This window comes from Bartonella sp. TT29SHDZB, assembly GCF_042193395.1.
Taxonomy (GTDB): Bacteria; Pseudomonadota; Alphaproteobacteria; order Rhizobiales; family Rhizobiaceae; genus Bartonella.
This window is the reverse complement of record NZ_JBHILQ010000014.1, coordinates 1-42128: the sequence shown is the minus strand read 5'-3', so window position 1 is coordinate 42128 and position 42128 is coordinate 1. Positions and strand designations below refer to the sequence as shown.

32 protein-coding genes, 1 tRNA gene and 5 pseudogenes are annotated in these 42128 nt (G+C 35.5%); 9 read left to right on the top strand and 29 right to left on the bottom strand.

Annotation, left to right across the window (positions count from 1 at the left end):
* The first annotated feature begins 1098 nt into the window (after positions 1-1098).
* A complete protein-coding gene (locus ACFIJJ_RS07200; RefSeq protein ID WP_375623759.1) occupies positions 1099-1638 on the top strand; it encodes a hypothetical protein in 540 nt (179 codons plus the stop codon).
* Here the strand turns inward: ACFIJJ_RS07200 and ACFIJJ_RS07195 are convergent.
* The 3 genes from ACFIJJ_RS07195 to ACFIJJ_RS07185 all read right to left on the bottom strand — a co-directional run bounded on the left by ACFIJJ_RS07195 (position 1622) and on the right by ACFIJJ_RS07185 (position 3147).
* Complete coding sequence (locus ACFIJJ_RS07195; RefSeq protein WP_375646473.1) at positions 1622-2479, bottom strand: hypothetical protein; 858 nt, start codon at positions 2477-2479, stop codon at positions 1622-1624. The genes ACFIJJ_RS07200 and ACFIJJ_RS07195 overlap by 17 nt on opposite strands.
* A gap of 325 nt (positions 2480-2804) precedes the next feature.
* On the bottom strand, positions 2805-2984 hold the full coding sequence (locus ACFIJJ_RS07190; protein ID WP_273790436.1) for a hypothetical protein: 180 nt from the start codon (positions 2982-2984) through the stop codon (positions 2805-2807).
* Between the two features lie 25 nt (positions 2985-3009).
* Positions 3010-3147: a hypothetical protein gene (locus ACFIJJ_RS07185; protein WP_375623763.1), complete on the bottom strand. Its 138-nt coding sequence runs from the start codon at positions 3145-3147 to the stop codon at positions 3010-3012.
* Positions 3148-3508: 361 nt separating this feature from the next.
* On the opposite strand from ACFIJJ_RS07185, the pseudogene ACFIJJ_RS07180 reads away from it, so the two are divergent.
* Positions 3509-3688 (top strand): annotated as a pseudogene (locus ACFIJJ_RS07180) (single-stranded DNA-binding protein); the annotation flags it as partial.
* Between the two features lie 21 nt (positions 3689-3709).
* On the opposite strand, the gene ACFIJJ_RS07175 reads toward ACFIJJ_RS07180, so the two are convergent.
* The 6 genes from ACFIJJ_RS07175 to ACFIJJ_RS07150 form a co-directional block, all read right to left on the bottom strand.
* A complete protein-coding gene (locus tag ACFIJJ_RS07175; RefSeq protein ID WP_375646472.1) occupies positions 3710-4276 on the bottom strand; it encodes a biotin transporter BioY in 567 nt (188 codons plus the stop codon).
* 257 nt (positions 4277-4533) lie between these two features.
* Positions 4534-5091, bottom strand: a complete 558-nt coding sequence (locus tag ACFIJJ_RS07170) for a biotin transporter BioY (RefSeq protein ID WP_375646470.1) — start codon at positions 5089-5091, stop codon at positions 4534-4536.
* Positions 5088-5744 carry an energy-coupling factor transporter transmembrane component T family protein gene (locus tag ACFIJJ_RS07165; protein ID WP_375646469.1) on the bottom strand — a complete coding sequence of 219 codons (657 nt, stop codon included), beginning with the start codon at positions 5742-5744 and terminating at the stop codon, positions 5088-5090. Before ACFIJJ_RS07165 ends, ACFIJJ_RS07170 begins: the two co-directional genes overlap by 4 nt.
* On the bottom strand, positions 5741-6421 hold the full coding sequence (locus ACFIJJ_RS07160) for an energy-coupling factor ABC transporter ATP-binding protein (RefSeq protein ID WP_273790432.1): 681 nt from the start codon (positions 6419-6421) through the stop codon (positions 5741-5743). The genes ACFIJJ_RS07165 and ACFIJJ_RS07160 overlap by 4 nt, the downstream gene beginning before the upstream one ends.
* Before the next feature lie 40 nt (positions 6422-6461).
* Positions 6462-7889: an amino acid permease gene (locus ACFIJJ_RS07155; RefSeq protein WP_375646474.1), complete on the bottom strand. Its 1428-nt coding sequence runs from the start codon at positions 7887-7889 to the stop codon at positions 6462-6464.
* Between the two features lie 1001 nt (positions 7890-8890).
* Positions 8891-9094: a SlyX family protein gene (locus ACFIJJ_RS07150; protein WP_375646468.1), complete on the bottom strand. Its 204-nt coding sequence runs from the start codon at positions 9092-9094 to the stop codon at positions 8891-8893.
* A 461-nt stretch (positions 9095-9555) separates the two neighbouring features.
* On the opposite strand from ACFIJJ_RS07150, the gene ACFIJJ_RS07145 reads away from it, so the two are divergent.
* Positions 9556-9631: transfer RNA gene (locus tag ACFIJJ_RS07145), tRNA-Thr, on the top strand.
* Between the two features lie 99 nt (positions 9632-9730).
* Here the strand turns inward: ACFIJJ_RS07145 and ACFIJJ_RS07140 are convergent.
* A pseudogene (locus ACFIJJ_RS07140) lies at positions 9731-9934 on the bottom strand (helix-turn-helix transcriptional regulator).
* A gap of 1052 nt (positions 9935-10986) precedes the next feature.
* On the opposite strand from ACFIJJ_RS07140, the gene ACFIJJ_RS07135 reads away from it, so the two are divergent.
* The gene (locus tag ACFIJJ_RS07135) at positions 10987-11649 is read left to right on the top strand and encodes a lysozyme (RefSeq protein WP_375623773.1); all 663 of its coding nucleotides are present in this window, start codon (positions 10987-10989) and stop codon (positions 11647-11649) included.
* 854 nt (positions 11650-12503) lie between these two features.
* Here the strand turns inward: ACFIJJ_RS07135 and ACFIJJ_RS07130 are convergent.
* The 3 genes and pseudogenes from ACFIJJ_RS07130 to ACFIJJ_RS07120 all read right to left on the bottom strand — a co-directional run.
* Positions 12504-12877 (bottom strand): annotated as a pseudogene (locus ACFIJJ_RS07130) (integrase); the annotation flags it as partial.
* A gap of 2714 nt (positions 12878-15591) precedes the next feature.
* Positions 15592-16743: an FMN-dependent L-lactate dehydrogenase LldD gene (gene lldD / locus ACFIJJ_RS07125; RefSeq protein WP_375623775.1), complete on the bottom strand. Its 1152-nt coding sequence runs from the start codon at positions 16741-16743 to the stop codon at positions 15592-15594.
* A 1151-nt stretch (positions 16744-17894) separates the two neighbouring features.
* Positions 17895-18983 (bottom strand): 2'-deoxycytidine 5'-triphosphate deaminase, encoded by a 1089-nt coding sequence (locus ACFIJJ_RS07120; protein ID WP_375646466.1) that lies wholly within the window; start codon positions 18981-18983, stop codon positions 17895-17897.
* A 247-nt stretch (positions 18984-19230) separates the two neighbouring features.
* Between ACFIJJ_RS07120 and mutL the strand changes: the two genes are divergently transcribed.
* The gene (gene mutL / locus ACFIJJ_RS07115; protein ID WP_375646465.1) at positions 19231-21084 is read left to right on the top strand and encodes a DNA mismatch repair endonuclease MutL; all 1854 of its coding nucleotides are present in this window, start codon (positions 19231-19233) and stop codon (positions 21082-21084) included.
* Between the two features lie 109 nt (positions 21085-21193).
* Positions 21194-21430, top strand: a complete 237-nt coding sequence (locus tag ACFIJJ_RS07110) for a DUF2093 domain-containing protein (protein ID WP_273787833.1) — start codon at positions 21194-21196, stop codon at positions 21428-21430.
* A gap of 19 nt (positions 21431-21449) precedes the next feature.
* On the opposite strand, the gene lpxK is transcribed toward ACFIJJ_RS07110, so the two are convergent.
* The 9 genes and pseudogenes from lpxK to ACFIJJ_RS07065 all read right to left on the bottom strand — a co-directional run bounded on the left by lpxK (position 21450) and on the right by ACFIJJ_RS07065 (position 31564).
* Positions 21450-22490, bottom strand: coding sequence for a tetraacyldisaccharide 4'-kinase (gene lpxK / locus ACFIJJ_RS07105; protein WP_375646464.1), 1041 nt, complete (start codon positions 22488-22490; stop codon positions 21450-21452).
* Positions 22480-23802 (bottom strand): lipid IV(A) 3-deoxy-D-manno-octulosonic acid transferase, encoded by a 1323-nt coding sequence (waaA, locus tag ACFIJJ_RS07100; RefSeq protein WP_375646463.1) that lies wholly within the window; start codon positions 23800-23802, stop codon positions 22480-22482. The genes lpxK and waaA overlap by 11 nt, the downstream gene beginning before the upstream one ends.
* A gap of 870 nt (positions 23803-24672) precedes the next feature.
* A pseudogene (locus tag ACFIJJ_RS07095) lies at positions 24673-24949 on the bottom strand (hypothetical protein); the annotation flags it as partial.
* Between the two features lie 261 nt (positions 24950-25210).
* Positions 25211-25456: a DUF4170 domain-containing protein gene (locus tag ACFIJJ_RS07090; protein ID WP_273790423.1), complete on the bottom strand. Its 246-nt coding sequence runs from the start codon at positions 25454-25456 to the stop codon at positions 25211-25213.
* 46 nt (positions 25457-25502) lie between these two features.
* The gene (locus ACFIJJ_RS07085; RefSeq protein WP_375646461.1) at positions 25503-26309 is read right to left on the bottom strand and encodes a 3'(2'),5'-bisphosphate nucleotidase CysQ; all 807 of its coding nucleotides are present in this window, start codon (positions 26307-26309) and stop codon (positions 25503-25505) included.
* Positions 26296-27627: a TldD/PmbA family protein gene (locus ACFIJJ_RS07080; protein ID WP_375646459.1), complete on the bottom strand. Its 1332-nt coding sequence runs from the start codon at positions 27625-27627 to the stop codon at positions 26296-26298. The genes ACFIJJ_RS07085 and ACFIJJ_RS07080 overlap by 14 nt, the downstream gene beginning before the upstream one ends.
* A gap of 997 nt (positions 27628-28624) precedes the next feature.
* Entirely contained in the window at positions 28625-29074 is a 450-nt protein-coding gene (locus tag ACFIJJ_RS07075) for a hypothetical protein (RefSeq protein ID WP_375623791.1), read from the bottom strand.
* A 542-nt stretch (positions 29075-29616) separates the two neighbouring features.
* Complete coding sequence (gene rsmD / locus ACFIJJ_RS07070; protein ID WP_375646458.1) at positions 29617-30183, bottom strand: 16S rRNA (guanine(966)-N(2))-methyltransferase RsmD; 567 nt, start codon at positions 30181-30183, stop codon at positions 29617-29619.
* Complete coding sequence (locus ACFIJJ_RS07065) at positions 30164-31564, bottom strand: pseudouridine synthase (protein ID WP_375646457.1); 1401 nt, start codon at positions 31562-31564, stop codon at positions 30164-30166. Before ACFIJJ_RS07065 ends, rsmD begins: the two co-directional genes overlap by 20 nt.
* Positions 31565-31830: 266 nt before the next feature.
* On the opposite strand from ACFIJJ_RS07065, the gene ACFIJJ_RS07060 reads away from it, so the two are divergent.
* Positions 31831-32277, top strand: coding sequence for a nucleoside deaminase (locus ACFIJJ_RS07060; protein WP_375646455.1), 447 nt, complete (start codon positions 31831-31833; stop codon positions 32275-32277).
* A gap of 652 nt (positions 32278-32929) precedes the next feature.
* Here ACFIJJ_RS07060 and ACFIJJ_RS07055 read toward each other — a convergent pair.
* The 3 genes from ACFIJJ_RS07055 to ACFIJJ_RS07045 form a co-directional block, all read right to left on the bottom strand.
* Positions 32930-33415, bottom strand: coding sequence for a hypothetical protein (locus ACFIJJ_RS07055; RefSeq protein WP_375623799.1), 486 nt, complete (start codon positions 33413-33415; stop codon positions 32930-32932).
* Between the two features lie 178 nt (positions 33416-33593).
* Positions 33594-36509, bottom strand: a complete 2916-nt coding sequence (ileS, locus tag ACFIJJ_RS07050; protein WP_375646454.1) for an isoleucine--tRNA ligase — start codon at positions 36507-36509, stop codon at positions 33594-33596.
* Between the two features lie 248 nt (positions 36510-36757).
* Entirely contained in the window at positions 36758-38539 is a 1782-nt protein-coding gene (locus ACFIJJ_RS07045) for a porin (protein ID WP_375646453.1), read from the bottom strand.
* Positions 38540-39206: 667 nt separating this feature from the next.
* On the opposite strand from ACFIJJ_RS07045, the pseudogene ACFIJJ_RS07040 reads away from it, so the two are divergent.
* Positions 39207-40360: pseudogene (locus tag ACFIJJ_RS07040) on the top strand (tyrosine-type recombinase/integrase).
* Between the two features lie 209 nt (positions 40361-40569).
* Complete coding sequence (locus ACFIJJ_RS07035; protein WP_375646451.1) at positions 40570-40770, top strand: helix-turn-helix transcriptional regulator; 201 nt, start codon at positions 40570-40572, stop codon at positions 40768-40770.
* 102 nt (positions 40771-40872) lie between these two features.
* Here ACFIJJ_RS07035 and ACFIJJ_RS07030 read toward each other — a convergent pair whose 3' ends face one another.
* From ACFIJJ_RS07030 to ACFIJJ_RS07015, 4 genes are read right to left on the bottom strand one after another with little or no spacing between them, the layout of a single operon-like run.
* A complete protein-coding gene (locus ACFIJJ_RS07030; RefSeq protein WP_375608402.1) occupies positions 40873-41232 on the bottom strand; it encodes a hypothetical protein in 360 nt (119 codons plus the stop codon).
* A complete protein-coding gene (locus ACFIJJ_RS07025; RefSeq protein WP_375646450.1) occupies positions 41232-41423 on the bottom strand; it encodes a hypothetical protein in 192 nt (63 codons plus the stop codon). Before ACFIJJ_RS07025 ends, ACFIJJ_RS07030 begins: the two co-directional genes overlap by 1 nt.
* Positions 41411-41818 (bottom strand): hypothetical protein, encoded by a 408-nt coding sequence (locus tag ACFIJJ_RS07020; protein ID WP_375646449.1) that lies wholly within the window; start codon positions 41816-41818, stop codon positions 41411-41413. The genes ACFIJJ_RS07025 and ACFIJJ_RS07020 overlap by 13 nt, the downstream gene beginning before the upstream one ends.
* On the bottom strand, positions 41802-41984 hold the full coding sequence (locus tag ACFIJJ_RS07015) for a hypothetical protein (protein ID WP_375646448.1): 183 nt from the start codon (positions 41982-41984) through the stop codon (positions 41802-41804). The genes ACFIJJ_RS07020 and ACFIJJ_RS07015 overlap by 17 nt, the downstream gene beginning before the upstream one ends.
* Positions 41985-42128 lie beyond the last annotated feature (144 nt).

The window sequence follows — 42128 nt, the reverse complement described above, 5'->3', positions numbered from 1 at the left end:
AGCCGCACCGGCTTCTGTCAGCCCTTGGGCTTTATAATCCCAGTCTTTAAATTCAGCCTTAACTGCTTGCCAATCAATTTTCCTTACAAATCTTAATCAACACAAAGTAATAACCTGAAATAGCAGTGTGTCGTATGGAAAATTAAAAACAAAAACCGAATGAAGAAAATGCACTTGAGACTTGCATATGGCTTCACAGGTTTATTTCTGTAAAAGCTTCAAATGATGATATCTCTAATACTTTTCGCTTGTTCTCTTGTGGTAGTTTCCACATGCGAAAATATATGGACGATGACGCCTCTTCTCAAGCTTATCAAACTGAACTCAAAGGTATTTTCTTATTGATTTTGAAAGAGTCCTTAAAACGCATTTTGCAGAGCAACGTAGAAGGCATGTCTAAAAAATCATTCCAAGAGCAACAGACTTTTCTAAGTATTGTGAAGAGATTGAAAAAGATCTTCTTTCACGAGCCAAAACTCTTCATGAATCAATGATAGGAGAGTTTAAAATAGACTTCTAAAAAATAGCAAAATAGTGAAAAATGCTGATCATTTTTGGATTGGATATGCATTTAAAGAGTGATTAAAAAGTTTTTTTAATGTACAATATATTTCTAGAAGCCAAAATGGCTCTATAGTATCAAATTTATAAAGTAAATAAATCCATTAATACAAATTAAGGATTTTAGGATACGTGAATTTCAAAATATTTGTTTTTTAAAACATGAGTAGCCAGCATCAGCGCAAAAAATGTTGCGGCAGGTATGATTCCCTTTCGTGTATTTTTGAAATAACAGAGCTTTTCTTTAATCTTTATGAACTGATTGCCAGTGCGGTGGGCTTTTTTGAAAGGTGGATTTGGGTATCAAAATGCAAGCAAGAGTTTGGGATTATTATGGAGCTCTGTGTTTAAAGCTATCATCAACTATAGATAAATCATAAACGAGGTTAACTAAAATATTAAAAGCAACTGGATGCAATAGAAGATATTGCTATTAAAAGAAAAGCAAATGCTAAAAAGACTAAAAGGTAGTTTGTGTTTTTATATCAGAAAATAATTTAAGAAATTGAGATCATAATTTTTTCACAGGAAATAAATATGTTTACAGATAAGAAGAGAAAAGCCTTGTTTGGCGTTATAATTTTTATATTTGTATGTTTTTTAGGAATAAGAAAAAATCTTGACTTTATTCAGGGTATTTTGACATTCGCGTCTATTTCTTTGGTGATCGTAACAACTGTTTTTGCAATTTTATGCAATTCTAATATCCCTTCTGAGTTGCAAAACAACCCACAATATAAATGCGGCAATACAACAGGTTGGAAGAGATTAACATGTGATTTACAACAGTATATGCACAGTCTCCTAAAGTTAATAATTTTAGCGCTTGTCGTTTTAATTTTCCCAAGTAGTTATAAAGAAACTGTTTCTTTTCCTGTCATTTCTAAGTACGTGGAGCACAAGTTTTCTTTTTCATTGGATACCATACTTTGGTACTTAGATATTGCTCTTGGATATTCAAATATTATAATTTGGTACTTTTTTTTAGTCTGTGTGTTCTTTCTTATGTTGCGTACACGCAGTTTAATAAATATATCTATTTACGCGCTACAGTGCTCTATTAAAGAGATACAGTAAAACTTACGATTTCATGCTTTAATTTTTCTTTTATATGACCTTCATTATACATACCATTATCATTTTTACTTGTTTTAATAGAAAATTTATGTTGAAAAGTTTCAGTATTAAAGATTATATCAAAATTATTATGTGTCTTTCCAACAAAACTTATGTTTTTAAATGCTGGATTTAATTTATATTTTTTTAAAAGATTCAAAAAATAATTCTTTAAATTATTTTTTTCTTTAAATTTGATACCCAAGTCAAGTTCCATTTCAGAATAATCATCCGTGGGAAATTCACCCAACAAAAGTTTAGCCATCTTTAGCAAGTTGTCTTCTGATTGCATTGCAAAAAAATCTAATTGTTTTGGTTGTGTATATTTCAGTTTTATTTCTTTAATTAAAAGCAATTTTTTTTCGAACTCTTCCTTACCAACAATATCAGGTGAGATATCAATCGTTTTCGGGGGAAAAGATTTTTTGTAGTGTAGCTGCAAGAATTTGTTTAACTCTTTATTTGAAGAAAAAAGAGTAAACTCTATAGGAATCAAAATTCCAAAATATTGCTTATTCTGTTCAACATATTTTCTAGGACGTGGGTTAGGAATATTCTGAAAGTCATTTTCAGAATCAATCACTTCTGGATTATAAGGACTATTTTCTCCCGTTAAAACATAAATCCAATAGCAGATCTTCGAGTTCACAGAAAACTTTTCGATTATTAAGGTAACACATTGATTATCACGGTTAAAACGGTATGTTCCTTCCTCTAAAAATTTATCACCACCATTTATATTGACTAATTCTAAGGCTGGATCTATTTTATATTTATAAGAAAGGAAGTTAAGGGTATTCATAAAGTTAACATAATTACAATGTCTATAGTCTTATCAGGTGGTAGATGTTGCCCAAGTTATCTTAGTGATTATGGGAAGATAGTGTATCCAAAATATATTCCGTCGTTTAGAATCGTTTAGCTGAAAATTAAAGCTATAAAATTTTAATTGCAAAAGCAATACGAGTTTTAGAGAACTCTGCAGTGAAAGCTGCTTAGATTTTTAGAATATGGGCCCCCCCTTCTCGGCTTTTAAGTGGAGGAGAAATCAGTGCATTGAACGAAGCATAGTATCACGTAAAATGGCGTTAATCCGCATTTGATATCCTTTCCCTTGACTTTTAAAGTCACGCTGGAACGTCTGAATCCACACGCACTGTTGTGACAGTTTTGGGTGGTTTATAGAATGGATTGCGAACGGCATTTTTCCAGAACACATCATTGAGTGACGGAATATCTCTATGATCAATTGCACTATCTGACATTACAGCCAATTTATCAATTTCAACTCTCTGTTCATCTGTCAAAGCTGATAAGTTACCTACCTCAATTTCATAATGAACTTTCTTCTTTATAACGTTTCCTCTCTTTCAAATTGGCTCGCCGTGCTGAAATAATACGGATTACCTCTATGCCATCTTTATCGTCATAGACAGTATGCGCTACGAATAATAATAAAAAACCATCCATGAGCCATAAAGCTTGCTAACCATACTCTCCGTTTTCAATACGTTCTTGTTTAGCTATGGAGAATGGGTCCGAAAAAACACATGCGACTATTTCAAAACTTACACGGTGCTTTCTAAGATTATTTTTTGTTTTAGCTTCATTCCATTCAAATCTTATTTTTATACCTTATATTAACACATTTATAAGGGCATTATATACATCAAGAGTTTTAGATGAACACTGAATTATCCATGTTTTTGTACAATTAATATAATTTAATACTTTTAAAATTAGTGATTAATTAACTAAAAATATTAAAAAAATAATAAATTATTCTAAGGCTTTATGCATATAATATGCAAATCGAATAAAACTTACAAGCCTGTTGAATAAAATGATATTAATTGGCTATTTAGGGGCTGCTCCTGAAAGCAAAAAAATAAATTTGGGTGCCGAAATATTCAACTTTCGTATGGCTACCTTTGAGAGCTATACAGATAAAAATACCAATAAAAAAGTAGACAAAACAAAATGGTATTCCGTGGTGCTTTTTAATCTACATACATTGGGAAAAACTTGTTCTTCAGTACAAAACTGACCCTTTTTCCGAATGAATGAGAGGAACGGTTTTTTTAATGGTCAACGCTACAAAGGATGCAATCAGCACTTTCAAGAATCCACTAACCAAAAAACCTAATGAACTTATTAAAACTGTCAGTAAAGGAACCTGAGTCATATAAGCTACCCATGGTATTCCAAAAGAATAGACTATCCCAATACCACCCACAATATTTATCATAAATAATATTATAAAATTTAACCGCTGCCAAAGCAATTCTACCATAAAACCAATAAAAAATGCAGCAAATGGAAAACTAATCAGATAACCACTTGTAACTCCTGAAAAAACACTAACTCCACCACGACCATTAGGCAATAGAGGTAACCCAATCGCAATAAGAACAAGGAAAAGAAGTGATGCTAAAGCTCCCCTTTTCGCTCCAAGTATAGAGCCTGCTAACATCGGAGCCATAGACTGAGCTGTAATAGGGACACCCAGCAAAAAAGGAAGATAAAGAGGAGGAAAAAGACTCAAAATAGCGTAAATAGCGGCAAATAAAGCAATATAAACCAAATCTTTTGTATTCACTGAATTATTCCCTCACTATGGAAAAACTTTCGTTATTGTTGTATAATTAATAAAAAGTATCATATTTATAAAATTATACTTTAAATGACTTAGATATAGAGAAAAATATTATAATAATTTATTTTAATAATATTACTTATATGAATCATATTAGATTCTACAATGTTTAATTATATCATAAATTACTATAGTTAAATTCAATAATAGTGATATACGAATATTATATAACAACAGCATAACAAAATAATGCATTTATTTTAGTTATTATGCTTTGAATGAATGAGAGGAACAGATCTTTTAATCGCGAGTGCAATAAAGGATGCAATCAACGCTTTTAAACAATCGCCTATCAAAAAACCTGATGAAGCCATTAAAACCTTCAGTAAAGAAACTTTGGTCATATACGCTGTCCATGGAACACCAAAAGAATAAATTATTCCAATGCCACCGACAGTATTTATCACAAATAATATTATAAAATTTAACCGCTGCCAAAACAACTCTACCATTAAACCAATAAAAAATGCGGCAAATGGAAAACCTATTAAATAACCACTTGCAATCCCTGAAAAGACACTGATTCCACCACGACCACCAGACAACAGAGGTAATCCAATCGCAACAAGAACAAGAAAAAGGAGTGACGCTAAAGCACCCCTTTTTGCCCCAAGTATAGACCCTGCTAGCATCGGTCCCATCGATTGAGCTGTAACAGGTACCCCTAGAAGAAAAGGAAGATAAATAGAAGGGAAAAGGCCCAAAATAGCATAAATAGCGGCAAATAAAGCAATATAAACTAAATCTTTTGTATTCATTTAATTCTTCTTTTACTATAAAAACTCTGATTATTACGAGATGCTGTATCAATAGTATCAGCATCATAAGAACGCGCTTCCAATGCTTCAGCCACTTCTGACGCCATTCTTATGGTCCGTATAATTAAAGGTATCGCAAGAGCAACAATGTTAGTATTAAGTCCCCGTGCTTGCTGTGCTTCATGTACCTCATTAAACTTTTCACTCAAAAGAGGAATAAACCTGATCGCCATAGAGATAACCATACTCACTTTTGATGGATTTATACCAAAACAACGAAAGGGCTGGAGGCCTGCTTCAATTGCATCCACCATATCTGACACTTTTGTTGTGAATGAAATAACTGATGATAAAGAAAAGAGGATAACAAGACGTAATATGACCTCAACCCCCGTAAGCCAACCGCTAAAAATAGTTTGAAATACAAATAGAAGAACTAAAAGCAATCCCATCGATTTAAATTGCTTTATCACAGTTTTGAAAGGGACCTTGGCGACTCTATAGAATAAGATGACAAACAACAAAAATAAACCAAGAAGCGCCATGGAAGAAACCATTATTATAAAAGTTCCACACGCCGTAAGAAATAATAACTTAACTCCAGGCCTTAACCTATGAATAAATGTATCCCTCGGAATATATAAACCGATCATGACATTCTTCTTATATACTCCTTTATAGCAACAAAAGGTACATCATCAATTGCTATCTCCCCCTTATCAAAAACCAGCACTCTATCAAACTTTTTCAAAAACTCTAAATCATGCGATACAACTATTGCCGTTTGTGGTAATTCTTCTATCACTTGCGTAACGCGATGCTTATTTCGCAAATCAAGTAATGTCGTCGGCTCATCAAAAATAATGTAGTCTGGTTTCATTGCAACTACACCGGAAATAGCAACGAGTTGTTTTTGCCCACCACTTAATAAATGGACAGCGTGATTTCTGAAATCTTGAAGTTCATAGCGCTGTAAAATTTCATCTACACGCTCCTTAATTTCATCTTTATTAAGCTTTAAATTTTTGAGACCAAAGGATAAATCCTCTTCAACTAATGGTAAAACAATCTGATTATCGGGATTTTGAAAAACAAATCCAACTTTACGCTTTACTGCTTTTGCATCGCGTTTGGTATCAAGCCCATCAACGCTTACAAAACCATGAGATGGTAATTGGAGCCCATTAATAAGACGAACAAACGTACTTTTTCCAGAGCCATTCGCACCTATAATAGCAATTCGTCTTTCGGTAAGCTGTACAGTAATATTTCTTAAAACACACAAATCACCAAAAACTTGTGTTACCTCATCAAATTTTATAATCCCCAAGGTTTATTCCAATCAATTCCTTTTATTAGCTCTTCTTTCTCTATCGTTTCAGTTTATAACCTAAAAGTAATAACAAGCACCATAGAGGAATAATAATGACTGCCAAACTCATATCAGGCATCTGTACAGGAATATATGTTTCAAGAAAAGGCAAGCTTATTCCTATCATATCAAAAAGTCGAGTCATCAATCCATTTTTCCCAAAACCACTGACAAACATAATGCAAAATAATAAAGCAAGAAAGCAGAGGCAAAGATAGTTAGCGTAAGGATATAAACCAAACGCATAAGTAAAATCACCCTTTCTGTTCTTATATGCATTGCGAAATTTCAAATGAACAATAACAATAATAGCCCACGTAATCACTGCTGCTGCAGTTGCAAGAGCCATGATCCGCATGAAACTATTATCAGGAACAAGAGCATTAACAACGACAATCAACGCCGTACATAATGATGAAAAAAGGATAGCAATATAAGGAACACGAGCAGCACTCAGTTTACTAAAAATATGTGGTGCATTTTTTTGTACAGCTAAACTATAAAGCATACGGCCATTAGAATAAATGCCACTATTGTAAACAGAAATAGCAGCCATAATCACCACAAAATTCAAAATATGACCAGCAGCAGGAATTCCTATAGTCTCGAAAATTGTGACAAAAGGACTACCATTTTTTCCAATCATATTCCAAGGGCTGATTATCATAATAACGCTGATAGAACCAATATAAAAAATTATAATCCTCCACATAACTTGACGAATAGCCGCTGGAATTGTTTTTTGTGGATTAGATGCTTCTCCAGCAGCAATACCAATAAGCTCCGTTCCTCCAAAAGAAAACATTACTACAGAAGTTGCTAAAACAACCCCTACTGCTCCATAAGGGAAAAAACCGCCATGGTCCCAAAGATAATGAATATTCGCTTGATTTTCCCCTAGTCCAGTGACAATGAGAAAAATTCCAAAAATAATCATACCAATAACAGCAGCCACTTTGATCAAAGCGCAAACAAATTCAAATTCTCCATAAAAACGAACATTAAACAAATTAACAAATGTAACAAATAATAGAACAATGAAAGATGTCTTCCAATGATCAATCAAAATCCAATGATCAAGGTAAAACCCTATCACTGTAAGTTCAGCCATGCTCACAAGAATATAAAGAAACCAATAATTCCAACCTGTTATGAAACCAGCTAATCTCCCCCAATATTTATAAGCAAAAAAACTAAATGCTCCTGAAGACGGTTCTTCTACTGACATTTCACCAAGCATTCGCATAATGAAATACATAATAAACCCGCCGACAAGATAAGATAAAATAACTGAGGGACCAGCTAATTGAATTGCCTCGGTTGACCCATAAAAAAGTCCCGTCCCAATAACGCCACCCAAAGCAATCATTTGAATATGGCGATTTTGAAGGCTACGCTTCAATTCCTCGTGCTTTTTTTCAGACATCATGCCTCACTACTTTTGTTGAACTTAACCTCAACTTTTATTGAAAAATTAGGCACCTCTTTCAAAAAACACAAAACAAACGTAAACTTATTTTCTCATCATAATGCAACTCCTCATTTTTTTGTGCATTATACGTATGTCCCGTTGAAGTTTTAAGAAAAAATATGCTCCACCCTTTATTTAAATTAATGTCCTTCATTTTCGTTACACTAACCATTATAGCATTGGTCATTGATAACGCACACTCTGTAATCACATCACATTGGACAACAACCCCCTTTAATAAAATTTTAACAAACCTTCTGCAAACAGATATCTATCACCTTAATCAATCTCTATGCAAGGTAATGCCTGATTTTCTGTCCTCAATTTGCATTACTCTCACTTATTTACCTGCATGGTCTATCTTTGGTGCTTTCGCAATAGTATTTTGTATCTTAAATTACGAAAAACAAAAGCCTTTTCACAAAATATCATATACATATAACGAAGAGTACATTTAATCTTGAAAAAAACTTCTAGAGCTTTCTGTACTATAATATAATCGATGTCGCTTAAAACCCCTCACTCTATTAAAACAACTGAAAATCACTTGATCATCAGAAAGAATTAAAACGCTTTATTATAAATATAGGCGCTCACTTATGATTTCTATAGATAACGATAACATTACTTCATTTGTATCAATTTAAAAAAAATTAGCGAATAAATCTACCTCCCACCTATAAGAAAACTCTGTACAGAAAAACTTAAAATATTGCAGTTCATATATTTTTCTATAGCTGCTTCTTTATACTCTACAAAAACTTTTCTTAATTTTCGTACTAGAAACCCCATATAAAAAACGTCTTCTAATATCAGCACTCCTTATAAGATTGAAACTTATTAAAATTAATGAAGAAGCTTATAAAAATTATTCTACAAGTCTAACAAAATGCGTGAAATAAAAACTCATCTGTAAATAATTGCAATTGTGATAAAAAATATTTTGCACCTTCTCCCTATTGAGAAAATGGTAAGATAACAGCTTTAGTAACACTCTGTTCTTTTAAATCTGAAAATCGTCTCGCTAAAATATCAACTTTTTTAGATCTCTCATCCAAACTTTTCCATTGATTAGTTACCTCTCGAGAAAGTTCTTCAATGAATTTTTCTTGGTAAGCTAGCTTCATTTCTAGTTCTATCAGCCGATCTTCATCCGACATGATTTTTACTCCCTCTTAATAAAAAAACGTGATTAATTTTATTAATCCTCCTCCCTTTTTCTTCCCATAAAAATGAGAAGTAACTTTTCAAATAATTCTACTCATCTTATTTGTTATTTGCACCTTATAAAAGGTTTATGATGATTTTTATTTTCCCAATCACTTATGCAAAAAAATTCTTTCTCAAGAAACAGAAAATGTTTTTATCTTTACTAAGTTATCTTGACACCATTTTTCATCCTAAAGATCTACATTCCCAGCTTCTTAATTTAAGTGCTATCGTAAATTGAAAAGCATTTTATAGCATTAAGGTCAAAGAATACTTTCCTCTGACTTTTACATAATTCTCCTTCAAATTATTATCATATGTATAAATTATTGAAAAAATGCATTCTTGCTTTTATACGTACTTTTAGCTATTACCCTCAAATTAGTTTTGTTTCATTGACTTACAAACCTATGCCGCATTAGCTCAGTTGGTAGAGCACATCATTCGTAATGATGGGGTCGCTGGTTCGAATCCGGCATGCGGCACCATTTTTTATCTTTAACACATTAAGATATATAGACTTTTTATTTAAACAGTAATTTTCAGACCACCTTTTAGACCATCTTCTACGGTTTATATAATTTTATCTAATTTGTTCTTATTTGCTCCTTATTTTTCGTTGGAGTGAGTGCTAAAATCTCTTTTTTCCTTCACCTTACTGCTCTCCCTAGCTTGCATGGCTTTGGAAATACACCTTGAAGCATCTAATGGCGAATCGTTGTTGTGGATACACTAAAAAGCTGTACACATTCACGGGTTGTTACATATCTATCGCCATCATCAAATATCATCTCATTACCTTTCTCTTTTTTATGTTATGTAAATGGGCGGAGATGCTAGGAGGAGAGAACCTCCCATATCTTCAAGCGGCTTTTTGTTAAAATCTTTTGTATCTCTTGTATTATTGCCTCTAAAAAGATTTCAATAGCTTGATTGATTTGTTTAAGACGCTTCTGGAAACGTAGCCAATACATCACTAGACAAAGATGATACCATTGGCCTCAAATGCCCCATAAAACGCTTCATATGAAAAAGACGAAAGCGTTATTCATATGGAAAAAATATATGAAACCGAAATCATCGTTCAAGTTTATTACAATACAATATTCTTTACAACACTATCCAATATCATTGGTCCATATATTGAATATGCTCCACTACTATATTGTTTTAGTTGGAAACAGACTACTAGAGAGGGAGAAAATATCGATTATGTTTTATATAACATTTTATTTAAAATCCTTCATAAAGATATTTTTTAAGAAAATTAAGCAATTAGAGGAAAAAATAAATAATAGTTAAATTCACTATAGATTTTTTTATTAAATATGTATAATACGTTACGTGTATATCGTGTTGATTCTAAGATAATTTGTAGATCTATAATATTCAACTGTAATGTTTTTTTGTTTTTATAAAAATAATTCTATGGTGTAATTTATGGGTTATGCAATTACTTTAAAATCAATACCTATTATTTCATTACTTATTATATCTCTTATTTTTTTGTTAAAAAATGCTTTTTTTCATCAGGATTATTGAAGTTTTTTAAGTAAAGTTCTTCTAAATCATTCTGGATCAACTGTAAGAATTTATGAGTAAAATCTATCTGATTATAAATGGATCTATTATAAAGTTATTATCTTGAGATGGAGATCAATTGCTGCAAAATGAATGGTGTTTAGCATAATATTTGTTCAAAAAACGATATGGATTTTAACATAACTCACTATGGAGACTTTGAATTTATTATGCCCTTTCGCTGTTCTGTTCTTAAAAATGAGTAGATGTAAGTTTTCGATTCATATCCTGCTTTGTGTAGGTTTTTTTATAGGTAAGAATAATGCGAAAAATATCAAAAGAAGGGCTTGCATTGATTAAGCAATTGGAAGGCTTACGTTTATCGGCTTATGAATATTCTGGTGGTCTATGGACAATTGGTTATGGACATACAAATGCTGCTGGTGCTCCAAGCGTCCACAAAGACATGCAAATTACGGAAAAAGAAGCTGAAAAAATCCTTTGTCAGGATTTGAGAGAGTGTGAACTCGTTGTTGAAAAAGCCGTTACCGTTCCTTTAAACAATGAACAATTCGCGGCATTAGTATCATTTTGCTATAACGTAGGAATAACAGCCTTTTGCAATTCTACACTTTTAAAAAAGCTCAATAAAGGTGCATATGAAGTGGTACCAACTGAATTACAAAAATGGACAAGAGTAGGAGGAAAACGTATCCAAGGTCTTGTCAATCGCCGAGCAGCCGAAGCAGGATTATGGGCGAAAGGATCTCATGTTGCTCCAAATTATCATGTAGTAGAATCAGAAGGTGTAACAGGTATTTGCAAAGTAGAAGCTCTTGCACCAATCATAGGTTCTTTTTCAGGGCTTGGAGGGCTTTTTTCAGGAAATGGTCCTGTTCAATGGGTTTTAGCAGGCATTATGGTTTTAGCTGCTTGTACAGCTATGGTATACATTGCTAAACGCTTTCAAGAACACCGCCTATGATCTTATGGATAAAAAAATATCTAACAATGACATCAGTGACCATAGCAGCTTTTCTTATAGCTTTAGTGAAAGCCTTTTTTCTTGGGAAACAAGTTGAGAAGCAAAAGCAAACAAAGGAAGCTTTCAAAATAGGACAACACGGCTTAAGGTAGAAAATGAAGATTAATAAGAAAACTGATGCTGCTATGCGTACTAAGCTTTCTAACTGGCTGCGCGACGAATGAATGAACTTCTTGTATTGGATGGCTGCCAATTTATTTGAATAGACAAGATATCAATGTCATTAGTCCAAATTTGGCAAGAGATATTTTAAAACATAACGAACAAGGTGAACGTTTATGTGGTTGGAGAGATATACGGAAAATAAAGTGATAAAAATATAATTCCTCTGAAACATCAATCAATGAAAAGATTTGAAAGAGGTGGATACACTCAGATTAACACTTAAAGGATTAAAACACTCTGGTGGTCGATTAGATTTAATTAGAGTGACTAAGGGACGTTTAAGTTGAAACTAAAGGATTCAACAGGTTATATTTGTGTAAAATGATTAAGTCTATTGATGTATTCTAAGGGCATCTTTGTTATCTTATCAAAAGAGGATGAGAAAGGATTTTATGGATTACACTACTATCGTCGTTCAAAGAACTGATCATACACAAAGGTTCTGTTTTCAACAAAAATAACATCTAGGAGCTGGTATGCTTGAAGAAAAGCAATCTACGGAACTATATAATGAATAATGGTATAGGCTCTATGTGATTTGTAAATGACGTTGCTTCAGCTTCCTAATTATAATAATGATGTTGACGATAAGGCAAATACTTTCGCACTATATCTGCTTTTTCATGCTAAAGTGGCGGGAACACATTATGAATGATCTGGGCTGTTAATTTTTCTATAGGTAAATTTCCTATGTGGGAAATAACATGCAACTCCAGTAGAGAAAACCAGAAACCGTTTTTACCTTCATTTTTTAACTCTGCTTTTTTGCTTTCAAAAGTCGCTTTTGCAGTTTCTTGAAAAATATTGCTTTGCTGTTTTAAGATAACTTGTTCCTGAAATAAAATGGGACCATTACCTTCTTTTAAAACATCACTCTAATATCTTGCAAACTCATATGCTGCTTTTAGAGAAAGTTTGTAACAGAACCGTGCCTTTCACGGCGTTTATTGTGATGTGTATAACGGAAAAATTAAGAGCGCGTATTATCTTTTTGAACATTCAACCACTGTCTTACTTTATCACAATATTTATCTTAAGAAGGTACTTTTACAAAGATACTGATAATCCATAAATCGCCCTCACCTAATTCATCTTCTCGCTCATCCTTCCATGCATTGCTCGTCCACCTTTTAAACTACCTTAAATTTTTGATATAGAATTTTTTCTTTAATTTTTTTTATTGAATCATAAAAATGATATGTCTCAATCTCACCTTTATGCATCTTTATACGCTTTGATTCTTATTTCTAAAGCCCAGACAGCCTGCATATCGCACTGTTTTTATATTTAATATATATTTTTAGATTTATTCGTAACTTGTTAGAAAAGTTGCTATATTTTGATAGAAAATCTTCTATCAATTCACTTTTTTCAAAAGGTTCTGAAAGGATTCTTTAAAAGTCTGTAAAGTTAAAGACTATTTAATACGTATTGTTTCTTTTTTAGAAATCAAAATTGGTGATGCCCCATTCCTTACCAGCAATTGTGTTATTTGCAGAGCAATCTGTATAAGATGGTGTAACCTCTTTTATGAAGTTAACTAAAGTTTTTTGAATTTCTAGCATATTGTTTAAAGACAAAAAACTCCCCTTTATTTATGCAAACAGCTTAGACATCGGCTGATAATCCTCCCGCTTATAAAAATCCTTTCTTTAATAACCCTCAAAACCATAATTAAAGTGGTAAAAGATAGAACAAAATTTTTAGACGATCATAACGCACAATAAAAATAGACCAGTTTAAATGTTCAATGCTAACACCTGCTAAACAGAGGAAAATAAGTTTTAGCACGCCTTCAAATTGAAAGGGCTTAAGCCCCCACGCTACGATGGATTTCAACTCTCATCGTACGATTTACCTTCTTTCAAAAACTTAATCGCTGTAAATATAAAAATCTTGAAGCCCATTCTAAATCCGTGAGAGTTTCTGGAGCTTGCTGTATTAAACGTTGAAACTCCTCACAACTGCTTATCTGAAATGCTAACATTTTTCATAAAAGGACGATAGTGGTGTTGTAACATCCTTAAAAAGTTTACGACATAACCTGAGAGATTATTGCTGATTTCAGGGGATAGAATCAATTTCTGCTCAAAGAAAATCTCACCCATACCAACAAAAAGGTTTACTCTACATGCCATGAGGAATGTCCTCAAATAATTTTGATATTTTTTTGATCAAATTTCTTTTGTCACCAATATCAGCAGCAACTGGCGTGGAATTAACAAAATTATAATTTTTTATCTTAAAATGTATCCATCATTTTTTACATTCTTTCATCTATCTTAGCTTTCTTTTCACAGCTTCAAGTGATAAAAAGTAACTGCAATGTTAAGTTATCTTGCATAAAACAAATTGCTCGCAAACTATTCCTATTGGCGAAATGACAATCCATCCTCTCTTTAAAGAGAGAAAAACTTTTCTTTTTTACTCAGCGATAAAGTAAATACTATCCAATTACTTATGAGTAATAATTCAATCAAATAGAAACTGTAATCCTTTCTACTCTGAGTAATCTTGTCCCCGTTTATATAGATTTAGGAAAGCGCGCTGTTATAAATATTCATAAAAATACTTTAAAAATTAATATCAGTAAAACTTCTGTTTAAAAAAGGAAAAGATGTTATCTTACTTGCTACTGAAGAAACTGTTCAAATTTGTCTTGATGTTGCTGAAGAGCTTCAAAAAACATGAAGTTATTCCAACGCTTACAAGTGTGCCAACAATTCAACTTTGAGATAATAGATCAGTGCTAGAGTTATGCAATCTCACCAATCTTTTGTTGTCTGTGAAGAGCATAGTATCAAAGGAGAAGCTTGGAGATGCAATTGTTAAATCGCTTATGGAACAAAACATTCTATGCCATTTTGTATCATTAGGAACACCAAACGTCCCCATCTGCAATAAAAACGAGCTGGACATTTAACAAGTTATGAAATCAATCGAGAACGTATAAATAGTGTTAGAAATGACATACTATATAAAAAATATTCAACTGCTTCCTAATATGCTCACCAGTTCAAAAACATCATAAATCATTGAGGATGCAAGAAAATAAGAAAGAAAAGCACATTAATTCACGCAGTTTTGCTCTCAGTAAACCAGCTTTTTTTAAAGATAGTACGGATATTTTTTCATTGCTTAAAAACGTACTCCATAAAAACAATATCATATCCATATAATATATTATTCAATAAAATTAATATAAATAATATATAGATTATAGAAACATTATTTATATTAATCCGATTTTATTATAATTAAATATTACAATAAATACATATTGACATTTTAATAATGTTATTTATATATTATAATTAATATTATTTCATATTGGAATAAAACTAAATGAATTTTATATTTTAATGTTTTTATACATAGGAGGGAAAATGTTCACAGCATTATATATATTTATTTTTTCTATATCAACAGTTGTTGTACCTTTAATAGTAGCGCTTATTCCTTTTTATCCATAGAATAAGTTTTTAATAAAATAAATAAAAGATGTATGCAATGTTATTATTATTTTTTTTGTTTTTATTATTATTAACATTTTTTCTTTAATACTATTATAGTTATTGAGTATTTTCTGTGATTTTATAGAAAAGTTTTTTGATCTTTTCTATTTAACTTTAACTGTCAACATATTTGTAAAATATATAATTATGCTCCTCTATAAAAAAGACTTTCTTTTTTTTAAAGTGGTATAACATATTGCTTTCATTGCTTAAAAATATCTGTATTCACCAAACTCTTGCGGGTAATATCTTTGATTGTCTGAGCACCTGTCAGTGTCATAGCTACCCGCATTTCATTGGCAAAAAGATCAAGGAGATGCATAACACCTTTCTTACCTGCTGCCGCAAGCGCATAAACAAAAGCACGACCAATCATAACAGCATCCGCTCCTTGTGCTATCATGCGTACAACATCAAGACCAGAACGAACACCTGAGTCCGCTAAAATAGTCAAATGATCCTTTACAGCATCCGCAATTTCAGGCAACGCCCGTGTTGTTGATAATACACCATCAAGCTGACGTCCACCGTGATTAGAAACAACAATGCCATCCGCACCAAATTTTACTGCTTCTCGCGCATCTTCTGTATCAAGAATACCTTTCAAAACCATTTTTCCTTTCCAAAAATCGCGAATCCATTGTAGATCATGCCAACCAATTGATGGATCAAAATTTGCACCAAGCCAACCTACATAATCATCTAATGCAATCTTCTTTTTGAGATAAGTGGAAACATTTCCAAGATCATGAGGGTGCCCCATAACACCAACGTTCCAAGCCCAATATGGATGAGTTAAAGCTTGTAAAAAACGACGTAATCCAGCATAAGGACCAGACATTCCCGAATGCGCATCACGATAACGTGCACCAGGAACGGGCATATCAACTGTAAAAACCAACGTGCGTACACCAGCTAACCAAGCCCGCTCTAGTGCATCACGCATGAAACCGCGATCTTTGAGAACATAAAGTTGAAACCAAAATGCACCTCCAACCGCTTCCTGCACTTCTGCAATGGGACAAACTGAAACCGTGGATAGCGTAAAAGGGATCCCTTTTTCCGCTGCGGCGCGCGCTGCTTTCACCTCACCACGACGTGCATACATGCCCGTTAGCCCAACAGGTGCGAGCACAATCGGTAGATCAAGTGTCTGATCAAAAAGCTTGATTGAAAGATCAACTTCACCAACTTGCCTTAGAATCCTTTGACGCAGTGCAAGTGCTTGAAGATCTGTATAATTACGTCGCATCGTTTCTTCAGCATAAGCCCCACCATCAATATAGTGAAAAAGAAAGGGAGGAAGACGACGCTTTGCTGCCTTACGATAATCAAGTGTTGAAGAAATAATCATTGATGGCACCATTGTTCCTAAATAAAAAGAGAAGACATCCTAAAACGCATAAAAGCGAATCCGTGTATCTACCTATTCGATATTCTCCCCAAACGCTCTATTGAATAGATAGAAGCAACAGAGATTGCAACTTTCTAAAAAAAACTAATTGATAAAAACAACGTCTTTATTTCTCTTATCCAAATTTAAAATCTCATAGTATGAAGTATCATTAATAACGTGTCTACTCATATATTTTTCATGTGCAATTGAAATTGTTATACTCCCTTTAAACCAATACCTCTTCGAAAGCGATTGCTCCGTAGCTTAATTAGTTATAATTTAAAGTCGTTTCTCCCTCCAAAGGCTCTTACATTATCAGTTATTAAGAATATAGAGCATCATTAAGTATAAACCATAATCTCCTTCAAAAGATGAAAAAATCCTTTATTAATACTGGAAATAAAGCTGTCGCATATATCCAAAAATCTTCTTATATCAATATTCAAAACTGAGACCTGTTACTTATTCATGAAAGTTTATAAAAATATACAGTGCCTAATTCACATACAACATAAAAAACTTTTAATGTTCATACTAATAGAAAATCTTCATATTTAATTGAATAATTTTCTAGCAATATTATATCTTGAGGCTATAAATGAGTTACTAAAATTAGAACAATGTTTATTATGTTACTAAAATTTAGTGAAAAACTTATTTATTAACTCTTTAAAGATATTTTTTATACAAAATGAAATATACTGGTCATTAAACTCTAGAAAAATGGAGTCAAGTGCAGTATCCAATCTCGCATATTTAATTTGAAAAGTGAATACGCTACTGTTATATTGAATTTTATTAACCTATTGATTTATTATAATAATATATATGTATGACATATTGAATATAGTCAGATTCTTTCATTTTAGATTTTGTCATGATGAAATAATCAAAACTATTCTTTTGCACATCATAAGTAGAGTTTGTATAGATACAACCTCTTGAAAAAAGAAGCAAAAATGCCTCTCATATCTTCTCAAATGCAAGGGATGAGATAACCTTGGAAATTAAAAATAGAATGCATAATGCCGGTTTTGCGAAGCACAAAATTTTCTTTTATCTAAAATACGCTTTCTGCATACATGTTATCAAAATTCGTAGTTCTCAATTCATTTAAAATGCTTGGATAACTTTAAACCCTGTGCTTGATAATGTGATCCAACATCATATCCATAAAGGGTTGATGGTCGATTAAGCATATGTTCATAGACCAAACGGCCAATAATTTGACCATGCTCTAAGATAAAGGGAACTTCATGGCTACGTACTTCTAAAACTGCCCTTGCCCCTTTACCACCTGCCTCCTTATGCCCAAACCCTGGATCAAAAAAACCTGCATAATGCACCCTAAACTCACCAACTAAGGGATCAAAAGGAGGCATTTCTGCAGCATAAAGTGGAGGCACATGAACAGACTCTCGTGAAACTAAAATGTAAAACTCATCAGGATCAAGAACGAGCTCCCTTTGACCTCGATCAAAAAGAGGTTCCCAAAAATCTAAAATGTGAGCAACAGCACGTTTATCAATATCAATAACACTTGTATGATGTTTACCGCGATAACCTATAAGCCCGTTTTCATCTCCTTTTAAATTAATGGAAAGTCCAATACCATCAGCACTAATATTAGGAAGATCATCCGATATCAGCGTTTCTTGCCTATGCAAAGCATGCAGCTCAATTTCATTTAAATAGCTGTGCCCTTTTCTAAACCGAAGCTGTGATAAATGCGAGCCTGTACGTACTAAAATTGGAAATGTTCGTGGACTAACTTCCAAATAAAGTGGACCGTGATAACCAGCACAAATTTTATCAAACTCCTGCGCATTATCCGTAATGACGCGTGTAAAAATATCTAATCGCCCCGTAGAACTTTTGGGATTGGCAACAGCAGATAAAAATTCTGATAAAGCTAAACTTTCCAAAAGAGGAACAATATAAACACACCCCGTTTCCAAAACCGCTCCGTCTCGTAAATCAAACTCATGCAACTTTAACCGTTCAAGCTTATCCAAAACTTTTGCATCAGAACCCGGCATAAAAGAAGCACGTATACGATAAGCTTTCTCCCCTAAACGAAGATCAAGGCTTGCTGGTTGTATTTGAGATCTATCAAATGGATAGCAAGCCTTGAGAAAGTTATTATCAATCAAAGCCTGTATATCACTATCTGCTAAAATACCGCTTATACGCGTCATATATATCGCCTTCCCTTTTACATTGTTTCTTTTTTGACCTAGATGATAAATTGGTGCAAGTTATTTTAAGGTGATAAAAACGATTTTTTTCTGTTTTACCCAACTGAAAAACATTTTGCTTCTCTTTAAAAATAAACAGGAGGTATTGTAAAAATAATACCTCTCAGTTCTCTTGTTCTTGAATGTCGCGCAAATGATGTTATCATAATTTTTTATAGAACCCTTAAGATTCCTGTTAGAATTTATTATGATTATACGCCATCTTAGCGAAAATATTATTAATCAAATCGCCGCTGGTGAAGTTATTGAACGACCAGCAAATGTTGTCAAAGAACTTATTGAAAACGCTATTGATGCTGGTGCAACGCGCATTGAAATTATTACGGCAAATGGTGGAAAAAATTTTATCAAAGTCAGTGATAATGGTTGTGGGATTCCTGCCGATCAGTTAACTTTAGCGGTTTCTCGCCATTGCACCTCAAAGATTACCGATGACGTACACAATATCTGCTTCCTTGGATTTAGAGGAGAAGCCCTCCCTTCTATTGGTTCTGTTGCTAAACTTAAACTCATTTCACGAACAAAAGATGCTGAGAGCGCTGCTGAAATTTCCGTTACTGCTGGAAAAATTGTAGGACCCAAACCAGCTGCTGCAAACCTTGGAACAATTGTTGAAGTTCGTGATCTTTTCTTTGTCACGCCGGCACGATTAAAATTTATGAAAACTGATCGGGCTGAAACAAATGCTATTAGCGATATGATTAAGCGAATTGCTATCGCATTTCCACATATCCGCTTTTCTCTTTCAGGATTAGACAGAACATCTATGGAACTGTCTGCTACAGAAAATAATACTCAAGGACAATTACAACGCATTACACAAATTATGGGAAAAGAATTTGCCCCTAATAGCATCGCGCTGAATGCTGAACGCGAAGCGGTGCGCTTAACGGGTTTTGCCTGTTTACCATCTTTCAACCGAAATAACAGCCTTCATCAATTTGCTTATGTTAATGGGCGTCCCGTGCGTGACAAGTTTCTATGGAGTGCACTCCGAGGTGCTTATGCTGATGTCATGACACGAGATCGTTATCCTGTCGCTATTCTTTTTATTGATCTCCCACCTGCTGAAGTAGATGTTAATGTTCACCCAGCTAAAGCTGATGTACGATTCCGTGATCCAGGATTAATTCGTGGTTTAATTGTTGGAGCTATTCGTGAAGCATTGCAGCAATCTGGTATTCGTCCGACTTCAACCCGTTCTGAAGCAATGCTTGCTGCATTTCAAACACAACAACCATTGGCACAACAACCATTAGGCAATTTTAAGAACACTCACCAGTTCTCTTCTTACAGTTCACAGCCTCATCATTTTACCAGCGCTTCAATGGTTCACAAACCATTGGATAGTACTCGCTCTTTTGATTTAAAAGAAGATGCTGCTCCTATTATGGAGGGCTTAAATACACCAAGTGGAGATGCATACATTCCAAACACTACATCTTCATCAGAAGAGCTATCTTATCCATTAGGAGCGGCCAGAGCACAAATCCATAAAAACTATATTATCGCCCAAACACAAGATAGTTTGATCATTGTCGATCAGCATGCAGCTCACGAACGATTGGTTTATGAAGCACTCAAAAATGCACTTTATTCCAAACCGCTTCCTTCACAGTTATTACTTATTCCTGAAATTGTAGAACTCTCTGAAGAGGATGCAACATGTCTTTTAACGCATAAAGATGCTTTGCAAAAATTTGGATTAGGAATAGAACCATTTGGACCAGGAGCAATTGTTGTGCGTGAAACACCTTCCATGTTAGGAGAGATCAACGTCCAAGCCCTTATTAAAGATCTCGCAGATGAGGCCGCTGAGTATGATACAACAAATAATTTAAAAGCAATGCTTGATTATGTTGCAGCAACGATGGCCTGCCACGGCTCAATACGGTCAGGGCGCCTTTTACACCCTGAAGAAATGAACACACTATTACGACAAATGGAGGCAACACCTAATACAAGTACATGTAATCATGGACGCCCTACTTATATTGAACTCAAATTGGCAGATATAGAACGGCTTTTTGGCAGAAAATAAACTCTTAATCATTTTGACAAGAAAAATATTTTTAAATTAACTCTCGACTTTATAATATATTTTATGGCACTTTTCTTGAGTCTCTTGTATCAAGCAAAAAGGAGTTATAATGTTTTCCGATAGTGAACGCGAAGCAAAAATTCATTATTCTAATAACGGATATGACATTATAGAATATGGTACCTATACCATTTGTGCTGTTAGCGGGCAAAAAATCCCTATAGATGATTTAAAATATTGGAATCATCACCGCCAAGAAGCATATGCTAGTTGTGAAATCTCCTATCAGCGCGAACTTGAATGCAACCCATATCTCAAGCAATTGTTAAAAACAAAAGAAAAATAACCCTTTGAAAGCTATAAATTTAGCCTTTGCCTTTTAGACAAGAAAACTCAAGGGAACGTTTTCTAAAGCGGGTCATGACCTCCTCAAGAACCATGCGACAGAAGTCTTTTTGAACAAAATCGACATTCACATCAAAGACAATAAGATCTTTCAAATCTTTTTGCGTGTGAATTGTCTGTATACGGGTATAATCTTTAGCTGTTGTTGCGAGCCATAAATTGTGCATTTTAGCCTTTTGTATAAGGCTTTTTAAATTTTTATCGGTGAAAGAATAGTGGTCTGGATATATGTAAGTTTGCACCACATGACCAGACAATTCTTTAATAGATTTAAAAAACTTATCTGGATTGCCAATACCGGCAAATGCCAAAAATGATTTTCCTGAAACCTCATCAGAAGCACTGGCTTTAAGATGAGCACGATATAAAGGCTTTCCAGTACGCGAAACAAGAAAAGCAACATTATCAGGCGCATCGGAGTGACCAATCAATAAAACACTATCCATAAAAGAAAACTGCGTTTTTAATGGTACGCGCAAAGGTCCTGCTGGAAAGACAGCTCCATTACCAAAACCGCGCATCGCATCAACAACGAGTAACGCATAATCCATATAAAGACGGCGACTTTGAAATCCATCATCCATTAAAATAAGATTACATCCCTCTTGCTTAAGCCGTTGCGCCGCTGCATAACGATTAGGTGATACAGCTACAAAAGCATGCCGTGCAAGTAAAAGTGCCTCATCTCCAACATCGCGTGCATTGTCATATTTCTCATTTACAAGATGTACCCCTTTAACTGATCCACCATAACCACGAGATACAATACCAGGTACAAAACCAAGTTCTTTAGCCACCTTGGTAAAAGCAATAACAACCGGCGTTTTACCCGCACCACCACATGTAAAATTTCCAATACACAAAACAGGCAGATTAATCACGGGAGGCTGTCTTGCCATAAAACGACTTGAAAAATAACCATACCCCCATGAAACTGGGGCTAATACAAAACGCAAAAAGCTTTTATTTTTCCACCAAAAATGGGGGGCGCTAATATGCATATCTACCCTGACGTTGACGTAAACCTGTTTGTATTACAAGGGGGTGTAAAAATGGATCTAAAACCTTTAATGTGCGCTCAAGTGCACCTGCCATACCTGTCGCCACTTCATAAGCCTTATCAACCATTTCTTGTCGCAATGTTTCATTGGTTAAAAGCTTATACACCTGAATAGCAAGCTGTTTTGTATCTTGAACCATATATGCTGCATCATGCGTTAGAAATTGTTTGAACATCTCTTGAAAATTTGAAACATGGGGCCCTGTCAAAATAGCAGAGCCAAGCAAAGCCAATTCCAAGGGATTATGTCCACCGTTTCCACATAACGATTTACCAACGAAAGAAACTTGTGATAAGCGAAGAAAAAGTGCCATTTCTCCAATGGTATCTCCCCATAAAATATCGGTATTCATGTTTGGAACAGCATCTCTACTCCTACGAATAAAACTTAACCCCTTATTATCGCATTTTCTGATAAGATCTTCTGAACGTTCAGGATGACGAGGCACAATAATTGTTAATAAATCTGGCAAATAATTTTTAACAATCTTATGGACCTCAAAAGCAATCTCCTCTTCCCCTTCATGCGTTGAAACAGCTGCCCAAACTGGACGATTGCCGATAGCATTACGATAACGTGCAAGCAATGCTTGATTTTCAACCAGAAAAACATCAGCCTTGAGATTACCAGAAAACGTAACAGATTTTACGCCAAGTTTATGGTAATAAGCTACATCTCTTTCGTTTTGACCAATCGCCAAATCAATATCCTTAAAAATATGTTTGGCAAGAACGCGTCGTTTTTGCCAAGCTTTAAAAGAACGTTCAGACATATGGGCATTAACCAAAATCTGCGGAATACGCATTTTTGCAAGTTCTTTAATACGAAGGGGCCAAATTTCTGATTCACAAATCAAGACGAGATCAGGCTTCCAATGACTAATAAAACGGCGCACTGCAAAATCTAAATCCAAAGGAGCATATTGATGAATCAACCTATTACCAAAATGTTTTTTCACAAGAGTAGAAGATGTCACAGTCCCTGTTGTCATTAACACATTGATTTTCAATGATAAAATATAATTTACAAGTGGAAAAAGTGCAAGTGTTTCTCCAACACTTGCTGCATGCAACCAAACTAATGAACCTTGGGGGCGTACATAAGAACTTTTACCTAAACGCTCTTTTTTGCGACACCACTCTTCTTTTCCACGAATAGCACGAAAGAACAAATAAAAAGGAATAACAGGACATAAGCAAAAACCAATTATCCGATAGCTTAAAAGAGCCGTATGTGCCTTTAATTCTACCATTTAAAATCACCTCATCCAGCTATTTTAAGATATCTATATGCTTATTTTGTTAAAAAATTCATCAACACTAGTGGTTGCTTTCGTATTTTTTTAATATCATCCATATCTTAAATAAAAAACGCTTAACCTATGAGAAAATTCAATACATAAAGGACAAAAAATGCAATTTTATCACCATATTTTTTTTAAAACTTTCCTATAAAAATAACATATACACATTATTTAAATCTCTTTTAATGAAATTTTATCACTTCATTCTGCACCTTATAAAAATCTTACTCAAAAATAACAAAACTATTTTTCAATCAATTATAATTTTGAAAATATAAATGATAAATACCATACAACCTATGACATATTTTTTCAGCTCACTGAATAAATACTTCTTATAATTTTAGTGAGGCTTTGAATTGTACACGTTGGTATTTTAGAGAAAAAACTTATTTTTACATATGTTAGGTATTGTCAATTTTTCAAAAAATAATCCATATAGACATTACAACCTAATATAAATAAAATATGTTTAAAAGGAAGCTCAATCTCTATTATTTCATTTCAATAAAATGAATATGTCAAACAAATCTTTAAAAAAAACTTTTGAATGGTATAGCGTTCTCATTTTAAATTGTGATATCATCTCTTAAAGGTAATCCAGAAAAATCTAATCTTGTTTAATAGAGAATTTCTTAAAAGTCTTACAGCAATTTAAATAAGAGTTTTCAAAATTTTAAATCCTCTCTTTTCAGGAGGTTACATGATATCTTATTCCTTTTAAGATTGTATATAATCAACACAAAATGATTAACTTATAGATTGTAGTTTTAAACGAGTACCTAAGAAGCCCTTATGAGGTAAGTTAACTTTATAAATCTATTCAGTTTCTCTAAGTTTCTAATTTTGGTAAGTTTCTAACGACTTTTATGGTTTCTAAGCTTACAGAAATAACTCGTTGAAAAAATTCCAATAGATTAAGTAGGGAGTGCTAATAATCTCAATAGAGTAGTAATTAGTATCATTAATAATGCTACTCTTTTTGTTAATCTTAACGCATTAGTGTCTCAGACCCTATTCAAGAGCAAAGTGACTATTCACAATATAATCATACACTTCGAGTGATCGCTGTCATGATAATATTGCTGTTGTAAATAGGTTGATAGCACTATCTTGCATTTTTATTAAGCGCAAAGATGGTGGTGCAACAATGGATTTTACACCTTGCACGAACACTATTATGAAATGGGTTTGGGTGCTTTGAGAGATGTTTTATTAAGAAAACATATGAATTTTAAACAACAAGCATATTCTTTTTTACAACGTTCTATTTTACCCGAAGAAAGTACCTATGAAAAGGACGACTAAACAAAAGCATGCAGCAATCTACAAGCTATAATAACCAAATATTCAAGCTTTATTCTGCATCGCCTAACTCAGCATCAAGAAACTGATGCAAATCTACAATATAATAACGTTGTAATGCATTATCTACACTGCTTTGCGCTTTTGCCTGCCATGCTTCTTGAGCGGATTTATAATCTGAGAAAATACCAACCACATCTAAATCATCAGGATTCTTGAATTGATTACTATTAAGATTTTTTAATTCCCCACCAAATACAAGATGTAAATATTGTTTTTTTTCGTTGGTTTCAGTCATATGTGCCTCTATATTATTTAGATTATTTTAGCATGCTTTTACGTGATTAAACTAACTTTGTTTGACGAACAACATCTATCATATCTTGACAGCAATTATTTTTACCAGCAATTAAAAGTCCATATTGGTAAGGTTCAATTCCATAAGATAGTAAAGAGGCATCAAGCGATAAAAAACACCCTCCACACTCCTGCAAAATAAGATCAGCAGCGGCAATATCCCATTCATGACAATTTGGACGAACTAATACGATATCAATTTCATCTTGAGCAACAAGAACAATACGATAAGCAAGAGAAGGAAGATAATGGTAAAGACTGACTTGATTGAGAAAATCATCTGGTAATTTTTGTGCGAGCGATTTATCAAGTGAAATTTTATATTTTCGATGAACCTGAAAGGCTAAACGAGGAAGTTTTATCCCATTTAATGTTGCCCCTCCACCCGTTACAGCTGCATAAACATCCCCTTGAGCCGGACATTGTAGAACACCCACAATAGGACGCCCATTCTCAATAATGGCAACCGAAATACACCAATAAGGACTGCCAGAAAGAAAACCACGCGTTCCATCAATAGGATCAACAACAAAAGAGCGCTCATAATAATCTTGTTTTTCTCGATTATCTTTTGTTTCTTCTGAAATCCATCCATAATTTGGACGTGCCCCTAGAAGCTTCTCTTTCAAGAAATGATCAACAGCAAAATCTGCTTCACTGACTGGGGAATTACCTTCTTTAATCCAGACATCCAACGTGCATCCAAAATACCGCATTGCTAAATCTCCTGCTTCTCGACAAACGTCACGCAAAAGATTTAAATCAGAAGAATGATGCGTATTATTTTCCTGCAAGTGTCATCCCTTCAACTAACAATGTTGGAGCAGCGGTACTATAACGCCGATCAATATCATTGGCAGGTGTTAAATGCGCTAACATATGGAGCAAATTAGAACCTAGCGTTACTTCACTCACCGGATAAGTAATTTCACCATTTTCAATCCAAAAACCGGAAGCCCCACGACTATACTGACCAGTAATAAAATCAATGCCATGACCGAATAATTCGGTTACATAAAATCCATTTCGCAAATCTTTTATCATATCGCAAGGCGATACTAAACCCGGTTCAATAGCAAAATTTGTACTGGTCGGCTGCACCAATGATGCCGAACGCACACCGTGTCCATTTGTTTTAAGTCCCAATTCTCGTGCTGTAGATGATGAAAGAAGCCAATTTTTTAAAATACCATTTTCAATAATATTGAGTGTTTGCCCCTCTACCCCTTCTCCATCAAAAGGATGAGAAGCATTTCCACGTAATCGCAAAGGTTGATCGGTTACATTAACATTAGGCTTCATCACTTCCTTGCCTAGAAAATTCTGTAAAAGACTCGTTTTACGAGCCACAGAAGCTCCATTGACCATAGATGCGATATGCCCTGCAATTCCACGAGCCGTACGCGGATTAAAAATAACATCAACGCCCCCAGTTGCCGCACGAACTGCACCCAAACGTCGAACAGCACCAAGCCCTGCATTCTTTCCCACAGTTTCTGCTGCCTCTAAATCAGAAAAATGTAAGGCTGTTGTATAATCATAATCTCGCTCCATCTGTGTTCCTTCTCCGGCAAGAGCACTACAAGAACGTGAAAAACAACTGGAACGATAGGCTTCACAAAAACCATCGCTGGTCACAAGAATAAACCCACTACGGCCATAAGCTGTTGCAGCGCCACCAGAATTGCTTACACCTTTAACATCAAGAGCTGCTGCCTCCGTTTTTAAAGCATCTTCTGTTAAAAAATGACTGCTGGGTACAAAATCATCAAAAAGATCAAGATCTTTAGGATACTTAACCAAACACTCTTTATCTGCCAAACCTTCAAATAAACTATCGGGAGAAGCTTTAGCCATCGCAACAGCACGTTCCGCAAGTTCTTGCGGATAAGATCCTAAATTAGCAGAAACACTTGCTACTTTTTTTCCAACAAAAACCCTTAGAGTAAAATCATTGCTCTCTGCTGCTTCTGTCGATTCGACTTTCCCAAAACGAACTGATACACTGGTAGAATGAGTATGAACAATAACAGCATCAGCAGCATCTGCCCCAGAACGCCTTGCTGCTTCAACCAACGAAACAGCTTTCTCAATCTGGTTTTTGTCAGTCATTATAGACTCCCTAAAATATTTTATTATTTACATTGATAAGCATTCTGACAAATTTATACAAATCAGAATATAACTCTTGTGTGTTTATTCATAAGATTATGCACATTTCATGCATTCTTTTTCTCTTAATGCATTAAATCATTTTCCTTTTAGCTTCTTTATGAAAAGATGTAATATGCCGTAAAATCTCTTTCGTTTCAAGATTTCTCATAGGATCTTATCATTTTAGAAGCCAAATCTATACTGACAATCAAAACAACTGAAAACTTGGCAATCAACAAAAGACCTAGCAATAACACTTGAATTTCAGTCAAGATCCTCAAAAATTCAAAAAGCATAAAATGATCTAAATCACAGGTTTTTCTTCCTCTGGGTAGTAAAAAACTTACCTCATATCTTTCCTATAGCATTCTTTAATTTCCAAGCAAGAATCAAGAAAATGCCTTATATTTGTATACACTTCTTTGCTTCTATAAACTCTCTCATAATGAGACGGCACTCTTGTAAATGAAACAAAACTTAAACAGAGTAAAAAATATTTCCTTCCATTATGGTTTCAACAAAATGAGCAGTCATAAACTTCTTTACCCTAATGGACGTAATATCATAAAGAACTCATTTTTATATTTAAAAGTAATCAAAGAAATTATCTTGTAAGCTTTCAAATGCAAAAAATATTGCAACATTAGAAACAGGCAAATATCATGACAATATCGGCCTACATCATAAGAGAAGTAATAAACTTCTGAAACTTTCTCATTTTCAATGAAGAGAGCATCTTATAAGCTTTTATATATAAAAAAATTCAATGAATTTCATAAGATCTTTGGTGCAAAATTAATTTTCTCAGATGATTTGACTCGATTTCAACAGCTAACTAAAAAATGCTCCGTAGCTCATTGGTTTGCCGTATACTCATAACTGATTCCATTCTAATAATAAGTTATAATTTCTGCACCTTTTTTTAAGGTATTAACTTCTTTATAAATGCACCCCCTTACAAAATGCTTTTGTTTTCAGTAAGAGCACGTCTACTCATTTCAATCATTGCATCCCGAAGATGTAACTTAATTTTTGATCCAATAATCATTCCAAATAAAGGAGCAAGTAAACCAGACATGGTTACAGTATGACGAATTTTGTTATTTGAAGAACCAGTTTTTGTTGAACAAATATATTCATGATTAAAACTCATACGTGTAAAAGGAAGTTTAGCATAATCAGAAAAACAAACATTTTTTATAACTTTATCAAGTGTAAAAGTTACTGTAGGTCCTTTTTTAGGTTTCATTTGCCCTACAGCTCCTACTTTAAAAGCACCAGAAAGTTCTACCCACTCAAGTTCACTATCCCAGCAAGGCCATGATGCCACATCTTCCCATATAGCCCAAATTTGCTCAGCACTTGCTTCTGTACTAATCTCTTCACTATATATCCAATTAAACATGATAATCTCCCCCTTTTTACAAATTACTTATCTTTAGTGATAAAGAATAATATAAAAAAGTATCCTTAAAGCTGCACAACGATAAGATACTTAATACTCTCAGATTTACTTAATATGTAATGATTAAATCAACAAGCGATATTACTAAACTAAACACACAAATATTCAGGATAAATGAACAATATTTTCAATACTAAACAAAATATCTTTTTTAAGTTTAGACAATAACAAAAAATAGAAGTTACGCACCATATAAGATATCAATGCAGACCGCATAGCTTAAAGCTTTCAACTGCTGATGAAATGTGATGATTAAGGTATAGCAGAAAGAAATTAGACAAAAAAGATCATAAATATTATCGAGGATATATATCCTATTGGAGAAAAACATCCTTCTGTAGTAAAGCTAATAAAAATTCATCAATTCCTTTAACATTAGAATCTTTTATTGATTTTCTGCTTAACCTTTTAAAAACCATATAAAATGAAGAAAACTGTGTAAAAGCATTTTTTCATTCTACCCGATAAAAACAAGAACTTTCTCAAGATGTAAGCGATCGTAATTTATAGAGACGTATTGCTGTCTCACCATAAAAGCGCTCATCGTCTAGATAAAAGACGTCAGGTAAATGAATCATTGTATCTTTCTTTTCTTCAAGTATGAAGAGTGTATCAGCTTTTGCCCACCCTCCTCGCAAAGCTTCTACAAAAGCGCGTTCACCTAAACAACGGCTATAAGGAGGATCAGCGCAGATAACATCAAATGGAAGCATTGTTCCAATATTACCAAGTTTGGTTGCATCTCGACGCAAAATCCGCCCTATCGACTGTAATTCAAGGGCTTCTATATTTTTTTGAAGCACCCCACGCCCCTCAACCGAGTTTTCAACAAAAACAGCAGCCTTTGCTCCACGTGAAAGTGCTTCGATGCCTAAAGCACCCGTACCAGCAAAAAGATCAAGAATGCGTTTATTGGTCCAAAATTGTTCTTCACGGCTAGAAAGAATATTAAAAAGGCTTTCACGTGTACGATCACTCGTTGGGCGAATCGACTGATTAACAGGCGAAAACAAAACACGCCCAGCAAATTTACCGCCTATGATCCGCACGGAAACCTCCAAATCTCTTCGAAGTTTTTGCACCGTCCCTATGTGGTTTAGATTTCTTCATAGCACCACCAAACGACTTTACCTTTTTCTTTCTCTCAAAAGAATGCTCATCATGACCACCTTTTATCATTTTCTCTTTATCATTTAAAAAGCGATCTTTCTTACCAAAGAGAGGCGTCTCGTCATAAGATATTTTGCCACGTTTTTGAACAAAACTTTCCCTCTTCTCTTTGTGTGATGGACTTTCTTTTAGCTTTTCCTTGCCTCGATGAAAGGACTTTCTACCATCCAAATCGCTCTTATGATCATGCGATTTCTCCTCACTATAGGAAGGCTTTCTACGTGCACTTTGCGGACGTGCACCAGGAGCCATCCAAACATTAGCTCGGCGAGAACGTGGTAGAAAACGCTCTGCTTTTCCTTCTTCACTTTTCTCCTTCTTTACATTCTCATGAGACTTTGTACTTAATCGTGCGCGACTATGTTCAACAGAACCATCTCTTGGTCGGCGTCGTATCGCCCTTTCACTTGAGAAAACCCAACCATCATTTGCAACAGAAAGATCTTTCTGGCTTTGCTTTTCTGCAACAACTGCAGAATTTGAAAATGGTTTAAGAATAGGAGCATCAAAATCTGCATTGGCTTGCATAATCAAACGCTCCCCCAACTGATCTCGTAACATCCGCCCTTTTAACTCTTGCACGGCTCCTTCTTCTAAATCAGAGAGATGAAATGGACCATAAGATACACGTATTAATCGATTAACTGATAATCCCAATGCCCCTAAAACATTCTTTATTTCACGATTTTTTCCTTCTCGCAAAGCAACAGAAAGCCATATATTCGACCCTTGTTCGCGTTCAATTGATGCTTCAATTGAACCATAGAAAATACCATTAATCGCAATACCATTTTTAAGGTTATCCAACGCGCTCTGCTTTACTCTTCCATGAGCACGGACACGATATTTGCGGACCCACCCCGTTACAGGAAGCTCTAATACGCGCGCTAAGCCACCATCATTGGTTAAAAGCAAAAGGCCTTCCGTGTTAATGTCAAGCCTTCCAACAGAAAGAACTCGCGGCATTCCTTTTGGTAAATTACTAAAGACTGTAGGTCTACCTTCAGGATCACGGTTCGTGGTAACAAGGCCTGCTGGCTTATGGTAAAGCCATAAACGCGTTCGTTCTATAGGAGGTAAAGGTTTGCCGTCAACTTTAATAACATCAGAGCGACTAACATTAAAAGCAGGCGTTGTCACAACTGCACCATTCACAGAAACACGACCTGCAACAATCATCATTTCTGCATCTCGACGCGAAGCAACACCAGCACGCGCTAACCTTTTAGCAATCCGTTCACTCTCATTATTTTCATTCATTTGCGTTTCAAACCAATCTTTGCAAGTATGTTCAGAAAACTATTCACATGCACCATACCGCTCATTCTGAAAGAGGAAGTAGCATAATCATTTATCATTTTCTATCCTTTAACGACAATAATGTATCTGCCGACTTGCAAGTTTTTTTAAACACTTAAAAAATAGAGGTATTCTTTTCATTATAAAAGCGTAATAAATTATTTATTCCATAGCATTCCCTATCGAAAAACCTTTAGATTTTCTATACCTTCAGTAGAAAGAATATTATGACTTTGACGCCCATGGAAATAGCCCTTTTAGAAGCACAATGGGCTGCAAAAAAAGATGAGGTTCCCGTAGGTGCTGTCATTATACGCGGAAAGGCTATCATTGCACGCGCTGGTAACTTTATCAAATCTGCATATGACCCTACAGGACACGCAGAAATACGCGCAATCCGTATGGCTTGCGAAAGATTGCAAAGCGAAAGGCTTCCAGATTGCGATCTTTATGTAACACTTGAGCCTTGTGCTATGTGTGCCGCTGCCATTTCATTTGCACGCATACGACGTCTCTATTACGCAACAAATGATCCCAAAGGGGGAGCTATAGAAAATGGTCCACGCTTTTATCAGCAACCAACCTGTCATCACAAACCGGAGATTTATTCTGGTTTTAAAGAAAAAGAAGCTGCTCAATTACTTAAAGATTTTTTTGTACAAAAGCGATACTAAAAACAATTCTTCTTCCATAACTTTCACTCTTTAAAAAATTATCCTACTTCTCAAAAAAGACTATTAATTCTTCTGATATATATAGCAAAAGCTATTTTGAAACACTTTTTCTCTCACACTCTTTTAATACTGCATATTGCATCTATTACACAATACATTGATTTATAATGATAAATTATCATTTTTCAACTTGAATCATAACCCCGAATATCGTAAGATTTTCTCATCATAAATCATCTCATATTGATTCAAGTGAGAATCATTTGCTCACACGTGTCACAAGCGAGGCTTATGTGTAGGAAAAAATTGCATAAAAAAGGAATAAAAATGCCTCTTCTGAACCGTTCAAGTGCCAAAGGCTGTAGCAACACCCACGAGCTGGAAAATATAAGGCTTATTTCTTTATAAGAATAAAGATGGTTAGAGCACTATCGATTCTACGTTATACTATCTACATGAGCAATGTTGTAAAATAAGCTTAAGAAATGTTTCTTGTTAGGAAACGCATAAGGACTCTCTCGATGTTGTTGTCATATTACTATTTCATGAGAATAACACCCCTCCTACAGCAGCATTATAACTGTGCGCGAATGAGAGCTTGGTATCATAAGTGATCGGAAAAATACTTTACTTTAAATATTTTGTCTTTCCCCTATCGACCAATAGGTGCGGTTTTTGCTGGTTGGCGATAACTTAAAGGTGGTTCAGTGAGATAACGACGGTATTTTGAACTTCCAACTTGTGCTCTCTGACGACGTAAATATTCCTGTCGTTGCTTCGCATTCAACTGTGAAGAGTTTTCTGAACCAACGCCATTAACTGACGATCCTTTGTGAGGAAAAGGAGTATTTCCTTGATGCTTCTTCGATGCTGCCATTTCATTGACAGATCTATCCTGTTGTGGTACCGGCAAAAATCTGCGTGAACTAGGGCTTGGTATTATAAGTTTTGGATGAGGTTTCATAACAATCTGGCTGCTATTATTTGTTGGTGTCAATGAAGTAATATTAGCAACATCTTCAAAAAACTGTATCGAAACTGGTTTATTGGTACCATAGGTAGGCGCATTACATCCCGTTAAAACAAAGCATATACCCAAAATTCCTATTGGAAATATTTTTACTTCACATTTTCTCACTGCTTATCCCATTTCCTAAGTATATGGCTGATTAATATTCCCGTTATTTATGAGAGAACGGTCCATATACAAATTTCCCCCCCTGCAGATAAAACAACGGAATTTATTTCGTACCACAAAAAACTATATTCATCAATACGAGAAATATACTTGCATTTCTTTCCCTTGATTTAAAGTTTTAAATCTTACCAAGAATCAGTAGTTCCCTCAAAGCAGCAGCATCACGGGCAGATACATCGGGATAAGCTAGATCACTCCCAACATCTTGTGTATAACGCCATGATCGAGCACATTTTTTTCCCAACGCCTTCTTTGGATATACACCAACACCTTCAACATCATTCAAAGTAAAAGCATCGGAAGGCATTGTATCTTGCGTAATTGTTAGAGCACTGGTAATACAGATCTCCGCCATATCCACATTTTCTAATGCCTCTCGTAAAACCGGATTGGAAATAAAAACAATAGGCGCTGCTTCCAAAGAGGATCCAATACGCTTATTAGCACGTTCAAGCTCTAAAGCACCTGTCACAACTTTACGGACCTGCCGAATTTTTTTCCAACGCTCAGCCAAAGATTGGTTTTGCCATTTTTCTGGTACAGAGCGAAATTGTTCCAAATGCACCGATTGGCTTTCTGGATAACGCTCTAACCAAGCTTCCTCCATTGTAAAAGGCAACATTGGAGCAAGCCATGTTACCATACGCTCAAAAATCTCACGGACAACCTGCAAGGAAGCCTTGCGTTTTTTTGATGAAGGCGCATCACAATAAAGAGAATCCTTGCGGATATCAAAATAAAATGCCGATAACTCAATGATTGAAAAATCCAATAATGCACGCATAATCTTTTTAAAATCAAATTCATCATAAGCGCGATTAATTAATTGATCAAGTTCAAAAAGCCTATGCAATATAAATCTTTCAAGATCCGGCAGTGCACCATAAGATATTTCTTCTCCATCATCATGTGCTAAAGTTCCAAGCATCCAACGAATTGCATTGCGTAGTTTACGATATGAATCCACATTTGTTTGAAGTATTTTTTTGCCTAAACGCTGATCTTCCCAATAATCAGTTGTCATAACCCAGAGACGAAAAATATCAGCTCCAGATGTTTTAATGATCTCTTGCGGAACAACCGTATTGCCTAAAGATTTAGACATTTTCTTACCATTCTCATCCAAAGTAAAACCGTGTGTGATCACGGCTTTATAGGGAGAACAAGCACGCGTACCACAGCTTTCCAAAAGAGAAGATTGGAACCATCCGCGATGTTGATCTGAACCTTCAAAATAAACATCAGCAGGCCATTTCAAATCAGCCCGATCTTCTAACACAAAGCTATGGCTTGCTCCAGAATCAAACCAAACATCCAAAATATCATAAACCTGTATCCAAGGCTCATGTGCACGCTCACCTAAAAAACGTTCACGTGCTCCTTCAGCAAACCATGCATCTGCCCCTTCTGCTTCAAAAGCCCGTAAAATACGCTCGTTCACACCTTCATCTTTTAGAATAACACCATCCTCATTCGCAAAAATACAAATAGGAACTCCCCAAGAACGCTGACGAGAAAGAACCCAATCAGGACGATCTTCTATCATAGAGGCTAGGCGGTTTTGCCCAGAAGGTGGTACAAAACGCGTTTTTGAAACAGCCTCCAAAGCCCGACTGCGTAAAGTTGAACCATCCCCAAGATCTTTATCCATTGAAATAAACCATTGCGGTGTATTGCGAAAAATAACGGGTTTTTTCGAACGCCAACTATGGGGATAGGAATGCTTTAAACGCCCCCGTGCAAACAATCGATCTGCTTTAATTAAAGCGTTAATGACCTCTTTATTGGCATCACCCATTTTTCCATTATCATCAATAACACGTGCAGGTCCTCCTTCACGATCTGGTCCTAAGCCTGGAACATCTTTCGTATAGAACCCTGCATCATCAACAGGAAACGGTATAGATGAATCAATCCCCGCCTGCTCCAGTAAAGACTTATAATCATTCCAAATTTCAAAGTCCTCACGCCCATGGCTTGGTGCTGTATGGACAAAACCCGTACCAGCACTCTCTGTTACATGCGAACCATCAAGCAATGGAATTTTATAATTATACCCTCCAGCTAAACCTTTGAGTGGATGAGAAAGAACAAGAGCTTTCAATTCTTCAGAAGAAATAACACGCAAATGCTTCAAAACAAGTTTGGCTTTTTCTGCACAACTCATCGCTAAAGCGTCTGCAAAGAGAAGCTTTTCTCCCACTTGAGGACCAAAATCATTTTCAGCACTTTCAACTTCGTAAATACTATAAGAAATTTGCGAAGAATAACTCACTGCACGATTGCTTGGAATTGTCCACGGTGTTGTTGTCCAAATGACGACATGAGCACCATATAAATCATCAGAATTTGCTTCAAAAACAGGAAACTTAACCCAAAGCACCTCTGATTCATGATCATGATATTCAATCTCAGCCTCTGCCAAAGCCGTACGTTCCACAACAGACCACATCACCGGCTTGGAACCACGATAAATCTGATCTGACATAGCAAATTTTATCAATTCACTAGCAATACGTGCTTCTGCATGAAAAGCCATTGTAGTGTAAGGCGTGTTAAAATCTCCCACAACACCAAGGCGTTTAAATTCTTCGCTTTGAACGGTTACCCAATGTTGTGCAAATTCACGGCATTCTTGACGAAACTCGTTAAGAAGTACCTCGTCCTTATTTTTTCCTTGTGCGCGATATTTTTCTTCAATTTTCCATTCAATTGGAAGCCCATGGCAATCCCAACCAGGAACATAATTTGCATTAAAACCGCGCATTTGAAATGAACGAACAACCACATCTTTTAGAACTTTATTTAAAGCATGCCCGATATGAATATGGCCATTTGCATAAGGTGGACCATCATGAAGAATATAAAATGGACGATCTTTTGCTTGTTGGCGCAATTGCGCATAAAGCCCTATATTTTCCCAATGCGCCATCAATTCAAGTTCTTTTTGCGGAAGACCTGCACGCATGGGAAAATTTGTCTGTGGGAGATAAAGAGTTTTTGAATAATCTATTGTTTCATTTTTCACAGTCATTGTGAAATATTCCTGTCCACTTTTACGAGTTTACTTTTGCATAACTTCCCTGAACCCTGCAACTCTGGTTTTTATCTATAGGGAAAGCCGAGCTTATCATTCGTATTAAGCAGCGATCAAGAAAATATATCATCACACTTTATGGGCTTTATCACGAAATTCACAAGAAAAGAAACCAAAAAGTGATCTTTAAAAAAATAAAGGCTCCACTGACAGTGGAGCCTTTTAGAAATTTACTCTTTAAAAAATTAGAATTTATAAGCTACACCAACACGGAAATCATTGGTTTTGTAGTTAATTTCAAGTTTTTCCTTTACAAATTTCTTTTTACCAAAATCAGAGTAACGATATTCTGCACGTACAATCACATTATCCAGAAGCGAGAAATCAACGCCACCACCAAGTGTGTAACCAATCATGGTTTTTGTTTCATCAGCTAAGTTCTTAGAAGAAACGACTCTTCCATCCTCATCCTTAACGGATACTGATATAGTGTCTTGGAATTGCCCATAAGCAATACCACCAGCAAGATAAGGCATAAAGCGATCAGCAGCAAAACCAATACGGACCCGTGTAGCACCACCCCAATTTTGCTTGAAAGTATGACTTAAAGTTTCAACTGCATCCTCTTGATCAAGACCAAGTTCAGAAGCCATCTTTTTTATTTGTTCTATACCATATACACTGGAATCGTTCTTATCCACCGCTTGTGTACTTTGTGCACCATGAGAACGAGAAGCATGTGGATTAGCACCATGCGCATGAGCGCCAGAGCCATGCCCACCTGCATGAGGTGCACCATGCGGATTAGCATTTCCGCTACCATGGGAAGAACTATGTTGACCTCCCTGTTGGGCTCCGCTTGTTCCATTGGAAGCTTTTGCTGATTCAGAGGATGATCCTGATCTCGCGAGTACAAGTGTCCCTCCGCTCGGTACTGTTTTTTCTACTACTGATGGTTGTGATGCAGGTTGTACCGATGTGGGTGCTTTTGCTGCTGGCTGTACTGCTGGTGTGGACACATTAGGTTTTACTGGTGCAGGCACTACTGATACAGTAGCTGATCGCGATTCTGACCGCACTGATGTTCCTGCTCCTGTTGTAAGGGGTGTCGATTTAGGTGCAGCTGGTTGTGATCCACCTACCGATGCCCCTTCTGTATCTGCTCTTCCCAATGAGGACGATGCCGATTGCACTGATCGGGAGGAGGCTGATTGTGCTACTGGCGATGCAGATGGCGTTTTTAAAACTTCTAGTTTTTTTACCTCCGCCACCACTGTTTTTCCTGCTGTTGCACTAACATCGCTAGACTTTCCAGTTGTTGCGGATTGACTTGATGGTGCTGCTCCTGCTTGTGACGATTGAACTGCAGTTACTGGTTGAGCTGCAGTTACTGGTTGAGCTGGTGCTTGACCGGATCGCGTTCCAGCAGATTTTTCTGAAGCGGATACTGCTGTTAGGGTCCCTCCTGTTGTAGCCCCTGCACCTGCAGATGTTCCTGCACCTGCGGATATTCCTGCGCTTGCAAGTGCTCCTGAGGCGCCTTTTTGTGTTTGTGTTCCTGTTGATATCACTGCTTGTGGTGCTTGAGGTGTTTGTAGGCTTGCGGATCTGCGGGATCTTACGACTGCATTTTCTACTGTAGTGTTATCAGCCGCACCTATAGTAATGGTCTTTGTGTGTTTTTTTCCAGATATCATTAAATCCGTATCGATACCAAAAATAAAGTTGTCACCGAGATCAATATTAGAACCTGCATAAAAACCACCTGCAAAACCTGAAAGTTTAGGAGAGAACTCTTTATCCAGTGGTAAACTCTTTTCTTGACCAACAAGAGCCATATCAGCTTTGCTCGAAAAACCACCCGCTTGGACACCTAAATAAAGACCTGTCCATGAAAAAGTAGGCGCGATAATGGTAGAAGAAGTCGATGATGCTGGCTGATGAGGAATCATAACATCAGCAGCTAGCGCTGTAGACGCTGAAATTAAAGAAAAAATAGAAGCCGTTATTAAACATTTTGTATTCATAAAGTCTCTCCAAATATCCAAAATGAAATGTATATAGAGCATCTTTTTTGAAAGATCTGTAGCAAAAATGACACACTCACAAAAAAATAAAGAATTTTTGAAAATAAGGCTTCTTAAACTTTTAATTCTACATTCAATGAGAATTTGTAAACTAAATTACACTAAAATAAAGTTGGATTCATTTTCATTAAATTTTCGCATAACTGTTAATGATAATATTCTTTATAAATTTCTTTTTACCGAAATCTGAATAACAGCATTCTGCATGCAATAAACTATTATCTGTTATTGCAAAATCAATGTCAGCGCAAACAGTGAAATCAAATATTACCTTTTTAAAAACCAGTCCCCATCAAAGTTTCATCTATTTACCAGCTGATCTACCTTTTGTGCTTTAGCAATAATATTTTGTATCTAAAATTAAGAAAAACAAAGGACTTATTCAAACTCTCGCAAAAAAACTTTTAGATTCTTTGCATAAACATCTTCATCACGCATCACTTTGATTTATAATGATAACTTATTGTTTTCATATTGAATGAAAAAACTAATACTGTAGGATTCTATCATTTCAAATCCATTTATCTTGAATCAATCAAAACCACTCGCTTGTACATAACAAGCGGGATGAGTGTGTGGATAAAAATTGTACAAGAAAGGAGTAAAAATGGTTCTTATGAATCGTCTTAATGCAAGGGCTGTCGCAACACCCACGAGCTGGAAAATATAATGATGGTACCGGCTTGCTTCTTCATAAGCGTAAAGATGGTAGTGCTCAATGGCTTTATCGTTATACCATTCATGGTCGGCGCTGTGAAATGGGCTTGGGTGCCTTGCGAGATGTTTCTTTAAAACAAGCCCGTGAATTGGCAACTGGGTGGCGCTCTGTTTTACGTGAGGGGCGTGACCCTATTAAAGAACGCAACAAACAAAAGCGTGAGGCAATGCGCAATCTCCATTATTTAAAAGATATTGCTCTAGATGCTTTTGAAAGCCGTAAAGCTGAATTAAAAAATGATGGTGAGTCTTGTAATTGGTTTTTACATTTACGCCTCCATATTCTCCCTAAATTAGGCTGTCTGCCCGTTTCAGAGATTACGCAACACGCTTGCCCCTATTTGGCATACAAAAGCTGGAACAGCTAATAGAGCTCTTATTCGTCTCAATCTTTGTCTCAAACATGCGGCTGCCTTAGGATTGAATGTTGATTTACAAGAAACAGAAAAAGCACGCGCTCTCTTAGGAAAACAACGCCATAAGGTCACTAATAGACCAGCCATGGATTGGAGAGAGGTTCCGGCTTTTTATAAAACACTCTGTGAAGCATCAACCATAACACAACTGGCTTTGCGTTTGCTTATTCTGACAGGTGTTCGTACCAATCCTTTACGTCATATTCATAAAGATCAAATTGATGGGGATATATGGACCATACCTGCTGAAAATATGAAAGGCAAGCGTGATACAACAAAAGAATTTCGCGTGCCTTTATCAACTGAAGCATTAGACATTTTAAAACAAGCACGATTGCTTTCTCGTAATGATTTCTTTTTTTCTGCTAAAGGTCGCGGTCCCCTCGCTGAGAAGTGTATGGCTCAATATATGAGAGACAATAAACTTGAAGCCTGCCCGCATGGTTTTCGCTCTAGTTTACGCGATTGGCTTGCTGAAACAACCGATGCCCCCTATGAGGTCGCTGAAACTATTCTAAGTCATACAGTTGGCGGCAAAGTAGAGCGTGCCTATCGTCGTACTGATTATCTAGAACAGCGCCGTGTTTATATGGATAAATGGGCGGCTTATGTCACGGGTCAATCTTAAGATATGGGGTGAATAACCCCATTATCTGTGGATAACTTTAGCTCTCTTCTCTCTCATTCTTTCTCAATAAGAGTCATAAATTATCACATTAGAAATTGTATGATAAAATATTGTTTTCTATAAATAAAATACCTTCAAAAATGAACCAAAATGTGGTTAATAAATGGTTATGATTTGTTGCCATTTTTTGAGAGTGAAAGGATTTTAGTATGACAGAAAATGATATTCTTTTGACAGATCGTGAAAGTGCAAAATTGCTTCATATGAGTGTCTCAACATTCCGCCGTCATGTTACCAATGGATCTCTCCCCAAACCCCTAAAATTGGGTTTTTTATCGCGTTGGTTACAATCGGATCTTTTGAATGTCATCGAGCAAGCAAAACAGCAACGTTATAACGACGCGGCATAAAAAGAAAACCTTGTCACGTAAGGATGGACAAGGCTTTCTCAAGCTCATCACTCTAGAGCTTTATTTGGTGTAAATTCAAAGCTTTCTCTGCTGAAGCAAGACCTAAGGTTTGCATTCAAGTTGTTCTGAATGCTTTTTACAATAAGGGCTATTTAAGCGTCTCTCAACACTTCGCTGAGGCATGACAGCACCAGGACGACATATGGGAAGGTTGTCTGATTTATGGTTCTCACACCAATCTTGTATTGTAAAGCTAGGGCGAAAACCTGATTGCGCCATACACATTTCAATACTGGCAAATTGATTCAAATCTAGCGCCACAACCTTATTAAGGTCCGGTACTCCACATTCTAAAAGTATTTTATTTCTCCATAATGCTGGAGAAAGTGAGGGAATTGAGTTAACACATCCAGTGATACTTAACAGAGCTATACAACTCAATAGTTTTAAGATTTTCTTCATTATTCCCCTCTTTCAATGGATTTATTTACAATAAAAAAGCTCATAAGCTTGTTTATATTTTCTGTCACCGCTTCATTAAAACAATGGTGAACAATATTGAGATGATGGATTGAGAAAACAATCCCGCCGTTCCAAGTGAAGGCACGGAGGGCGGATTGTTGATCATCACAAACAGTGCTTAAGGTTGGCATTCATCCGCATTTTTATATTTTTTACAAAACGGGCTGTTTAAGCGCTTTTCGACACTTCTCTGTGGGATGACAGCACCAGGCTGACAAATGGGGAGGTTTTCCTCTTTAAAAGTATAACACGGCTTCCCTCCCCCTTTATAACGGAATCCTGCTTGAATCATACATGTATAAGTTGTTGCTTTTGCATTGATGCTCTGCTTTCTATTTTCTGAATCAGGATCGATAAGACTCGGCATTCCACATTCTAATAAGGCTTTTCCTACCTCAGTAGAATCCGCACCTGACTTCTCCCACATACTCACGTATCCTGGAGCAGGTTTGTCAATGTTTTCAATGTCACATCCAGTAACCGTTAACAAAATGAGCAGGCTTAATAAATTAAACAACATTTTCATTTTTTGTTCCCTGTTCTCGTTGAATAAAGTTTGTTAAAACCAAATGAACCGTAATTCCATCTACACCCTCTTGTAAATGCTGCTTTTCTTCATCCGTTAAATAATGTGCGTGAGGAAACAATCGCGCCATTCCAAGTGAAGGCAAGGATAGCGGATTGTTAATCATCACAAACAGCAAAACTTAAGGCTGGCATTCAGGTGCATTTTTATACTTTTTACAAAAAGGGCTGTTTAAGCGCTTCTTGACACTGCGCTGTGGTATGACAGCACCTGGACGACAAATCGGCAAGTTTTTCTCTTTAAAAGTATA

Excerpts from the sequence above, each read along its gene's own strand:
- ACFIJJ_RS07200 (WP_375623759.1), top strand. The coding sequence starts at position 1,099 with ATGTTTACAGATAAGAAGAGAAAAGCCTTGTTTGGCGTTATAATTTTT.
- ACFIJJ_RS07195 (WP_375646473.1), bottom strand. The coding sequence starts at position 2,479 with ATGAATACCCTTAACTTCCTTTCTTATAAATATAAAATAGATCCAGCC.
- ACFIJJ_RS07185 (WP_375623763.1), bottom strand. The coding sequence starts at position 3,147 with ATGGATGGTTTTTTATTATTATTCGTAGCGCATACTGTCTATGACGAT.
- ACFIJJ_RS07170 (WP_375646470.1), bottom strand. The coding sequence starts at position 5,091 with ATGAATACAAAAGATTTAGTTTATATTGCTTTATTTGCCGCTATTTAT.
- ACFIJJ_RS07165 (WP_375646469.1), bottom strand. The coding sequence starts at position 5,744 with ATGATCGGTTTATATATTCCGAGGGATACATTTATTCATAGGTTAAGG.
- ACFIJJ_RS07155 (WP_375646474.1), bottom strand. The coding sequence starts at position 7,889 with ATGTCTGAAAAAAAGCACGAGGAATTGAAGCGTAGCCTTCAAAATCGC.
- ACFIJJ_RS07150 (WP_375646468.1), bottom strand. The coding sequence starts at position 9,094 with ATGTCGGATGAAGATCGGCTGATAGAACTAGAAATGAAGCTAGCTTAC.
- ACFIJJ_RS07135 (WP_375623773.1), top strand. The coding sequence starts at position 10,987 with ATGCGAAAAATATCAAAAGAAGGGCTTGCATTGATTAAGCAATTGGAA.
- lldD (WP_375623775.1), bottom strand. The coding sequence starts at position 16,743 with ATGATTATTTCTTCAACACTTGATTATCGTAAGGCAGCAAAGCGTCGT.
- ACFIJJ_RS07120 (WP_375646466.1), bottom strand. The coding sequence starts at position 18,983 with ATGACGCGTATAAGCGGTATTTTAGCAGATAGTGATATACAGGCTTTG.
- mutL (WP_375646465.1), top strand. The coding sequence starts at position 19,231 with ATGATTATACGCCATCTTAGCGAAAATATTATTAATCAAATCGCCGCT.
- ACFIJJ_RS07110 (WP_273787833.1), top strand. The coding sequence starts at position 21,194 with ATGTTTTCCGATAGTGAACGCGAAGCAAAAATTCATTATTCTAATAAC.
- lpxK (WP_375646464.1), bottom strand. The coding sequence starts at position 22,490 with ATGCATATTAGCGCCCCCCATTTTTGGTGGAAAAATAAAAGCTTTTTG.
- waaA (WP_375646463.1), bottom strand. The coding sequence starts at position 23,802 with ATGGTAGAATTAAAGGCACATACGGCTCTTTTAAGCTATCGGATAATT.
- ACFIJJ_RS07090 (WP_273790423.1), bottom strand. The coding sequence starts at position 25,456 with ATGACTGAAACCAACGAAAAAAAACAATATTTACATCTTGTATTTGGT.
- ACFIJJ_RS07080 (WP_375646459.1), bottom strand. The coding sequence starts at position 27,627 with ATGACTGACAAAAACCAGATTGAGAAAGCTGTTTCGTTGGTTGAAGCA.
- ACFIJJ_RS07075 (WP_375623791.1), bottom strand. The coding sequence starts at position 29,074 with ATGTTTAATTGGATATATAGTGAAGAGATTAGTACAGAAGCAAGTGCT.
- ACFIJJ_RS07065 (WP_375646457.1), bottom strand. The coding sequence starts at position 31,564 with ATGAATGAAAATAATGAGAGTGAACGGATTGCTAAAAGGTTAGCGCGT.
- ACFIJJ_RS07060 (WP_375646455.1), top strand. The coding sequence starts at position 31,831 with ATGACTTTGACGCCCATGGAAATAGCCCTTTTAGAAGCACAATGGGCT.
- ileS (WP_375646454.1), bottom strand. The coding sequence starts at position 36,509 with ATGACTGTGAAAAATGAAACAATAGATTATTCAAAAACTCTTTATCTC.
- ACFIJJ_RS07045 (WP_375646453.1), bottom strand. The coding sequence starts at position 38,539 with ATGAATACAAAATGTTTAATAACGGCTTCTATTTTTTCTTTAATTTCA.
- ACFIJJ_RS07035 (WP_375646451.1), top strand. The coding sequence starts at position 40,570 with ATGACAGAAAATGATATTCTTTTGACAGATCGTGAAAGTGCAAAATTG.
- ACFIJJ_RS07030 (WP_375608402.1), bottom strand. The coding sequence starts at position 41,232 with ATGAAGAAAATCTTAAAACTATTGAGTTGTATAGCTCTGTTAAGTATC.
- ACFIJJ_RS07025 (WP_375646450.1), bottom strand. The coding sequence starts at position 41,423 with ATGCCAACCTTAAGCACTGTTTGTGATGATCAACAATCCGCCCTCCGT.
- ACFIJJ_RS07020 (WP_375646449.1), bottom strand. The coding sequence starts at position 41,818 with ATGAAAATGTTGTTTAATTTATTAAGCCTGCTCATTTTGTTAACGGTT.
- ACFIJJ_RS07015 (WP_375646448.1), bottom strand. The coding sequence starts at position 41,984 with ATGATTAACAATCCGCTATCCTTGCCTTCACTTGGAATGGCGCGATTG.